Origin of the sequence: Rhodococcus sp. I2R (assembly GCF_020889545.1) — a bacterium.
Classification (GTDB): domain Bacteria; phylum Actinomycetota; class Actinomycetes; order Mycobacteriales; family Mycobacteriaceae; genus Rhodococcoides.
The window spans coordinates 57,421-100,458 of record NZ_JAHUTG010000018.1 but is presented as its reverse complement, the minus strand read 5'-3'; the positions used below and the strand labels follow the sequence as shown (position 1 = coordinate 100,458).

General features: G+C 65.9%; 31 protein-coding genes (1 of these 31 only partly in view). 19 read left to right on the top strand and 12 right to left on the bottom strand.

What is annotated here, in order from left to right; all coding sequences use genetic code 11:
* Positions 1-133: 133 nt before the first annotated feature.
* Complete coding sequence (locus KVY23_RS18230; RefSeq protein ID WP_230557694.1) at positions 134-610, bottom strand: Pro-kumamolisin, activation domain family protein; 477 nt, start codon at positions 608-610, stop codon at positions 134-136.
* A gap of 240 nt (positions 611-850) precedes the next feature.
* On the opposite strand from KVY23_RS18230, the gene treS reads away from it, so the two are divergent.
* Both treS and KVY23_RS18220 read left to right on the top strand, forming a co-directional pair.
* A complete protein-coding gene (gene treS / locus KVY23_RS18225; RefSeq protein ID WP_075840946.1) occupies positions 851-3,031 on the top strand; it encodes a maltose alpha-D-glucosyltransferase in 2,181 nt (726 codons plus the stop codon).
* 37 nt (positions 3,032-3,068) lie between these two features.
* On the top strand, positions 3,069-3,614 hold the full coding sequence (locus tag KVY23_RS18220; RefSeq protein WP_230557693.1) for a hypothetical protein: 546 nt from the start codon (positions 3,069-3,071) through the stop codon (positions 3,612-3,614).
* Positions 3,615-3,624: 10 nt separating this feature from the next.
* Here the strand turns inward: KVY23_RS18220 and KVY23_RS18215 are convergent, their stop codons facing one another.
* The 3 genes from KVY23_RS18215 to KVY23_RS24980 form a co-directional block, all read right to left on the bottom strand.
* Positions 3,625-5,079, bottom strand: coding sequence for a dynamin family protein (locus KVY23_RS18215; protein ID WP_230557692.1), 1,455 nt, complete (start codon positions 5,077-5,079; stop codon positions 3,625-3,627).
* Positions 5,076-6,905 (bottom strand): dynamin family protein, encoded by a 1,830-nt coding sequence (locus KVY23_RS18210; protein WP_230557697.1) that lies wholly within the window; start codon positions 6,903-6,905, stop codon positions 5,076-5,078. Before KVY23_RS18210 ends, KVY23_RS18215 begins: the two co-directional genes overlap by 4 nt.
* 135 nt (positions 6,906-7,040) lie before the next feature.
* Positions 7,041-9,707 (bottom strand): IniB N-terminal domain-containing protein, encoded by a 2,667-nt coding sequence (locus KVY23_RS24980; protein WP_268995237.1) that lies wholly within the window; start codon positions 9,705-9,707, stop codon positions 7,041-7,043.
* 203 nt (positions 9,708-9,910) lie between these two features.
* Between KVY23_RS24980 and KVY23_RS18200 the strand changes: the two genes are divergently transcribed.
* The 5 genes from KVY23_RS18200 (at position 9,911) to KVY23_RS18180 (ending at position 17,691) form a co-directional block, all read left to right on the top strand.
* Entirely contained in the window at positions 9,911-11,791 is a 1,881-nt protein-coding gene (locus KVY23_RS18200; protein ID WP_230557691.1) for an Hsp70 family protein, read from the top strand.
* 5 nt (positions 11,792-11,796) lie between these two features.
* On the top strand, positions 11,797-13,938 hold the full coding sequence (locus KVY23_RS18195) for a LuxR C-terminal-related transcriptional regulator (RefSeq protein ID WP_230557690.1): 2,142 nt from the start codon (positions 11,797-11,799) through the stop codon (positions 13,936-13,938).
* 89 nt (positions 13,939-14,027) lie between these two features.
* Entirely contained in the window at positions 14,028-15,146 is a 1,119-nt protein-coding gene (locus KVY23_RS18190) for a hypothetical protein (protein WP_230557689.1), read from the top strand.
* Positions 15,146-16,258 (top strand): hypothetical protein, encoded by a 1,113-nt coding sequence (locus KVY23_RS18185; RefSeq protein ID WP_230557698.1) that lies wholly within the window; start codon positions 15,146-15,148, stop codon positions 16,256-16,258. The genes KVY23_RS18190 and KVY23_RS18185 overlap by 1 nt, the downstream gene beginning before the upstream one ends.
* Before the next feature lie 98 nt (positions 16,259-16,356).
* On the top strand, positions 16,357-17,691 hold the full coding sequence (locus KVY23_RS18180) for a S1 family peptidase (protein WP_206510552.1): 1,335 nt from the start codon (positions 16,357-16,359) through the stop codon (positions 17,689-17,691).
* Positions 17,692-18,019: 328 nt separating this feature from the next.
* On the opposite strand, the gene KVY23_RS18175 is transcribed toward KVY23_RS18180, so the two are convergent.
* Positions 18,020-18,682, bottom strand: a complete 663-nt coding sequence (locus tag KVY23_RS18175; RefSeq protein WP_230557688.1) for an ammonium transporter — start codon at positions 18,680-18,682, stop codon at positions 18,020-18,022.
* A gap of 530 nt (positions 18,683-19,212) precedes the next feature.
* Between KVY23_RS18175 and KVY23_RS18170 the strand changes: the two genes are divergently transcribed.
* Both KVY23_RS18170 and KVY23_RS18165 read left to right on the top strand, forming a co-directional pair.
* Positions 19,213-22,305: a (Fe-S)-binding protein gene (locus KVY23_RS18170; protein ID WP_230557687.1), complete on the top strand. Its 3,093-nt coding sequence runs from the start codon at positions 19,213-19,215 to the stop codon at positions 22,303-22,305.
* 216 nt (positions 22,306-22,521) lie between these two features.
* Positions 22,522-23,466: a hypothetical protein gene (locus KVY23_RS18165; protein WP_230557686.1), complete on the top strand. Its 945-nt coding sequence runs from the start codon at positions 22,522-22,524 to the stop codon at positions 23,464-23,466.
* Between the two features lie 142 nt (positions 23,467-23,608).
* Here KVY23_RS18165 and KVY23_RS18160 read toward each other — a convergent pair whose 3' ends face one another.
* Positions 23,609-25,531, bottom strand: coding sequence for a prolyl oligopeptidase family serine peptidase (locus KVY23_RS18160; protein ID WP_230557685.1), 1,923 nt, complete (start codon positions 25,529-25,531; stop codon positions 23,609-23,611).
* 109 nt (positions 25,532-25,640) lie between these two features.
* Between KVY23_RS18160 and KVY23_RS18155 the strand changes: the two genes are divergently transcribed.
* Positions 25,641-25,868, top strand: coding sequence for a DUF3263 domain-containing protein (locus KVY23_RS18155; RefSeq protein ID WP_230557684.1), 228 nt, complete (start codon positions 25,641-25,643; stop codon positions 25,866-25,868).
* Between the two features lie 9 nt (positions 25,869-25,877).
* On the opposite strand, the gene KVY23_RS18150 is transcribed toward KVY23_RS18155, so the two are convergent.
* The 3 genes from KVY23_RS18150 to KVY23_RS18140 form a co-directional block, all read right to left on the bottom strand.
* Positions 25,878-26,606: an SOS response-associated peptidase gene (locus KVY23_RS18150; protein WP_230557683.1), complete on the bottom strand. Its 729-nt coding sequence runs from the start codon at positions 26,604-26,606 to the stop codon at positions 25,878-25,880.
* Between the two features lie 367 nt (positions 26,607-26,973).
* On the bottom strand, positions 26,974-28,545 hold the full coding sequence (locus tag KVY23_RS18145; RefSeq protein ID WP_230557682.1) for a multicopper oxidase family protein: 1,572 nt from the start codon (positions 28,543-28,545) through the stop codon (positions 26,974-26,976).
* 55 nt (positions 28,546-28,600) lie between these two features.
* Positions 28,601-28,870, bottom strand: coding sequence for an SHOCT domain-containing protein (locus KVY23_RS18140; protein ID WP_308071098.1), 270 nt, complete (start codon positions 28,868-28,870; stop codon positions 28,601-28,603).
* Positions 28,871-28,998: 128 nt separating this feature from the next.
* Between KVY23_RS18140 and KVY23_RS18135 the strand changes: the two genes are divergently transcribed.
* The 4 genes from KVY23_RS18135 (at position 28,999) to KVY23_RS18120 (ending at position 34,098) form a co-directional block, all read left to right on the top strand.
* Complete coding sequence (locus KVY23_RS18135) at positions 28,999-29,763, top strand: response regulator (protein WP_371829847.1); 765 nt, start codon at positions 28,999-29,001, stop codon at positions 29,761-29,763.
* A complete protein-coding gene (locus tag KVY23_RS18130) occupies positions 29,760-30,950 on the top strand; it encodes a cell wall metabolism sensor histidine kinase WalK (protein WP_230557680.1) in 1,191 nt (396 codons plus the stop codon). Before KVY23_RS18135 ends, KVY23_RS18130 begins: the two co-directional genes overlap by 4 nt.
* Before the next feature lie 320 nt (positions 30,951-31,270).
* Positions 31,271-32,524 carry a pyridoxal phosphate-dependent aminotransferase gene (locus KVY23_RS18125; RefSeq protein ID WP_206510547.1) on the top strand — a complete coding sequence of 418 codons (1,254 nt, stop codon included), beginning with the start codon at positions 31,271-31,273 and terminating at the stop codon, positions 32,522-32,524.
* 266 nt (positions 32,525-32,790) lie between these two features.
* On the top strand, positions 32,791-34,098 hold the full coding sequence (locus KVY23_RS18120; RefSeq protein ID WP_283604811.1) for a YibE/F family protein: 1,308 nt from the start codon (positions 32,791-32,793) through the stop codon (positions 34,096-34,098).
* 6 nt (positions 34,099-34,104) lie between these two features.
* On the opposite strand, the gene ald is transcribed toward KVY23_RS18120, so the two are convergent.
* Positions 34,105-35,187 (bottom strand): alanine dehydrogenase, encoded by a 1,083-nt coding sequence (gene ald / locus KVY23_RS18115; protein WP_230557678.1) that lies wholly within the window; start codon positions 35,185-35,187, stop codon positions 34,105-34,107.
* Between the two features lie 102 nt (positions 35,188-35,289).
* On the opposite strand from ald, the gene KVY23_RS18110 reads away from it, so the two are divergent.
* Positions 35,290-35,817, top strand: coding sequence for an Lrp/AsnC family transcriptional regulator (locus KVY23_RS18110; protein WP_230557677.1), 528 nt, complete (start codon positions 35,290-35,292; stop codon positions 35,815-35,817).
* Between the two features lie 52 nt (positions 35,818-35,869).
* Here the strand turns inward: KVY23_RS18110 and KVY23_RS18105 are convergent, their stop codons facing one another.
* Positions 35,870-37,474: an Hsp70 family protein gene (locus tag KVY23_RS18105; protein WP_230557676.1), complete on the bottom strand. Its 1,605-nt coding sequence runs from the start codon at positions 37,472-37,474 to the stop codon at positions 35,870-35,872.
* A gap of 102 nt (positions 37,475-37,576) precedes the next feature.
* On the bottom strand, positions 37,577-38,986 hold the full coding sequence (locus KVY23_RS18100) for a hypothetical protein (RefSeq protein WP_230557675.1): 1,410 nt from the start codon (positions 38,984-38,986) through the stop codon (positions 37,577-37,579).
* Positions 38,987-39,315: 329 nt separating this feature from the next.
* Here KVY23_RS18100 and KVY23_RS18095 point away from each other — a divergent pair, with 329 nt between their 5' ends.
* The 4 genes from KVY23_RS18095 to KVY23_RS18080 all read left to right on the top strand — a co-directional run.
* Positions 39,316-39,573, top strand: a complete 258-nt coding sequence (locus KVY23_RS18095) for an acyl carrier protein (protein ID WP_075841076.1) — start codon at positions 39,316-39,318, stop codon at positions 39,571-39,573.
* Positions 39,574-39,579: 6 nt separating this feature from the next.
* Positions 39,580-40,743, top strand: coding sequence for an acyl-CoA dehydrogenase family protein (locus KVY23_RS18090; RefSeq protein ID WP_230557674.1), 1,164 nt, complete (start codon positions 39,580-39,582; stop codon positions 40,741-40,743).
* Positions 40,743-41,693: an amino acid--[acyl-carrier-protein] ligase gene (locus tag KVY23_RS18085; protein ID WP_230557673.1), complete on the top strand. Its 951-nt coding sequence runs from the start codon at positions 40,743-40,745 to the stop codon at positions 41,691-41,693. The genes KVY23_RS18090 and KVY23_RS18085 overlap by 1 nt, the downstream gene beginning before the upstream one ends.
* A gap of 73 nt (positions 41,694-41,766) precedes the next feature.
* Positions 41,767-43,038, top strand: partial view of an alpha/beta fold hydrolase gene (locus KVY23_RS18080; RefSeq protein ID WP_230557672.1) — the 5' portion only. It continues 534 nt past the right edge of the window; 1,272 of the gene's 1,806 nt are visible here — the first part of the coding sequence; the start codon lies at positions 41,767-41,769; its stop codon lies beyond the right edge, outside the window.

The window sequence follows — 43,038 nt, the reverse complement described above, 5'->3', positions numbered from 1 at the left end:
CCGTCCCCGCAAAACGCTGGGATGGAATACTCCTCTCACGAAGTTCGGTAACTTCGTCGAGGAACACAACAGGACGCTCGTTGCGACCACCGATTGAACCCGTCATGCATTTCCGCGCACATGTGCGAAGCGCCTAAGAGCAGTCGATGCTGAGCATCCCGACTGCGAAGTTGTCCGGGTAGTTCGCGTCGAGCTGCGGCGAGAACGTTGCCGCGCCGGCCAGCACGTTGTTCCACTCGCTCATCGGAGTGGGCACGGTGTAGACGATGCCTTCACCGGGCTCGATGACATCCTCCGGCAGCACACCGGTCAGGTCGGGGGCGATGCCGTAGTTGGTGGAGATCAGCGAGGCGGCGTCCGCGCCGACGTTGTTCAGGGTGATCTCGAGGGCCGCGAGCTCTCCCTCACGGTCGTCTTCGTCAGCCCGCGGCACACAGACCGCGTCGATCGAGACCACCAGGTCGGGGGACTGCAGCTCGGAGGATCCGAAGGGCATCGGAGCCGGCTCGTCTTCCTGCGCCGATGCGATGGGCGCCATGGCTACCGCGCCGACGGCGGCGGCAATTGCGGCCGTCGAGGCCAGGACGATGGTGCGGACGGTGCGACGCATGTGTTACTCCTGTGACTGAAGGGGTTATTGGTGCGATTCAACTATCGCCCACTCGAGCCGAACTTTCCAGACCACGCAGTCTCGATTCGGTGACGGTCCAGTAAGGCCACATCTCGAATCACACCCGTGCAATTCATCGACCCGAAGGTTTCGCTGGGCCTCCGCACGGGGATGTAACAACACTGCAGAGCATGCCTTCCCTACGTAGGGTTGAAACAAAGCGAGGGCGGAAAGAGGCACATGGATCCCGAAGTGCAGCACGAACCGAGCGAGATCACCTACGACGAGAAGTTCTATCCCGCCAGACCGCGCCCACTACGCCCCTCCGTAAGGCGGGCCGATCGAAACAGGGCAGCCCCCGTCGAAGGAGATCCCTCGGCAGCCAACCCCGAATACGTGGACTGGCTCACCGAAAAATCCATGCTGCACGACGCCAAGCTCATCGCCGAACAACTCTCCGGCAAGGGCAGCATGTGGCAGAACCCCTACGCCGATCCCGACCCACGCGCGGCCGTCGAGCGCGCGCCCGTGTGGTTCACCGCTTATCCAATCTCGGTCATCAACGCGCCCCGCACGAGTTTCCTCAGCACCCTGGGCGACGAAGCACTGTGGCAGGCGTTCTCCGAGATCGGCATCACCGCTGTCCACACCGGACCGGTCAAGGTCGCCGGCGGCATCCACGGCTGGCGTCCGACACCGTCCGTCGACGGGCATTTCGACCGCATCGGCATGCAGATCGACCCTGCGTTCGGTTCCGAGGAGGAGTTCCGACGCCTGTGCGTCGTGGCCGCCGCCTACGAGGGCATCGTCATCGATGACATCGTTCCGGGTCACACCGGCAAGGGCGCCGACTTCCGATTGGCCGAGATGGCCGTGGCGGACTATCCCGGCATCTATCACATGGTGGAGATCGAGCCGCAGGATTGGCATCTGCTCCCCCGGGTCCGCGCCGGAACTGATTCGCAGAACATCGACGCCGAAGCCGAAGCCAATCTCGCCCGCGCGGGTTACATCATCGGGCAACTGCAGCGCGTCATCTTCTACGAACTCGGTGTCAAGGAAACCAATTGGAGCGCAACGGCTCCGGTGGTGGGAATCGACGGCGTCGAACGACGCTGGGTGTACCTGCACTACTTCAAGGCAGGTCAGCCGTCGATCAACTGGCTCGACCCCTCGTTCGCCGGCATGCGCCTGGTCATCGGCGACGCCTGCCACTCGATCGCCGACCTCGGTGCCGGCGCTCTTCGCCTCGACGCCAACGGCTTCCTCGGCGTCGAGCGGCGGGCGGAGGGTCCGGGTTGGTCCGAGGGCCATCCCCTGTCCGAGGCCGCGAACCACCTCATCGCCAGCGTCGTCCGCAAGATGGGCGGGTTCACCTTCCAGGAGTTGAATCTGACCATCGACGACATCAAGGCGATGGGTGCCAATGGCGCCGACCTGTCCTACGATTTCATCAACCGGCCCGCCTACCACCACGCACTTGTCATGGGGAACACCGAATTCCTCAGGCTCACAATGTCTTTGTCGCGTGACCACGGCGTCGACCCGGCATCTCTGGTGCACGCATTGCAGAATCACGACGAGCTCACCTTCGAGTTGATCCACTTCGCCACGCTGCACGCCGAGGACGAGTTCACCTACTGCAACGAGGTGGTCAAGGGTGCCGATCTCGGCAACCAGATTCGGTCCGAGCTCACCGATCGCCTCACCGGCCGGTGGGCGCCCTACAACCGACTGTTCACCACCAACGGAATCGCCTGCACCACAGCAAGTGTGATCACCGCCTCGCTCGGCATCCGGGATCTGGACCGCATGGACGAGACCGATATCGAAACGGTCAAGACCGCGCACCTGATGCTGGCGATGTACAACGCCCTGCAACCGGGCGTCTTCGCGCTCTCGGGTTGGGACCTGCTCGGCATCCTGCCCATCGGAGCCGAGGATGTCGCCGAGCTGATCCGCGAGGGCGACACCCGCTGGATCAACCGCGGAGCGCACGACCTCATGGACAGCTATCCCGAGGCTGTGCGTTCGGAATCCGGCATCCCCCGCGGCCGGAGCCTGTACGGATCGTTGCCGGAGCAGTTGAAGGATCCCCACTCCTTCGCCCGGCGGCTGGCGCGAATCATCGAGCTACGCAACAGGTACGGCATCGCGACAGCCCAACAGTTGGATGTTCCGACGGTCTCGCACAAAGGACTACTGGTGTTGGTGCACGACCTCGGGCAGGGCAACATCCAGGCGACGGTCATCAACTTTTCCTCCGAGGATGTCGCCGCGACCATTCAGTCCAAGTACCTGACGCCGGGGGCGGCCGTTCACGAGATGTTCGACGACACCGACATCGGCGTCGTCGACGAGTTGAACAGCTTCCCGATGACGCTCGGCCCCTACCAAGGAGTTCCGGTGATTCTCCGATGATGAGCTCCCCCGTCACAACCGAAAAGGCTCGATGCTTGTGAGTGAGCAGGGAAATCATCGTCGTCCCGAGGCCGAACCACGCCCGCAACCGCAGCGCCCGGAGTTCACGGTCGAGCCACTGCGGACCCGGGAGGAAGCGCCGCGGCCCTCACTTGCGTACCGGTTGAACGTCGCTTCGTGGGTGGCTGTGACGGTTGTCTTCCTGGCGATCGCTGGTGTGCTCGCGCTCGAATACGACGCAGTACGGTCGGCGCTGGAAACCTCTGTTCAGGAGCAGGACTCCGGGGCGAGCTCCGCCGAGGTCACCGATACGGTGACGGTGACGTTGCTGGGTAGTGCCGGGGTCGCGGCCGTGATCCTGGTGCTCGCGGGGGTCGGATCGATGTTGGCTGCGGGGCGAAAGCGCGGCGGGGCCCTCGTGCTGGTCTTCGCTGCCCTGGCGGCAATCGGTGCGTCCCTGCTCTTCTGGTCTTTCATGTCCGAGGCCGGGTCGATCGCAGTTGGGGCCCTGCAGTGGGGGCCGCTCCTCGCAGCCGGTCTCACCGTGGTGGCTGCGGTGACCGGCTTCGCAATTCGGCGGTGACCGCGCCGCGTCAACGCAGGACGGCCACTCCCTCAGCGCTGCGGGCTGCGACTTCGCAGGCTCGTGCGGTGAATTGGTCGAGTAGCGGGTGTTCGGACATCCGACGCCACTTCTGGACCGCGTCGAGCGCAGCGGTGTGCCGCTGCGCGGGCGCGCTGTCGGGGTCGAGGCCGAGTCGGGTGGACGGGTCGATGCCGTAGCCACCGATCAATCGGTGCAGTTCGGCGAGCTGGGGCTCGGGTAGCTTCGGCGCCGTGGACCGCATCCGCCCCAGTAGCCGAAGCTCCTGGAATCCGTGCACGTCGGCCATCATCCGACCGGCTTCGGCGCGGAGGGCAGCCGACTCCGCGATGGGCCGCCACTCGAGGGTGCGCTGCAATGTCACCAGCGCGGAATGGAGTTTGAGCTGGTCTGCTCGCTGACCGAACTGGACGTCGATCACCGACCGCAGTTCGCTCAGCCCGCTGCGTTCTACCAGTTCCGCCGCGAGCGTCGGCGAATCGCGCACGCCCAGCTTGATCAGCGTCACTGCCATCCGGATACCGAACAACCCGAAGCGATCGACGATCGAGGCGCGCAGCTCGGGGTCGATCGGCAGCAAACCGGGCCGCGAGAAGCGGTCCGCCGACAGCATGGCCAACTGCAGATCCGCATCGGGCACCTGCGCGAGCATTTCGAATGCCGCGAACTCCGACTGCCGCAGTGTCTCGGCACCGAGCGCGAGCAGTCCGGCGACGGGTACCACCGCCTGGCACAATCCGGTTGCCTCGAGTTCTGCGGCGAATCTCGAGGCTACCTCCTTGGCGGACATCATCGCGTCCATGCGGCCCGCTCCGACCTCGTCGGCACGCGAGACGACACCGATGACGCCGAGCGGCCCCGCTTCTCCGCCCACGTGGGACGAGATCTGTCCGAGGAAGGACACATCGGTGGCGTTGAGCGTCCGCAGCAGATAGACGACGGCATCCGCCCCCGAGGACGCGTTCTCCGGCGTCAGCATCGACAGTGTCCGTGCGGAAACATCCCGTGACAGCGAGGATGTGCCCGGGGTGTCGATGATGGTCGTCTGAGTCAGTGTGCGGGCGGGCCACTCGACATCGAGCCGGTCCACGTGCGCCGCCGTCAACTCGCCGAGGTCGAAGGTCAACCGCCCTCCTCGGCGTTGCACGGGCACGTGCGCGGAGCGATCACCGTCGTACCAGGCAGTGACACTGGGGGCCGATCCGCTGCGATACCAGGTGACCACCTTGGTGCACTCGGTGGCATCGGTGGGGGCTATGTCCTGTCCCACAAGCGCATTGAGCAGGGTGGACTTGCCGGCTTTGAGCGATCCGGCCAGGGCCACGCGCAACGGCTGGTCGAGCCGCTCGAGGCATTCGGTCAGCGTCGCCGCGGCCTGATGGTCGATGGAGTATGCCTCGCGCGCGGCAGAGATCAGCGCACGAGCCTCGGCCAGCGCGGTCACTTCGCTGCTGCGTCGGGTGCGGGAGCGCCGGCGGGTACGAGGGCTGCCGCGCGCTCGTTGAGTTCGGCGACCACCTTCATCTCGCGATCCAGTTGTGCTGTGCGTGTGGCACGTTCGTTGGTCTCGACGTTCGCGGCCTCCCGAGCGGCCTGCAGCGAATCGTTGAGTGAGCGCAGGGTCTGCTCGGCGATGGAGGTGAAGTGGTCGCGAAGGACGCGCTGGATGAGCCGAAGCCGATCCTTCGATTCCTTGCCGACCTGGAAGCTGACGTCGTCGGTGAAGCGTCGGATAGCAACCTTCGCCTCGGATCGACGTGCCCGAACTCGATTCTCCTTGTCTTCCTTGTACGCCTTGGTGCCCAACAACACGCCGGCACCGATCGAGATGGGGTTGAGCAAACTCAGACCGACGAATGTGGTGATCAAACCGAACATCAGCACACCGCCGTACGAACCCCGCATGCCGACGAGCACCTTCTGTGTGATGCCGAGCGCGCCGGTCTCGAGGTCGGCAAGTGAGGCAACAGGATCGAGCACGTTCTCGAGATCACCGAGGTCGAGGTCGGGCAGCGAGACGGCACCGGCGGCCGCGAAATGCTCCGCGACCAGCTCGGCCAGCCACAGCGCCCGCTCGTGCGCCCAGACGAAGTTGTCACCGACCGAGGCAGCGATCTGCTCTTCGAGCCAGTCGCCGAGTTCGGCCCAGTCGGACGCCGGATCTCCTTCGTCGACGGTCTGTTCGGCCTCGCGCGTGACGCGGCGCAGCCGATCCCGCAGGTCGTGGTCGATGTCCGACGCCAGATCCGCGATTCCGTCGGAGAGGGTCTGTTGCCACTGGGACGTCTTCTTGTGCAGGTCCTCGGCCGCGGACTTTGCGCGCTGCAAGCCCGCCACAGCCGCTGCGGCGCGGTCCGGGTCACGTAGGGCCGCAAGCTCGCTGGCCATAGCCAACGTGAGATGTTCGGTGACCGAACGTATATCGAGGGAGACGGCGGTGCGGGTCGTGGTGTCGGCGCGCAGGACGACCTCCTCGCGCAAGAACGTGTAGAGGTCCGGGAAACCGGATTCGACGTTCAGCTCCTCGTCATCGAGTCGCAGCGCATGCGACCGGAGCAGCGAGGACAGCGGGATCATCGGGACATCGAGTCCTTCACGCTGCAGATGCCCTCGGTTGGCCTCGACGATCTGACGCCAGTGCGGATAGAGGTCGGTCTTGGTGATCAGCACTGCCACGGACGGGCAGAGCCCCAAAACCTGGCGGAGGAACGAGATTTCGGGTTCGGTGAACTCGCGGCTGGCATCGGAGACCACCAGCACGGCGTCGGCCGAGGGTACGAGACCCAAGGTGCCGGCCGCATGCGGGTTTCCGTGACCACCGACGCCCGGTGTGTCGACCAGCACCAGGCCGTCCGCGAGCAACGGACTCGGCACGTTGACTTCGAGTCGCAACACTTCACGACCCTGGGCAAGAGGGCTGGCCGGGGTGATGCTCTGCAGTTCGGCCAACGGAACATCAACGCGCAGAACGTCATTGCCGGGATCAGCCAGTAGCAGCTCGGCATGGGAGCGATCCGAGTTCTGGACGACGGTCGGGATGGCCGTCGTCTCGTCGTCGCCGACGGAGCACACCTCGAGGTTGAGCAGCGAGTTGACGAACTGGCTTTTTCCCTGTTTCAGCGGTCCGACGACAACGATGCGACGACGCGGATCGAGCACCCGCTCCTTGGCGAGCGTCATCCTTTCCACGAGATCGGACCGTCCGACCGTCTGGGCCACTGCCGCAGTTCGGTCGAGCAGGTCGGCCAGCTGCTTCGCTTGCCCGTCCATAGCCTTCTTTCGGATCTGGTGCGTGATGTGCTGCATCGAACTGTAACGAGGAAAGAGGCCCCGGGCGTACCGAACCGCCCGGGGCCTCCTCATCCGTTCGTGCTACCGCATCAGATATTCGTTCCTGCTACCGCATCAGGGGTTCAGCAGATCCGCACTGTGGTCGACGGTGGCGACCTCGGCGACGGAGTCAGCCGAGCTGTCGATGTCGCCGTGCAGGCTGGACTCCCCGCCCAAGGAGGATTCACCCTGCGCCTGCCCGAAGATGTTCGAGTCCACCGAGGACCAGGCGTTCGAGTCGAATCCGCTGGTGAGCGATCCGGACGCATCCGCGGCGCTCTCCACGCCACCGGAGAGGCCTCCTGCGGCTCCCCCGATCAGGTCCGCGCCGGTATCGAAGCCACTGTCCAGGCCGCCTGCGAATCCGCCGGCAACGTCAGCACCGGTCTCGACGCCACCCGCAAGGCCACCCTCGACGCCACCGGCAAGACCACCCGCGACGTCTCCTGCCAGGTCCGTTCCTGCGGCCGCACCACCGGCGAGGCCGCCTGCCAGGTCGGCCCCGGCCGACGCACCGGCATCGAGGCCAGCGCCGAGACCGGCACCGAGACCCGCGTTCAGGCCCGCACCCAGTTCACCGACTGCAGAGCCGCCCGCGCCGGCTGCACCGTCGAGCGCGCCACCGACACCTCCGACGGCACCGACCGCGCCGTCGACGGCACCGCCCACACCGGCTTCGAGGCCGGCGCCGGCCTCGGCAACAGCTCCCAGGCCTGTCTCGACGCCGCCGCCGAGGCCACCGGCAAGTCCGCCGCCCAGGCCACCCGCGAGTCCACCGGCGAGGCCGCCCACGGCACCGAGTCCTGCATCGATGTCACCGCTGCCCGCTGCTCCGCCTGTCGCACCGAGTGCGGCATCGAGTGCCCCGGTCAGCGCGCCGCCGAGTTCCGCTCCGCCACCGAGTGCGGCGCCGAGGTCGAGGGCGCCGCTGGTGTCGAGAACGGAGTCGAGTGCGCCGCCGAGTCCGGCACCCGCCTCGCCGCCCACACCGAATGCAGCGCCGAGGACGCCTTCGAGATCGGTCGCGGCGGCGAGCTCACCCGCAGCCGAGACGTCGATGGCGGTGCCGAGTGCAGCAGTCAGGCTGCCGATGGCGCTGGTGTCCAGATCCAACGCGGATCCGAGTGCACCGCTCACCGCGCCGGCGATGTCACCGGCCGCAAGGCCGCTCAGGTCGAGATCGGCGAGTGCACCGGCGTCGAGTACCGCGCCGAGCGAGGAACCGATGGTCGACGCCAGGGCGCCTTCGGCTCCGAGGATTCCCTCCAGTCCCGATCCGAGATCGAGGTCCACGCCCCCGGCCAGATCGCCTGCGGCGCCGAGCGCTGCTGCGAGGGTGCCGTCGAGCGCACCGGCCAGTGCTCCGCCTGCACCGAGCGCTGCGCCGAGATCCAGAGCGCCACCGAGGGCGCCACCTGCACCGAGGATGGCGTCGAATGCTGCGCCGAGTCCGGCGCCTGCTTCGCCGCCGATGCCGAACGCTGCGCCCAGGAGTCCTTCGAGGTCTGCGGCACCGCCCAGACCGAGTGCGCCGTCGGCACCGATGACACCGTCGAGTGCGGCGCCGAGCGAGGCCGTCAAGTCGCCGACGATCCCGGCGTCGAGGTCGAGGGCAGTGCCGAGGGCACCGCCGATGATGCCACCGAGGTCGATGCCTGCGAGCCCGGCGAGGTCCAGATCAGCCAGCGCACCGGCGTCGAGCACGGCGCCGAGCGAGGATCCGAGGGCTGCTGCAAGGCCGCTCTGCAGTGCGAAGATGCCTTCGAGGCCTCCTGCCAGGCCGCCGGCAAGACCGGCGCCCGCGCCGATCGCAGCGTCGAGCGCGCCGCCGAGTCCGGCTGCGATCTCGGTGGCCAGGCCGGCAGCGACGCCAGCGCCGAGGTCGAGTCCGGCAGTGAGCGCGGCACCCAGCCCGCCTGCCAGGTCCCCGGCGAGATTGCCGACCAGGTCTGCGTCGAGGACTGCGCCCAGCACGCCGCCGAGGGCTGCGCCGAGGTCGGCTCCCACTGCGCCGCCGATGCCGAAGACGGTTTCGAGAGCGCCCGTCAGTGCGCCGTCGACGCCGGCGAGTACACCGAGGTCCAGGCCACCGACCGCGCTGAGAGCGGCGTCGAGCGCGGCGGTGAGTCCTGCGGTCAGGTCCGCGCCGAGGTCGATCCCGCCGCCGATGACACCGGCAAGTGCGCCGCTCAGATCGGCGGCGCCACCGAGGTCGATGGATCCACCTGCTCCGATGATCGCTTCGAGGGCCGCGCCGAAGGCGGCACCGAGCTCGGCACCGATCTGACCGCCGACGGCGAGCGCCGCACTCAGCGCCGCACCGATCTGCGCGGCGATATCGCCCGCCAGGTCCAGGTCGCCGCCGAAGCCGCCGCCGATACCACCACCGATGACTCCGCTACCTGCGAGCCCACCGCCGACGATGGCGCCTGCGGCCAAACCGAGGCCGGTCGACAGTCCGCCGCCGATGGCAGCGCCGCCGGCGAGGCCACCCCCGATGCCTCCCGCGCCACCGGCGCCACCGGCGCCACCGGCGCCGAGGATTGCCGAGAGCTGCGAGCCGGCTCCGGCGAACAGTCCGGATTCCGCTACCAGCGGTGCGACGGCGACGATGTCGGCATGGCTGACGTCGCCGAGACCGGCGGCAGCGAGCGCAGCGTCCGGGTTGACGCAGTACGAGGCGGCCGCCTCGTCGTCGCGGAGGAGGCTGAGGATGAAGTCGAGTACTGCGTTCGTGGCCATGGTCGTGGCTCCTTCAGTGGTGGTCGTTCGTGGTCGATCACAAGCGGCCTGCGATCGCGAAGCTGTTGTCAACAAAGCTATGGGCCCCCGCGGAATCGCCCAACGGGGCCGAACCCCCTATCGGAACGCGGACGGCCAGGGGTGGCCCGTTAGGGGATCGTCGGGCGATAGGGGGTTTGCCCGCAACAACCGGCCGACCCACTGTGAGAGGTAACGAAAACTGCCATGCTGACGACAACAAGAGCGACGTCGACGGTGACGAGAATGCGGAGATGGCGATGAGTGCAGGGCTCGGAATACGGATTGGAACGGTCACCTCGGTGGCCGCGCTCGATACATCGCGCGACCCCCAGGCTCCCCGTGATTACGCCACCGACGAGGCAATGCCCACGGTCATCCGCAGGTCCGCTCTCGACCTCAGCCCGGGTGCGGCACCCGCACTCGCGTCGCTGTCGGAACGCCATCAGCGGTATCTGCTCGGCGGATTCGCCGACCGCGTCGGCGATCCGGTGCCGCTGATCGACGAGGACGGCCGCACCCATCTCGCCGAGGACCTGTTCGCCACTGCCACGCGCGCGCTGATCGCGGAGATCTCCGCCGGGTCCGAGACCGAGCCGACCGTGGTGGTCACCCACCCCGATCGGTGGACCTCGTACACCACCGACGTGCTGCGCGAGGCCTTGGCGCGCGCCGGGGTATCCGATGCCACCCTCGTACCCGAGTCGTTCGCCGCGATGCGGTGGCTCGAAGGCTCCCGCGGTACGCCCGGTGACGGCTTGACCGCCATCTACGATCTCGGAGCAAACTCGCTCGGAATTACGTTGATGCGCACGGGATCCGAAGCCGGGACCATCGGCAACGGCGTCCATTCACAGGACTTCGGTGGGTCGCAGTTCGACCATCTCATCACCCAGTACATCCTCGAGACGGTGTCGAGCAGCCAGTCGTTCGAGTTCGATCCGTTCGATCCGGACACTGTCGGGGCGTTGGTCGAACTGCGTGCGCGCTGCAGCGAAGCGAAGGAACGGCTCTCGTCCGAGACGTCGACCAGCTTGTCAGTCGAACTGCCCGGCTTGAACTACGAGACTCGGCTCGTTCGCGACGAGATCGAGGATCTGATCCGAGCGCCCATTCTCGGCTCGGTCGAACTGATCCGTGAAACCCTGCACACCGCGGGCCTCGACTCCTCGGACTTGACCCAGGTTCTGCTCACCGGTGGCAGCTCGAGCATTCCCCTTGTCGCCGAGTTGATCTCCTCGCAGCTGCGAGTTCCCGTCGCGACCGGGCCGCACCCCGGCCGCATCCCCGCGATCGGGGGCGCGATGCTCGGCAACGAGATCGCACACACCACGGTTTCCGACGTACCCCCGGCAGCGGCAGCGGTCGATGTCACTCGGCCCGCGCCGCGCCCTGCACCGACTTCGGTCGCGTCCGCGAGCGCCGCTGCGGCCGAGCCCACCGGGATGTCGGTTCGCAAGAAGGCGGGGATCGTATTCGCATCCGTGGCCGCCCTCGCGGTCATCGCCGCCGGCGGACTGTCCATCGGCACCGCCCTCAGTTCCCCCGAAACTCCCGCCGTCTCCGAGAACACTGCGGACACGACCGGCACCACGACGGCTCCCCGTGCAACGGCCCAGAACATCGCCGACGCCACCGCGTCGGCCAACGAAAGCGGTCTGCCGGCTCCTTCCGTCGCCGCCGACGGAACGCTGATTCCCGCACCCGGCACAGTCATTGCGCCCGACGGCAGCGTCGTCGCCGACCCGACGGTGGCCCCGGTCGGCGGTGGCGCCCCAGCAGCCCCAGTCGGCGGTGGCGCCCCGGCGGCACCGGCTGTACCCAACATTCCGGCACCGCCTGCACCGAACATTCCGGCACCGCAGCCGCCGCAGGCACCGGCGTACACTCCGCCGCCCATCAGCCCACCCCAGTACAACGGTCCCACCCTCGGCGACGTCGGTGACGGCGTCGGCGGAGTTGTCGGCGGCGTCGGTGACGGCCTCGGTGGTGTGGTCGGTGGCGTCGGTGACGGGCTCGGCAACGTCGTCGGCGGCCTCACCGGGCCGCTTGTGGGCGGAAGCTGAGCTTCGTGCAGGTCGCGCTTACCAAGGCCGAGATTTCATCCCTCGCCGTCGAGCGTGGACGCCCGGTTTCGGGGGCACTCGCCGGCACTATCGCGACCGTGACGGGTGGAGCCCCGCGGACGGTGGCGATCGCCCTCGACGCCGCTGCGCGAACCGAGGCCGACCTACCTGTCACCAAGGCCGTCTCCGACGCCGTACACATCCATCGGGCCGAGGTCCTGCGCGGAATGAACGAGGTGGAGCAGACCGTCGTAGCGCTGGCGCATTTCGGTGTCGGCTCGGATGTGGAAGTGCTGAACGAACTCGTCGAATCCGTTGACTCGTCGGACATCTCGTCGGTGATCGAGCGTGCCGTCGACGACGGCCTTCTCACCGGGTCGGCATTCGCGCTTCCCGACGTTCACCGAGCCCTGGCCGATGCCATGGGCCGGCGTCGACTCACTGCCTGCCTGACGCGCCTGCTCGAATACCGCTGCAAGACCGACACTCTCGACGACGCCACCGCTGTTGCCCTGTCGAACGCAGGTGTTCGACATGCCGAGTTGGCGAATCATCTGACCGCTGCCGCAGGTGCGGCGGCACCGGAATCGGCGTCGACCCTCTTCGATTGCGCGGTGGCCGCGGGCGCCGATCCGCTGATGCTCGCGGCCCGACGCGCCGAAGCGGCGGTGGCATCGGGTGATCTGGAAACAGCCGAACGGCTCTGCGACTCGGTACTCGAGCAGTTCGAGGTGGTCGGCATCGATCGGTTGCGCACGGCGGTACGAGTGTCGGCGACGGTCGCGGCCGAGCGGGGGATGGCGCAGCGCAGCCTTGCGCTCTACGCGTGGCTCGGCGCCGAACGAGTCGGCCCCGATCTCGACGTCGCGGTGTCTGTTGCGTTGACGGCGGGCGATCCGGGCACCGCCGACGCCCTGGCCGCGCCGCCCAGCACTGCTCCCCTGACCTCGGCACCGCCCACATCGTCGAGCGCGGCGGCGACGTTGCTCGCCGACGGTGTTCGCCAGACGATCGATGCGACCTCGACGGCCGAGACCGCGGCAGCCACCAACACGGTGATGCGGGCGCTGACGCTCTCCGGTGCAGCCCGCACAGTTGTTCCCAACAGTCCCGCCGACATCGCAGTTCTCTTCGCTCTGCACTGCGGCGATGTGGCGCGGGCGGAGTCGACTGCCGCGCGGGCGGCTGCGACGCTGCCCCCGCGGCATCCCGAGGCGGCGCGCATTGCACTGCTGCGGGCCTGGGCCTCGATGCTGGCAGGCAACCTCGCCGAGGCACAGGCACGTCTCGATGTTCTCGATATCCCTCTCTCGCACAGCCGAAATCGGCTCTACCTGCACGCAATGCGGGTCGGGCTCGCCCGACGATCCGGCGACACCGGATCGCTGCTGACCGCCTGGGAGGATGCGCAGGACATCATCGCGCAGTACTCCGTCGACCTGCTCTCGTTCCTTCCGGTCGGCGAGTTGTGGCTCGGCGCGGTACGCGTCGGGCAACTCGAACGCATGTCGCACCTGATCACGCAGGCCGAGGCGGTCGCCGAGAATCTGCACGAGCCGTCGGCGTGGACAGCCGCGCTGCACTGGTACGGCGTGCAAGCTGCCATCGCGGCCGAGCACCCCCCTGGACTCGTTCCGCATGCGCGAGCGCTGGCCGCGGCAGCGGAATCCAATCAGTACAGCGCTGCCCTGGCCACAGCGGGACGCGCGTGGCTCGCAGTGCTGCAGGGTCACCCCGACGCTGTGGAGGTCGAGGCTGCGGCTCAGGGTCTGGCCCGCATCGCCCTGTCCTGGGACGGAGCACGGCTGGCCAGCGAAGCGGCACTGCGCGTCGCCGACACGCGCGCGGCGACGACCTTGCTGCAGGTTGCGCGGTCGCTGCGCCAGCCGGTGGCCGCGCCGAGTGCGGTCGCCGAGGAGCCGAAGGGTTCACTCAGCGCACGCGAAGCCGAGGTGGCCGAACTACTCGTGCTCGGCGTCACCTATCGCGAAGCCGGCGCACGACTGTATATATCCGCCAAGACCGTCGAACATCACGTCGCCCGCATTCGGCGGCGTCTCGGCGCTGGCTCGCGGTCGGAGCTGCTGTCGATGTTGCGAGCGATGGGGTACGGCTCCACCGGAAGCGACGAACAGGTGCGTGTGTAACTACTGGGCCGCCCGGCGCGACATGCATGTCGAGAGGCGATCGGACCCGGTTGCCTCGGACAGCACGCGCAGACGGGGTAGCGAAGACAATGATCGACCAGTACGTGGATGGATTGCCCGACGTCGGGCTCTACGTCGACGACGAGCGATCGATCGCCGCCGTCTCGCACCCCACGCGTGCCAACCCGTCCCTGCATGTCGCGGCCCTGCATCGCACTGTTCTGTACGTCCACGCCGACGGCTCGGCATCTCTCGGTGACACGACCGATCCCGACGCAGCCGTGTTCACAAATTTCGTCGCAGGGGAGGTCGAGTCGGGTTTCGGGCCCGGTGCGCTCGTCGCCATGGCGTTTCGCTGCCTGCTCGCCGATGTGGCGCGCTCGCTCGGGACCGATCCGTCCGCCCTGGCCGCCGCCGCGACTTTTCCGTCCGTGTGGACCGCCGAACAGGTGTCGTCGGTGCGCATCGCGATGAACCGCATCGGGTTGGACCACGTCGCCTTGGTGCCCGAGGCGGAAGCACTCGCAGCGGGCAGGGACACAGTGCGGACAGCCTCGGATGCTGCGATCACAGTGGCGCGCGGCGCGGCGAGGATTGCCTCGGAGTTTCCCGTCGACGCGGTTACCGAGGAGATAGTGATCCCTCGACCTGCACTTCCGGTGTGGGCGCGTACCCCTGTTCTCGCCGCGGCCGCATTCGCCGCCGTTCTCGTCTTCGGTGCCAGCGTGACCGCACTGATGTTGCAGGATCGGTCGTCACCGTCGATCCCGGAGATCGACAGTGCCCTGATCGCTGCCCCGACCACGACGCAGTCTCCTCCGGCGCCAGTGCTGCCGTTCCCGACCGCGGTGCCCATCGCCGAGCCCCCAGCTGTCCCTGATCTCCCCGAAACCCCTGATCTTCCCCGAAGTTCGGCACCGGCCACCCAGGCCCCCGCTTCCGAACTCCCCGTCAGCGAACTCTCGACCGCGGCAGTGGAACAGGCGCCCGTTCAGCTCCCGCCGACGAGACCTGCCGACGGGGCATCGGACACGCCCACGCCTCCTGAGTCGCCCTCGACCGAGGAGTCCGTGCCCCAAGACCCGACGGACACCGGCGACGGATCGACCGACGAGGGCGGCGACGCTCCGGACGGCTCGGAAGGCCAGGCCGAACGCGACGCACACGACTCCGAGCAGACCGTCACCGTCGAGAACACTGTCCGCTGATGGGGTATCTCGCCATCTCCGTCGATGACGAGACTGCCGTAGCCGTCCACCGCCGCGATGCCACGGTGGATCCCGCGGTGTTCGAGACGCCGTGTCGACTGGCGTTCGCCGAGGACGGAACCGTCCGACTCGGTGACGATGCCGAGACCGGCGCCGCCTCGGTGTCCGGGTTCGTCTCACGCGTCGGACAGCCGGCAGGAGTCGACGGGCATCGCGCCGAGGACTTGATGGCACACACCGCCAACTGCCTTCTCGCGATGGTGACGGCCCTGCACGGCGGCGTCGCTCCGGCAGTGGCGATGACCCATCCGCGCAGCTGGGGTGAAGACAAGATCGACTTGCTGCGCGACGCGTTCGAACACACCGGCTTGCACGGGGTGCTTCTCGTACCCGAGGACGCGGCGACCGGCGAGGTCGACTCGATGATTTCGGACAACCCAACCCCGGTCACCGGTGCTGCCGCGCTGGCCGTCGGTGCCCTGGCGGTGCTCGAGCGATCTACACAAGCGACCCCGGAGACGGCAGACACGGACGCCATCCCCATCGTCGAGGCGCCCGCGGCGCTGGCGTTCTCCGAGGCCCCAACCTTCCCCGTGCCTGCCCTCACACCCGCCGGGAACGAAGCCGGCGACGCTCGACGACGGCACCGGCCATTGCTGGTGGTCATCGGTGTGGCCGTTGCGGCGGCCCTGTCCGCGGTCGGTGTCGCGGCCGCGCTCGGCACCTTCAGCGACGGCGCCGACGTCGACCCGCCCGTCATCACCGATGCGCAGGTACCTGCGGCCACCGACGCTCCGGCGCCTGCCCCAGCCGATACCGTCGAGATTCCATTTCCGACGGCACCCGAGGCCCCGCCGTCGGACATTGTTCGCCCGCCCGCGCCCGAACCACAACCCGCTGCCCCCGCGCCTGAACCGGAACCCGCTCCGGCACCGGCACCGGAGATAGAGGCGCCTCCCACCGCGAACCCGCCGACGGAGATTCCGGCCCCCACCGAGCTCGCCCCGGCAAGGCCCACCATCCCCCGCTTCACCTACCCCACGGCCCCTCGGTTCACCTACCCGACGATTCCCCGCCGCAACGACCCTCGGGGCACCGATTCAGGCAATTGAGGCCGCTGAACTGGCATTCGTCATCCTCACAGGGTCATGCTCTAAGGTGGGGCGCTGATGGTCGACCCCCCTGATGGTCGACTCGATGAAGGGATTTCATGCGTAACACGGGGTCACTGCGCGCCGCAGTGATTTGTTCGACGGCGTTGTTGGTCATCGGTATCTTCTCGACCCCCGCGTCGGCAGACCCTGAATCAACGGTGGACAGCTCATCCACTGTGAAACAACCTACTGCGGAGGAACTCCCACGCGAGCTCGTCGACGCCGTGGTGCGAGATCTGAAGATCTCGCCGCAGGAGTATCTCGATCGCGCCGCGCGCGCTCAGGAGTTGTCTACGTATGCGTCCGACTTCCGCGCCAGCAGACCAGCGGATTTCGCAGGCGCCTGGATCGGGCCCGACGGCAATGCCGTAGTCGCGGTCACGTCACAGGAAGCCGCCCACGCGGTGGCCAAGGACGGCTACCAGACCACGCAGGCACCGGTGTCGGCGGACGGTTTGGAGAAGTCGCTCGCGGACCTGAACGCATGGATCGCGTCACTGCCGCGTGAGGTGGCCAGTCAGGTGAACGGCGCATCCATCGATATTCTCGAGAATCGGATCGTGCTGGACGTGGCCAACAGCCCGGTGGGCCGGGCGCTGAATCTGCCCACGCTGCTGGCGAATCTGAAGGTCACCTTGTCTCCGGGCGCCACCGTTCCCGTCGACCCATCGCCGATGGGCGGGGACACCTACATCACCACCGCGGAGGACATCGCGGACGCACCGACCAGTGCCATCAGTGTCTGCTCGTTCGGCTTCAACGCCACGGACAGATCGGGTCGACCGGTCAATCTCAGCGCCGGGCACTGCAATCCGAACGCAGCTACGGGCGTCGGCGGTGCCCCCGTCTACCTGCCGAATCCGGCGAACGTCAACAACAGCACCCAGATCGGCACGTTCGAGCGATCGAGCCTGGGTTCACCGAGCGGCCTGGACTGGTCGGTCATCGCACTGAACGAGCAGGGCGTCTCCTCGGGATTGGACCGTCCGACAGTGCGTGGCGCGTACGGCAGCACGGTGCCCATCACCGGCACTGCATCTCCCGTCGTGGGCGCGCCCGTATGCAAGTCGGGTCAGTCCTCGTCCTTCACCTGTGGCGTCGTCGCCGCTGATCGGGTCGAAACGCAATTGTTCATGGACGACGGCACCAGCCGAACCGTCCGCGGTTTCGCGAGCACCGCGTGCACGCTGTCCGGTGACAGCGGCGGTGCAATCGTGACCGGAACGCTCGCACTGGGCATCACCAGCGGGTCCAACAGCGGCGGAGCACCCGACTGCACCGAGGCAAATCTCGCTCTCGCCCAGTTCGGCGGCACCGCAAGTCTCGGCATCCCCATCGATCAGGTGGCAGCCGAAACCGGCGCGACTGTGCGTACGTTGCGCATCGACTGACCATCGCACGCTAATCGTAGTATTTACCAACCATTTGACAGTTTTTGGTTGATATTCTCCAACGGACGGTATATTCCCTTGCTGAGGCTCAACACCGAGTCCGCATGCTGCAAGGGGGAGTATCGAAATGCCTGCGTTCACGATGGTTTGGTTGGACATGGCTCAGAACGTGGTCGATCTGTGGCAGGCGGCGATCGACTTCATGCCGACACCGCAGGAGCAGGACCGCCCCGCGTCCAGCTGAGCGAACCAGCTACTTAGCAGACAACAAAGCCCGTCACGCTCGAAAGCGTGACGGGCTCTGTTGTGTGCTGTCTGTGTGTGCGGCTCAGCCAGCGAACTTGGTTGTTCCGGGAGCGGCGTTGAGGGTGTTGATGAGGTCGATGCCTGCGATCACCAGTGTGGGTCCACCGGTGATGATCGTACCGACGATTCCGCCGATTGCGGCGAATGTCGGCACTGTGCCGAGCCCAACCGGTCCTGCGAGGAATCCGATAAGGCCGAGTCCGAAGCCGATCGCGGTTCCGGTGAATCCACCGATTGCCGTTGCGATACTGAGCTGCGAGGCGAAGGTCTGCTGAGCCTTGAGGTTCTCGTCAGGCGATGCGACCGGTGTCGCTCCGACGCTGCGAGAGTCAGCGGAAGCCTTGGTGAAGTCGAGCACCGGCACGAGACGGAGCGTCTTGCCGTCGTCGTCGACGTTCTGCTCGTAGGGGAAGTTCAGGCCGCCCAGATTGAAGGACAGCGGAAGCGTGACCACAACATTGTCGGCCGAATCGAGGACGTCGACCGTCTTGCCGTCGTCGGCGACCTTGAAGACACCCGCGTCGATGGTCGTGACGATGGTGCGATCCTCGAGGTTGGACTCGAAGCCGATTTCCTCGGAGGTGGAGGGAGCCGCTGGGGCCGGATCTGCATAGGCCGTGCCGCTGGCCAGACCCATTGCCGCCGCCAAGAAGGCAGCCGTAGCGACCAGTTTGCTGAGTTTCATGTACCGAATTTCCGTTTCTATGCAGTCTTGCCTGGCAGGTAGCAATAAAGAGCCCGTCAGACGCAGAAACACCCAGACCGAATCCGCGAATTTGTCGGTGCCGCAGCAGCATAACCCACATGTCCGACCAACCGTTATCGTCTTGGCACCCTTTTCCAGTCACACCATTCACGCGCGTCACTTAGTGACCGAATTCGGTCCTCGATACCAGTCACAATGCCCGTTTTGGGCGCTTCAAGCCTGTCGAATTCAGCCCACGCACACGAGACCCAGAAGGGACTTAGGCCTGCCTTCTCGACAGCGCTTCGAGCACCAGGGCATAACGTGACCGACACGACGCAACCTACTGACCGGTTCAGCCCACCGCGACGGCAGTTCGTCCGATGATCGACCAGCATGTCGCTGCGAATCGTCGCTAAGTTACCCATCAGTAACATGCAACTTGTTACCAGCGGGTAGCATCGCTAGTCTTGGGCTGATCGGGCTGAACCGAGGTAGTCCCCGCTACCGCTGAACGAAAGGCCGCTTACATGAACGCCCTGACGATTACGTTGGGCACGGTCGGTGCGCTGCTTTCCCTGGTGTGCTGGTACGTCTTCATTCGCGGCGGGCTGCGGATGTTCAACATGGTCCGCCTCGGCCAGCCTGCACCGGAGCGCTGGCACCCGATCATTCCGCGCTTCAAGCAGATGATCGTCGAGTTCGCCGCGCACACCAAGATGGTCAAGTTCCGCACCGTCGGCTGGGCCCACTGGCTGGTCATGATCGGCTTCATGCTCGGTGCGATCGTCTGGTTCGAGGCCTACGGCCAGACCTTCAACCCCGAGTTCCACTGGCCTCTCGTCGGTGACACCGCGGCGTATCACCTCATCGACGAACTCCTCGGACTCGGCACCGTGATCGGCATCACCGTGCTCATCGTCATTCGCCAGCTCAATCACCCGCGTAAGCCCGAGCGTCAGTCACGCTTCGCAGGCTCGAACTTCAACGCCGCCTACTTCGTCGAGGCTGTCGTCCTCATCGAGGGCTTGGGCATGATCTTCGTCAAGGCGGGCAAGATCGCGACCTACGGCCACGCGAACCCGTGGACCGACTTCTTCACCATGAACCTGGCGACGCTACTTCCCGCCAACTCCAACATGGTTGCCGTGTTCGCGTTCATCAAGCTGATGTCCGGCATGATCTGGCTGTACATCGTCGGCACCCGCATCAACTGGGGCGTCGCGTGGCACCGCTTCACCGCGTTCCCCAACATCTACTTCAAGCGCATGGACGACGGCACCGTCGCACTCGGCGCTGCAAAGCCCATGATGTCCGGCGGCAAGGTCCTCGAAATGGAGGAAGCCGATCCCGACGTCGATGCGTTCGGTGCAGGCAAGATCGAGGACTTCAGCTGGAAGGGCTGGCTGGACTTCACCACCTGCACCGAGTGTGGCCGCTGCCAGTCGCAGTGCCCCGCCTGGAACACCGGCAAGCCCCTCTCGCCGAAACTGCTCATCACCTCGCTGCGCGATCACAGCCACGCCAAAGCTCCTTACCTGCTCGCAGGCGGCAAGAAAGACATGGCGGGCGACGAGGTGGGCCTTGTCGACGCGGAAGGCAATGTCGACCAAGCCAAGTTGGACCTCATTCCGCAGGCAGCGCGCGACGAGGCCGATCGCAAACTCGTCGCCGACGCCATCGAGGGTGGCATCATCGACCCCGAGGTTCTGTGGAGCTGCACCACGTGTGGCGCCTGCGTCGAGCAGTGCCCGGTGGACATCGAGCACGTCGACCACATCATCGACATGCGCCGCTACCAGGTGCTGATCGAATCGGAGTTCCCGTCCGAGCTCGCCGGGTTGTTCAAGAACCTCGAGAACAAGGGCAACCCTTGGGGCCAGAACTCCAAGGACCGTCTCAACTGGATCAACGAGATGGAATTCGAGATCGCGGTCTTCGGCAAGGACGCCGACTCGTTCCAGGATTACGAGTACCTCTTCTGGGTCGGTTGTGCCGGTGCCTACGAGGACCGCGCGAAGAAGACCACCAAGGCCGTTGCCGAACTACTGGCCACCGCGGGTGTGAAGTTCATGGTCCTCGGCGCCGACGAGACCTGCACCGGCGACTCCGCTCGCCGCGCGGGCAACGAGTTTCTGTTCCAGCAGCTCGCGATGCAGAACATCGAGACGCTGAACACCGTGTTCGAGGGCGTCGAACAGAGCAAGCGCAAGATCGTCGTCACCTGCGCGCACTGCTTCAACGCGCTCGGCAACGAGTACCCGCAGGTCGGCGGCGACTACGAGGTTGTCCACCACACGCAGCTGCTCAACCGCCTCGTGCGTCAGAAGAAGCTGATCCCCGTGTCCTCCGTCAGCGAGGACGTGACCTATCACGATCCGTGCTATCTCGGCCGACACAACAAGGTCTACGACGCTCCGCGCGAGCTCATGGCTGCTTCGGGTTCCAACCTGAAGGAAATGCCTCGCCACGGTGAGCGATCGATGTGCTGTGGCGCCGGTGGTGCTCGCATGTGGATGGAAGAGAACATCGGCAAGCGCATCAACATCGACCGGGTCGACGAGGCACTGGCGACCAACCCGAAGAAGATCGCAACGGGTTGCCCATTCTGCCGCGTCATGCTCACCGACGGTGTGACCGCGCGTCAGGAAGGCGGAGCGCACGAGGGCGTCGAGGTCGTCGACGTCGCGCAGCTGATGCTCGAGTCGATCACCCGCGTCGAGGCGTCGACCCTGGCCGAGAACATCAAGGTCATTCCCCGGGAACGCAGTCCCCAGGAGAATCTCGTCGCCGAGGAGACAGCCGAGGTCGAAGAGGCCGAGCGCATCGAACCGGTCGAGGAGCCGGCCGAAGCGAAGTCTGCACCCGCAGCGCCCGCACCCAAGGCCGGCGGTCTGAAGATGAAGGGCCTGGCCAAGCCTCCCGGCGCCAAAGCACCCGCTGCCGCAGCACCCGAGAAGGCTGCAGAATCCGAGCCTGCCGGTGCGCCGGCAGCCAAGCCCAAGGGTCTCGGACTGGCCGGTGGCGCAAAGGCACCCGGCGGCAAGGGGCTACAGCTCAAGGGCAAGGCACCCGGAGCGAAGGCAGCCGGTTCTGCAGCACCAGCCGAGGCACCAGCTGCGGCCCCTGCAGACGCCACCGCGGACTCGTCCGCAGACGTCACCGCGACGGAATCGACGCCGACAGTCAAGCCCAAGGGCCTGGCCGTCAAGTCGGGCTTCAAGAAGCCGGGCGCGAAGGCTCCCGGCAAGCCGTCCGCGCCTGCAACACAGACGCCTGCTTCCGAAGCTCCTGCTGCCGAGACAACGGCGTCTGAGGCACCGGCAGCTGAGGCACCAACCGCTGCGACCGAGACGAAGCCGACGGTGAAGCCCAAGGGTCTCGCGGTCAAGTCAGGCTTCAAGAAGCCGGGCGCCAAGGCACCGGGAAAGCCCGCGGAGACACCGGCACCCGTCGACGCAGCGCCTGCCGAGGCACCGGACGCAGCTCCGGCAGTGTCCGAAGCCACCGGCAACGAGAACTCGGATGAGGCCAACGGAGCCGGTGCACCCACGCCGCCGAAGCCGAAGGCAGGTGGGCTCGGATTCGCGCCGGGCACGAAGGTGCCGGGCAAGAAGAAGTAAGCTCGCACCCTTTTCGTCAACTACGCACCCCTGCTCACCTCAGAGCAGGGGTGCGTAGTTGTCAGTGGGGGTGCGTGGTTCCGGCGACTACACCCCCTACACCACCGGACCCACCGTGCAGGCTCTCAACCGCCGAGTTGTGCACAGGCAACGGGGTTATCCACAATTCGAGTAGCGCATCTTGTTGCAACAGTCGGGTCCGGGCACGATTCGCCTGTGACCCGCATAGTCTCTCGACAGCACGCACTTGCCCGGGGTGTCTCCGATTCAGAGCTGCAGCGATATTGCCGCACCCGAGCCTGGCGCCGATTGTGCCCCGGGAAGTTCGTCAGCAGTACAGAATTCGATGCCCTGTCCCCCACGGACAAGCACCGGATCGTCGCCGAAGCAGTGCTGAGCACATCACAGTCGCCCGACTCCGTGTTGAGCCACATCTCCGCGGTGGTGCTGCACGGGCTCGATGTCTACAACGCAGATCTTCGGAAGGTGCACATCACCCGCAACCGGTCCGGCGGAGGGCGTAGCAGCAGCACCCGGAAGGTCCATACCTCCACGTACACGGAGTCCGACGTCACCGAAGTAGACGGGGTTCGGGTCACCTCGCTGGCGAGAACTGTTGCCGACGTTGCCCGTTCGCTACCTTTCGAGGAAGCGGTGTGCATTGCAGACTGCGCAGCACGCACGCGCGGTGTCACCCGAGATCAGATTGAAGCCGTGCTCGATTCGTGCGCGAACCATCCCGACAACCGTAGGGCGCGGCGCGTTGCGGAGTTCATGGACGCACGCTCGGAGAGTGTCGGCGAATCACGCTGTCGCGTAGTGCTGCACGAACTGGGATACGCACCGCGACCGCAGGTCCTGCTGTCCGATGCCGCAGGTGTATTCGCCCGACTCGACTTCGACATCGAGGACATATCCACCGTTGTCGAGTTCGACGGACGAATCAAGTACGGCAAGCTTGTGCCGGAGGGGCATTCGGCCTCGGATGTGCTGTGGGAGGAGAAGCGGCGCGAGGACCGGATCCGCGCGACCGGACGCCAAGTAGTGCGGTTGACCTGGGCGGACCTGGAACATCCACACCGGATTCGTGCACTACTCGTTGCGGCGGCGGCGCGAGCTGCGGCATCACCGCCGCCGACGGGTACCACGCGCGAGACCTGACAACACTTTTGCCGACCTGGACGCTCGATTCACGTCCGAGCGGGGGTGCGCACCCTGCAAAAAGGTTCGCACCCCGACCCCGCGCACCCGACCCTGCACACCCCCGACCCCACACACCCCCACCCCCGCACACCCGTGAGACCTATGGCCGCCACAGCTCCAGCGTCGGGATCCCCGGCGGGGTGAAGCCCATGACCTGCCCGTAGAACGAGAGCTCGGATTCGCGGGCGTTCACCAGGGTGTCGAGTTTGCGGAAGCCGTGCGATTCACCCTCGTACGCAAGGTAGGCGTGCGGAATACCCTTGCGCACCATGGCGTCGCGGAACCGCTCGGCCTGCGATGGCGGCACGATCGGATCGGACAGGCCTTGCAGCAGCAACACGGGGCAGGACAGTCCGTCGACGTTGTTGAGCGGTGCGCGGGTTCGGTACAGTTCCAGCGCCTCCGGCAACGGCCCGATCAGTCCGTCGATGTAGCGGGATTCGAAATCATGTGTCTCGGCGACGAACAACTCCAGCTCGGCAACCCCGAAGTACGATGCACCACAGGCGAATACGTCGGATGACGTCAGGGCTGCCAGGACGGTCCAGCCGCCTGCGGAGCCGCCCTCGATGGCCAGGCGAGCTGGGTCGGCGAGCCCAGCCTCGGCCAGCCCGCGGACGGCAGCGACGGTATCCTCGACGTCGACCACACCCCACTGCCCCTGCAACCGGTTGCGGTATTCGCGGCCGTATCCGCTCGACCCACCGTAGTTGACGTCGACGACGCCGATGCCTCGGCTGGTGAAGTACGCGAACACCGGGTTCAGGGCCGGGGCGACGTGCGCTGTGGGACCGCCGTGCACGAACGCAACGTACGGCGGGAGTTCACCATCGAGGCCGCAGTACTCGGGATTGCGCGGGGCGTACACGACGGTATGCACCTCGCGCTCGGGGCCTTTGAAGGTTATCGGCTCACCGAGGGGGAGGTAGTCGGCGTCCGGGACGCTCTCGAGCCCGGAGCGAATGTCGGCGACCGCGAGGGTCTCCAGGTCGAGCAATCTCAGCCCCGCGGGCCTCTGCGCGCCAGCGGCTTTGATCAGGACCGACGTTCCCGCACGACCGCTCAGCGAGACGGAGGTGAGGCCGTCCAGATCGATATCTTCGAGCGAACCTGTAGCAGGGTTCAGAATCGCCAGCGTGTCTACGCCGAATGTACGCACCGTCAAGAGGGTTCCGTCGTCCAGGATCGAGTACCAGCGAGCACCGAGGTGCCACAGCGGAGCGCCGAAGTCGGCTTCACTGGTGTGCAGCGCTTCGGCATTGCCGCTCAGATCAGTTCGATACAGGTTCCACCACCCGCTGCGGTCGCTGATGACGTAGAGCGAGTCCTCGTCGATCCATTCCGGTTGCAGCACCGACTCGTCGGGGCCGCCGAGAACGCGGGTCCATTCTCCGGTCGCGAGGTCTACTATGCGCAGTTCTGTTCCATCCCAGGGCATCTGCGGGTGATCCCAGGCAATCCACGCCAAATGAGTTCCGTTCGGCGACATCCGCGGGGACGCCAGGAAGTGCGATCCGGACACCAGCGAGCGCGCGCCGGTGCCGTCGAGGGCGATCGCACAGATATCGCGAACGATGTCCGTCCCGTCGTGGATCTCCCGCACGGCAAGCACTTCGGCGCCGTGCGGGAAGCTCACGATCGACAGCTCGCCGTACCGGACCGAGGCGGTCACCGCCGGTTCGGGCGTCAGGGGAACGGGATCCTCACCCGGCCGGGCGATGTAGACACGCTGGTCGGAGAACTCGACGAAGATCATCCGTCCGTCGGGTGTGGCCGTCCACGCCCCGCCGCCGTACTCGTGCACTCGGCTACGGGCGTTGAACGGCGCGCGGAGCATCGTCTCGACCTCGTCGCCGCGGTATCGGCAGATGGTGGTGCGTCCGCCTTCGGTGGGCCGCATTTCCGACCACCAGATCTCGTCGCCGACGAATATGCCACCTTCGACGGGGTGCCCGCTGGCCGCCAGGTCGGCAGCGGAGATGGGCGAGGGCCATGATCCGAATGGCAGCGCGGAGTGGGTCATGAATTCAACCCTAGGCGAGTGCGTCGTCGGCGACTTCGCGTAACGCGGCGTTCACCGCACAGACAAATCTCTCCCGGATTATGGAGGAGACGGATCCTTAGGAGCAGACATGCGAGAAGCCGCCCCCAGCAACCTCGAGGAGTCGATTCTCGCTTTCGGCCGGTCCTGGTACAAGTACGGCGGCGGGAGTGAAGAAGATATCTACGTTCAGTTCGGACTTTCGGCCCGATCGTATTTCGAGCGGCTCGCCGTGCTGCTCGATGGTCCGGCCGCGTCCGGCATCGACGAGCCGACCCTCCACACGATGCGGGCCGTCTGCGCCACCCGTCTGAGGTGAGCTGAGTCGTCAGCCCACCGGCGCCAGCAGCTCGGGTCCGTTGTTTCTCACGCTGTTGACCGCAGTGCTCACCTCGTACGGAACGAGCCGCGGCTCGGGGATGGCCGCGAGCATCTCGGCAACGGTCACGAGGTCGGTGACTGTGGGATCGAGCCAGTCCGACCGCAGATTCTCCGGGACTACGACGGGCGATCGATCGTGGATATGTCCCAGAGCGTCGGCGGCAGGTGAAGTGAGCACCGTCACCGACCACACCCAGCGGTCGGGATCGTCCTCGGCCTTGGACGGGTCGCGCCAGAGCTCGTACAACCCCGCCATCGCTAGAACGCCGGCAGGCTCTGAACCAGGCGCTTCCGAGTGCAGGAAGTACGGAACCTTCTGCCCGTCGCGCTTCTCCCACTCGTAGTAGCCGTCGGCAGGGACGATGCAGCGCCGACGCGCGGCGGCCTTCTTGAAGGACGGCTTCTCGGTGATCGTCTCCGAACGGGCGTTGATCATCCTGCTGCCGATCTTGGGGTCTTTCGCCCACGACGGGATCAACCCCCACCGCACCGAGCGCAATTGCCGAACCGCAGCAGACTCCGGCTCGTCCTTGGGCGCCCGCTCGAGGACCGCCCGGACCGTCTGAGTCGGTGCCACGTTGTATGCAGGCGGCAGCTGCTCGCCTACCGTCTCCGCGATATCGAACACTGCCTGCAGGTCGGAGTCGGTCTGGGTGCTTGCATAACGTCCGCACATAGCCACGATTGTGTCACCGACCACCGACAGCCAGCGTCCCTCGATCGAATATGGCTCGCGTCGGCCGGGACGCGCCTGCACGCCCGAAAGGAGTCTCCAGATAGTGACCAACCAACGTCGCAACCCGGATCCGGCAGTTGGATCGGCCCCGCTGCGAACCTGACAGCGACTGCCGGGCCTGTGTCACATCGACATGTTCATCGGCGGCATCATGCCCATGTGATGTAGGCACATCATCATCATGTGCAGCATTTCCATAGGGTTCATTCCCATTGATCTCACCTCCTCGGGTGATCGAGGTGCGACCCGACGTTCAGATCGGACGAGTTGGTGCAAGTCGCCGACTATGTGGCGTCGTCGCGACCACTCAGCTTCTGTAGTCCAGCCTTGTCATCATCCCGGACTCTTGGTGATATCCATTGTGACAATGCAGCATCCAGTTTCCCGGATTGTCCGCGACAAAGCCGACGGCAACGGATTCCATCGGCCTGACGATGGCAGTGTCCTTCCGCGGGCCCGGGGTGCCGTCGGCTTTGACGATCTGGAAAGTATGTCCGTGCAGGTGCATGGGATGCCACATCATGCTCATGTTCGTGAACGTCAGGCGGGCGCGTTGCCCCTGTTCGATCGTCAGGGGCCGAGTGTCGTCGCAACTGCGGCCGTTGATCGTCCAGTTGTAGCCCATCATATCTCCGCCCAGATCAGCCGAAAGCGCCACGGCCGAACCGTCGACAGGCAGTCGGACACTGTCCGCGGCGGTGAAGTCGCTCGCGACGCCTATCCGCCCGTCCAACTCGCGGGGCCGGAACGTCGGATCCGGCGCAGACCCCGCACCGGTGCGCAGCAGCGCCTGCCCTTGTGCGTTCTTACCTTCAGCCAGAGCGGTCAGCGCGAAGACCCCGTCCTTCGCCGTGACGATCACGTCGTACCGTTCGCCCATACCGAGCAGAAGCGCATCGACCTCGACCGGGAGGATCGGGTATCCGTCCGTATGGGTGACGGTCATGGTGTGGTCGGTCAACGCAATCCGGAAGGCAGTGTCTGCGCCGGCGTTGATGATCCGTATCCGTATCCGCTGGCCGGCAGCGGCGGAGAATGCCGTCGGTGCGGAAGCGATCCGGCCGTTGATCAGGTAGAACGGGTAGCTGATGTCGCCGGAGTCGCCGCCCAGAAGTGCACTGGAACCGGGAGAAGGCGATACCGAAGTGGTCGCGTGAGCGGTGTTGCTTTCGCTGGCGCGGCCGCCCATTCCGCCCATTCCCGGCATGTTTCCCATCCCGGATCCGCCCATCGATCCCATCCCACTGTTCTGCAAGTCGGAAAGGATCTGCTGCGGACTGGTTCCGACGCCATCGGTCCAGTCGTCGAGGACGACGATCCACTCGGCGTCGTAGTCCCCACTCTCGGTGGGATCGTCGACTATGACCGGGAGATACAGTCCGTAGTCGGTGTCGAGTCCGACATGCGGATGCGCCCAGTACGTTCCCGAATGCGGCACCGAGAACCCGTAGGTGAAGCTCTGCTCCGCGCTGATGTTCGGGCTGGCCGGCGCGGCGCCGTCCATGTCGTTGCGCAGTGCAATGCCATGCCAGTGCACGGAGGTGTCGTGGTCGAGACCGTTGGTCACGGTGACCGCGAGATCATCGCCGACATCGGCGCGAATCACTTGACCGGGCAGGGCATTTCCGTAGGCGAGGGTGCGTACTCGAATCCCACCGAGATCGATGTCGGTGGGCTGCGGGTTCAGCGTGTACGTCACCGTGCGTCCGGTGTGCGGTCTACGCGCTTCCGCTGCGGCTATCGCGGCTGTGTCGGTAGACGGTGCGCTCGGGGTGGCCGGAGTGGTGCAACCGGCCAGTGCAATGGCGCCCACGCCCGCTGTGGCGGAGAGGAAGGTTCGCCTGCTCAGGTGCACTCCGTTGCCGTTCGCCTCGGTCATGACTGGTCCGTTCCTCGGTCTCCTGGCCGCGCAGGCTCTGAGCGAGATCGCGCGGTCATGTAGGCCCGTGCTCTCGCCCGGATTCCAGGATCGTCTTTCGAGCCCGGTATTCCTCGGCATCGATCTCACCACGAGCGAACCTCTTATCCAACACTTCCCGCGGACCGTGCTCGACCGGTGGGCGGTCGGTGTGAGACTGCCGGAACAGGGCGATCAAGGCCGCCGCGACGACTCCCCAGAAGAAGATCATCGCCACCACCATCAACACCACACCTCCCCAGCCAATCCCGTAACCGGTTCCGTCGTTCCACCACATCATTGCCATTCACTCTCCTTCGACGTCCAGAATGAGTGGTGGACCCGATGAGATCGGTATGGGTTCTGTGAAGATTCGTTGAAGATCACCTCGCTCCCGAGCCGATATCGGCACCGTCGGTGCGACGAAGGCCGACGATGGAAGCCATGAACGCCACCACAACGCGCCGGCTCGATGATCCCCCCAGGTACCGCGCGCTGGTGGTCGACGACGAACGCGCCTTGACAGCGATCATCGCCGGCTATCTCGAGCGCGAATCGTTCCAGGTCAGTGCGGCGTACGACGGCCGTACAGCGCTGGCGCTGGCGCGGGAGGTTATTCCGGATGTCGTGGTCCTCGACCTCGGCCTGCCAGGTCTCGACGGCATCGAAGTATGCCGGGAACTCCGCACCTTCTCCGACGCCTACGTGGTGATACTGACCGCGCGCAGTGACGAAGTGGACACTCTCATCGGACTCTCGGTCGGTGCTGACGACTACATGAGCAAACCATTCAGCCCGCGAGAGTTGGTGGCCCGCATCCGGGCCATGATGCGCAGGCCACGAAACCTACCCGCGCACGGGACCTCGACAGAGCTCACACATCCGCCCGAGCAACCACCCCGGCGGTTCGGGGCGTTGAGCATCGACGCGGCGGGACGTGAGGTGCTCGTCGCCGATCGACCGGTGATGTTGACCCTCACCGAATTCGACCTACTCGCCGCTCTGTCGGGTAGGCCAGGCATGGCGTTCAGCCGGCGAACCCTCATCGAGACGGTGTGGGGGGAATCGTGGACCGGGAACGAGCACTTGGTCGACGTGCATATCGGCCACTTGCGGCGCAAACTCGGCGACGATCCCGCCGCACCTATCTACGTGATGACCGTGCGAGGAGTCGGATACAGGATGGGAACGGGACAATGACTGCGCCCCAAACGATGTCGAAACTGAATCACGCTTCTGCTCCTCATCGGCGTGTGCGCGGTCTCGGTGTCGGTGTCCGGTTGCTGCTCGCCCAAGCACTCGTGTTGGCGGCGGGGGCAGCGACATCCTGGTTCGTCGCAGCCCTCATCGGGCCGGTATTGTTTCGTGAACATCTACGCCGAGCTGGTGTACCGGCGATGTCCGACGAACAATTTCACGCAGAGCAGGCGTACCGCTCCGCCACCGTCATCTCCCTTGCTGTCGCCACCGCCACCGCTGCGTTCTGCGCGCTCGCTGTTACCTGGTATCTGAGTCGGCGCCTGCAACGGTCCCTCGCGACGGTCTCCGCCGCCGCCTCAGACGTTTGCGCTGGACACTACGACACCCGCGTATCCCATCCCCACCTCGGCGCCGACTTCGAAACACTTGCCACAGCCTTCAATCAGATGGCCGCACGCCTCGAATCGGTCGAATCAACCCGACGCCAACTTCTCGCCGATCTAGCCCACGAAATCCGGACGCCCGTCTCCGTACTGAACGCATTCATGGAAGCCCTCGAAGACGGAGTGACATCCCTCGACAACGACACGATCACCATGCTGCGCGGCCAGACCCACCGGCTCACACGATTCTCCCGCGACGTCACAGCACTCTCAGATGCCGAAGCAGCCAGCACATCCATCGAACCCACGTGGGTCGAACCGGACACACTCGTCTCGACAGCCGTGTCAGCTGCCGCAGAATGTTACCGAGCCAACGGCATCACACTCACAACTGATCTGCCCGCCGACCTACCGCCGGTGTGGGTGGACCCAGAACGGCTTGGCCAGGTACTGAGCAATCTGCTCGACAACGCCCAACGTCACACACCGCCCGGCGGAAACGTCGGCATCTCGGTGCGGCGCCAACACGACGAAGTTACGATTACTGTCGCCGACGACGGGGACGGAATTGCCGCCGAACACCTCCCGCACCTGTTCGAGCGGTTCTACCGCGCCGACTCGGCGCGAGATCGAGACCACGGCGGTTCCGGAATCGGTTTAGCCATAGCCAAAGCCTTCATCGACGCACACGGCGGACACCTCAATGTACTTAGCGAAGGTCCTGAATCAGGAACCACTTTCGTCGTTGCACTACCGATCGAACCGGAAACCAGGACGACGAACAGACATCTTCGTTGCCAATGAACCGTGGTAGCAGCGAGCGATATGACCGGATCCGGCCTGGCGGTGTACCTACTCGATGTAAGGATCGCACTTCGATCGAACCCGCGGTCGCAACCAAGGGGGCTGGACGTCAAGACGATTGCTCATGGAGGAAGTGTTGGATCAGGCAACGCCTCAAATTTCAGTACACATTGGCCGCACCGGGTTGGCAACAATGCCACAACATCCGCACTGGTATTGCCCGGCGTAGCTCAACCAGATTTGGTTGCTGAACGCCGCTCGAGCAGGGGTACACCGAATATGGCTCGCGTCGGCCGGGACGCACCTGGCACCATGGGAGGGTGAGCCATCCGCAGACGATCCACCACCCCGTTCGACACCGCACTCTTTCGCAGTCGACGAAGCTCCAGAACGTGCTGTACGAGATCCGCGGTCCGGTGCACGCCCATGCCGCGCGGTTGGAGGCGGAAGGCCACCGCATTCTCAAGCTCAACATCGGCAATCCCGCGCCGTTCGGCTTCGAGGCCCCCGACGTCATCGTCCGCGACATGATCGCCGCGCTGCCGTACGCGCAGGGCTACTCCGAGTCCAAGGGCATTCTCTCCGCGCGCCGCGCGATCGTCACCCGGTACGAGCTGGAACCCGGTTTCCCCGAACTGGACGTCGATGACATCTACCTCGGCAACGGTGTCTCCGAGCTCATCACGATGACCATGCAGGCGCTGCTCGACGATGGCGACGAGGTTCTGATCCCGGCGCCGGACTACCCACTGTGGACGGCGATGACCACGCTGTCCGGGGGCAAGGCCGTGCACTACCTGTGCGACGAGGAAAACGGGTGGAACCCGGATCTCGCCGACATCGAATCGAAGATCACGCCGAAGACCGTCGCGCTGCTGGTGATCAACCCCAACAACCCGACCGGCGCCGTCTACTCGAAGGAGGTACTCGAGGGCATCGTCGAGCTGGCCCGCAAGCATCAGCTGCTGTTGTTGGCCGACGAGATCTACGACCGGATTCTCTACGACGACGCCGAACACATCTCGCTCGCCAGCCTCGCTCCAGACCTGCTGTGCCTGACGTACAACGGGCTGTCCAAGGCCTACCGTGTCGCGGGCTACCGCTCCGGTTGGCTCGCGATCACCGGGCCGAAAGAGCATGCCGCCGGCTTCATCGAGGGAATCGACCTGCTCGCCTCCACCCGACTGTGCCCCAATGTGCCCGCTCAGCACGCCATTCAGGTCGCGCTCGGTGGACATCAGAGCATCGAGGATTTGATCCTGCCCGGTGGGCGCCTACTCGAACAACGGGACGTCGCATGGGAGAAGCTCAACGCGATCCCGGGCGTCTCGTGCGTCAAACCACGTGGTGCGCTCTATGCCTTCCCGCGCCTCGATCCGGAGGTGCACGAGATCTACGACGACGAGAAACTCGTCCAGGATCTGCTGCTGCAGGAGAAGATCCTCGTCGTCCAAGGCACCGGATTCAACTGGCCTGGGCACGATCACATTCGCATCGTGACGCTGCCCTGGGCCCGTGACCTGTCGGAGGCAATCGAGCGATTCGGCAACTTCCTGGCGTCGTACGCGCAGTAGAGCCCGTTCATGTTCTGCCAGGCCTGCAACTGACCGCTGAGTAGGGAAAACGCCGCCTCGCGTGACGGGAAAAGACATCTCCCCGCCGCTGGCATTTTCACCAGAAGAATGTAGATTGGCGGACGGCACCTCGTTGTGCCCGAGCACTGGTCGTACCCCACCCCCCCGGGGCGATCAGGAAGGTGGCGGGGGACGCCCCCCCTGCTCCCCGCCACCGAGCTCCAACACCTTCGGACCGCGCTGCGGGACCCCGCTGTATCGGACCCATGGATACTTGCAGCGTGGAGTCACACGGTCATGGACACGGTCATAGCAACTCACCCGCACCGGTCGGCCCGGTTGCGGCACGCATAGTCGTCGGCCTACTCGTAGCGATCGGAATCGCCGTGATCGCGGGCGCGGTCGCGCTGTGGCCCGGCGAGCAGAGCGTCGAGATCCCGCTACCGTTCCAGACATCCGGCGGCGGCACCGTCAACACCGAAGCCGGCACCGTCATCTCGCAGGACATCGGCGCGTGCGGAAGCGCATCGGCAGGTCGCGTCTTCACCGGCAATCCGACGCCACCCGTCGGGGCTGGATACGACTGTCAGCGCAGCATCGTGACCATCGAGTCGGGGCCCAATGCCGGCACCCGCACGCTGCTCGAGATCGTGCCAGGGCCGGGTCAGCCCGATATTCGAACGGGCGAGAGTGTCCGCCTCGTACGCCAGACCGACCCGAGCGGTACGACGCAGTACTCGTTCAACGATTTCTCCCGAGGCCTGCCGCTGAGCATCATCGTCGGCGTCTTCGCCGTGGTGATCTGCATCGTCGCCCGGTGGCGCGGTTTTCGTGCGCTGATCGGTCTGATCATCGCGTTCGGGGTGCTCGTGATTTTCCTCTTACCCGCCCTGCTGGACGGCGCGCCCGCCATCCCCGCCGCGCTGGTTGCCGGGTCGATCATTCTCTATGCCGTGCTCTATCTGGCGCACGGCGTCAACCTGCGGACCAGCTCGGCTCTGCTCGGCACGTTGACCTCGATGGCCTTGGCAGCGGTGTTGTCCTACGTCGCCATTCGCATGACTCACCTGACCGGCCTGTCCGAGGAACAGAACACCGACGTCCAGGCCTACATCCAGAACGTCAGCATCACCGGTCTGCTGCTCGCGGGATTCATCATCGGCTCGCTCGGCGTTCTCAACGACGTCACCATCACGCAGGCGTCATCGGCGTTCGAGATCGCCGCCGCCGACGCCACTGCGACGCGACGGTCGATCTTCACCTCTGCGATGCGCGTCGGCCGAGACCACATCGCCAGCACCGTCTACACGCTCGTCCTCGCCTACGCCGGTGGCGCGCTCCCGCTGCTGCTGCTCTTCAGCGTCGCCGGTCGGTCCATCCAAGATGTACTGACCGGTGACGCCGTGGCGATCGAAATAGTCCGCTCGGCCGTCGGCGGTATCGCGCTCTCGCTGTCGGTACCGTTGACGACGGCGATTGCGGCGCTACTGGCCCGGCCGGGTGGCGTCGCCGAATCCGGTACCCCGGCCGCACCCAAGCCGCCGGCGAGAAAATCGGGGCGGCACTCGAGGTAGCGCGGCTCACGCGAAGGCTGCGGCCACCGATTCCGACAGCAACGCGCCGTCGTGGATGGTGAGGCCGTTCTTCAGTCCGGCGTCGGCCTCGCAGGCGGCTTCCCAACCCTTGTCGGCCAGGGCGACCACGTAGGGCAGCGTCGCGTTCGTCAGCGCGTACGTGGACGTACGCGGAACGGCTCCTGGCATGTTCGCGACGCAGTAGAACACCGATTCGTGGACCCGATAGGTGGGGTCGGCATGAGTGGTGGGCACCGAGTCCTCGAAGCATCCACCTTGGTCGATTGCGATGTCGACGAGCACCGAACCCGGCATCATGCGCTGAACGAGGCTGTTGGACACGAGTTTCGGCGCTCTCGCACCGGGGACGAGGACGGCACCGATGACCATGTCGGCGTCGAGGACCGCCTGCTCGAGTTCCAGGGCGTTCGACACGAGGGTCTTGACGCTGCCGCGGTACTGATCGTCGATGGCTCGGAGCGCTTTGACGTTGAGGTCGAGCACGGTGACGTCGGCATGCATGCCGTGCGCGATCGCGACGGCGTTGCGGCCGGATACTCCGGCGCCGATGACGACGACGTTCGCGGGGCGTACGCCCGGGACGCCGCCCATGAGAACTCCGCGGCCGCCGCCGCTCGCCATCATGTGGTACGACCCGGCCTGGGGCGCGAGCCGCCCCGCGACCTCGCTCATCGGGGCGAGCAGCGGAAGTGAACCGTCGGGGGCGGTGACGGTTTCGTAGGCTATTGCGGTGGTGCCCGATGCCAGCAGCGCGTCGGTGCACGCCTTCGATGCGGCGAGGTGCAGAAAAGTGAAAAGCACCTGGTCCTTGCGGAGCCGCGCGTACTCCTCGGCGATGGGCTCCTTGACTTTGAGCAGCAGGTCGGCTGCATCCCAGACCTCGCTCGCCGAGGTGAAGATCTGTGCCCCTGCTGCTTTGAAGTCGGTGTCGGAAAAAGACGAGCCTGCGCCCGCCTCGGTTTCGATGATCACTTCGTGTCCGTGCGAGACCAGTTCATGCACGCCCGCCGGGGTGATGGCCACCCGGTATTCGTGGTTCTTGATCTCGCGTGGAATTCCGATTTTCATGGCATCCTCCCAGAGCTGAACAGGTTCGGGTTATGAAGCAAACTATGAATTATCAGCGAAAGACTCACAACAGATGTGAACATAATTCTGTAGAGTCTCGATATGGCTTCTGATAGTTCACCCCGAGGAGGTCGTGGAGCTCGCCCACCGAATGATGTTCGGCACGTGCAACTCGACGATATCGACCACATCCTGCTCGACGAGCTTCGCCGTGACGCCCGCATTCCCAACAACGCGCTGGCCGCGGCCGCCGGAATTGCCCCCTCGACCGCGCTCGGTCGTGTTCGATCGCTCGTGGAACGGGGCGTCATCCGGGGCTTTCACGCCGAAGTGGACCCAGAGGCACTCGGGCAGGGCATTCAGGCGATGATCTCGGTTCGACTGCAAGCCGAAGCCCGCAAACACATCGGGGAGTTCGGCGAACAGATCGCCTCACTGGAAGAAGTGTTGAACATCTACTTCATCGCCGGAGCGGACGACTTCCTCATTCAAGTGGCGACGGTCGATACCGCTGCTCTGCGAAACTTCGTCGTCGACAACCTCAGCGCACACCCCGCTGTGTACGCGACGGAAACGATCCTCATCTTCGAGCACGTCCGACCCCGCAAGAACGGCGCTCCGCGCATGTGAGCGGAAGTACATAGCCCTCTATGTATTTCCGCGCACATGCGCCGAAGGCGCCCTACGGCGCGGGTGGGAACAGCGGCGGGATGGTCGGCAACGTGAAATCGGGAAACGCCGGGATCAACGGCGGCGGCTCCGGCGACGGCGGCGGCACCTGAGCAGGCGGCTGCGGCACGGGAGCCTGCTCGGTCTCCTGCGGTTCCGGACTCTGAGGCGCCGGTGCCGGCTGTGCGGGCCGTGCGGGCGCCGGGTTCTCGGCAACGTCGCCTACTGGGGGCACTTCGGGCGCCGGCGGAGGAACTACTTCCGGCGGCGGGGCCACCGGCGCGGCGGGCGCATCCGGCGTCACCGCATCGGGGGCGCTGGGTGCATCGGTCACCGCAGTGTCGACGACGGGCGGCGCGTCACTCGGCCTGGTCAGGAGAAAGCCGGATACCGCAACCACTGCAGCCGCTGCCACTGCGGCCACCGACCACGACCGCACCAGCCGACTCCGACGCTCTGCATCGTCCTCGCCATCGTCGTCCTCGTAGTCCGAGGCCAGCCAATAGACGTTCTGCAACGCGAATTTCGTCGACGACGCCGGTGCCGCCGGCGGTGAGGCTGCAGGCGGCGGTGAGGCTGCAGGCGGCGGGACAACAGCGGGAGGCGCCGGCGTCGTGACGAGCGGCGGCATCGTCAGCGGATACTCCTCGCGCGTCAGGGTGTCTACCGGTCCCCCACCCGAGGAACCCCGTTCGGGAGATACGCCACCTGCAGCAGCGAAGGCGGGGCGCGGACGGGTGCGGACCGGCTCCTCGACCGGCCTGGCCGAAAGCGCTGCTCCGCGGGCCGCGACGGACTCCGGCTCGTTGGGGGTCAGCGCCGGCAGCTCGAGCGCCGGTCCCACCCTTTTGCGGACCAGCGGGATCCGCGAGCCGCCGCCGATGAGCACGACCGCGTCGATGGGCACCTGCGCCCCGATCATCACTTCGCGCGCGAACTCGATCGATCGATCCACCTCGTCGGTGATCAGATCCTCGTAGCTGTCACGGGAGAGCAGAATCATGCCGCTCGCGTCTGGCAGGCACACCGCGTCGCTACCCGAGAGTCGTTCCTTGGCCACGCGGCAGCGGCGGGTGAACAGCTCGATATCGGGCGCATCGCGGCGTTTGCCGAGACGTTCCAGTTGGTTGTCGCGCAGGATCGAGTCGAAATGATCTCCGCTGAACTCGGCGCTGCGCCGGGTGACGAACACGCGCCGGGTGAGCAGGTCGATCACACTGACGTTCAGGCCGGAACTGCCCAGGTCGTACAGCGCGACGGTGCCGTACCCGGCGGCTTCACCGCTCGCGACGAGGTACTCCACCACCGCTTCGACCTCGTGCACCAGGTGATAGTTGTGCAAGTGCTGATTGCCGAGTGCCCGGTGCAGGGCATCTGCCTGGTTGGCGTCGCGGTAGGCGACGCCGGTGGCCATCGACGGCTCGGACTCCGCTGCCAGTGCGCTGATGGACTCGGCGGCGAGGTACTCGACGTTCTCGTCGACGGTGTCGATCACCTGGTTCTTGAAGAACAGTTGGCGAGGAGCCGACGGCGTCTTCGGTGCGATTGAGGCAGCGTTGCGCGGCAGAGCCATGCGTACGGCGTGGGCGCCCATGGACACCCCCAGCAACACAGTCATCGTCTCGGCCTCACTTCGTTGAACACTGGACTGTAGCGCCCAAAAAGGCCACGCTACCGGGTGCGGGGACGCACTGTGCGGTGGCCCTGGCCCGCTGCGGGGTCAATTCTCGACGCCGAACCCGGATTCCTGCTCGACGAAGCCCTCCCCGAACGTCTCGGCACCCAGCCCCGGGTCGCCGGTATCGAACGAATCGAAACCACCCGTTTGCGACTCGTCGAACTGGCCGAAATCCTCCGGCGGTGCCTCGGGGAATTGCTCGACGACAGCCGGCGGCGGCGCAGGTTCCACCGGGGCCGGCACGCGTTCGACCACCGCCGTCGTGCCCGCGGGCACAGGGTCGACGCCTATTCCGGGGGGCGGTGGGGTGTCCCCGCGTAGGAAGATCACGCCCCACACGACCGTCACGATCGCTGCCAGGCCTGCCAACCCGGCTGCGTCGCGCACCGACCACCGAATTCGGCGGCGCGCGCGAGTTCCGTCCGCCTCGGCCGGTGCGGCGCCAAGGGCCTCGAAAGCTGTGGACGTATCGAGAGCGGCACCGCGGTCCACGGCGCCGGATTCCTCGCGCGTGGGTGCGACGACGGGGATCGGGTCCGTGACCGGGTCTGTATGTTCTTCGAGATCCGGGTCGGCGAGCAAGGCCTCGGTCGGCCCATCCGTGTATACCGCCCTCTCGGGTGCCTCGACGGGCGCGACGGCAACGCTCTCGTCGACTTCGAGCCGGGGCACCGCTTCGAGTGCGGCTCCGTGCAGGATGACCGAACTGGGCGACTCGGGCAGAACGAGGGGCACGGTCCACTGCTGCTCGACGAGCGTGCGGATCAGCGGAATGCGCGCCCCGCCGCCGATGAGCATGACGGCGTCGGGCTCGGTGGGAGCTGCCCAGGCGAGAGTGCGTCGTACCGTCGGGTCGATCGCGTTCTCGAATTCCTCACGCGTGAGGAGCATGGGGCCCCCACCTGGGGCACGAACGCCGGCAGAGGTGGTGATCAGTTCTTTCAGCTCACGGAAGAAGTCGCGATACTCACGCTCGGCCTCGGCACCGTAGGCGGGCGGCAGAATGCCCTTGGTCATCACGAGTTGTTCGACGACGTCGTCGAGCGCTTCCCCGGACAGGAGGGTGCGGCGGTCCGACCGCGTCACTTCTCCCGCCGCTACATCGAGGGTGAAGGCCGATGTTCCGTCTCTCCCGAGGTCCAACACCAGCAGGGCACGAGCGTGCGCCAATTCTTCGACCGAGCGCGCGTAGGCGAGCAGCGCACCGCCCTCGTCCACGACGCGAGCTCTGGAGATGGGGCCGCCGCGGAGAGAGTCGAGGAGCGATTCGACTACGACGGTGTCACGGCCGGTGAGGACGACGTCATCGAAAGGTCCGCAGTCGACGAGTTTGCCGTTGAGGAGCCCTGCGGCCCCCTCGGCGTCTATCGAGTCCTCGACCCGCTCCCCATCTCGGAAGTACGAGATTCGGACAGCGTCCGACTCCACGGCCACGCCGCAGACTGCACCCATCGGCAAGAATTTCCTTCTGACTTGGACGATCCCGACGTCCGCTCAACAGTACTTGGCGTGCAGCGATGCTCATCGCCTCCGACTTCGACGAGAGCGGTGAAAGTGCGTCGTGCGCCACAGCGCGGTGCACATCACCGCTGGTGAACGCGGAGCCGAAAAAGATCCTTTCAACAAACTCGAACTGCAGCGTAACGCTTTAAAACAATCTAGGATATTGTTTGGGTGGGTCTGGGGAGACTGCTGGGTCGGAACGGTTCACGTCCTTCGACCCACGGTCAATGCGAGGCCGGCCGGTCTCGTCAAGCACACGAGATCTGGTGGAGGTTCGCATGGAGACGCTCAACTCCGAAGACAGCGCACGGGTACGGGACGTACTGGAGAAGTTCGGCAAGCTGCCGGTACCCGTCGCCGAGATCGACGCCTCCGCCGACCTCTACGACAGCGGTCTCACCTCGCACGCAAGCGTCAACGTGATGATCGCGCTCGAAGATGAGTTCGACGTCGAGTTCCCCGACGCCATGCTGCAGAAGTCGACCTTCGGAAGCATCGACGCCATCACCTCCGCCATCGCACGGCTGACGGACTGATCGCCCATGACCACCGTGTACGACACAGACAACAGCGCCGACGCGCTCACCGTGTCCGATGTTCTCGCAGTATTGCGTGAGCACGCGGACTCCGTCGATCGCGACGCCCGCTTCCCGGCCGAATCGGTCGAGGCCATGCGCTCGGCCGGCATGCTCGCCGCCGGAATTCCCACGGAGTTCGGCGGCGGCGGACACTCGTTGAGCGAGCTTGCGCGCACCGCTCGCGCCCTCGGCGCCGAGTGCGCCTCCTCCGCGATGATCTTCGTCATGCATCAATCACAGGTGCTCAGCATCGTGCGTCACGGCAAGTCCGACGCCATGGCCGCCCTGCTGAGGCGCCTCGCTGCGGAACAACCGCTCGTCGCGTCGGCGACCACCGAGATCAACATCGGCGGCGACGTCCGCACCAGCAGCTGCGCCGTGGAATACGACGGTGAGCACATCAGCCTGTCGAAGACAGCGCCGGTGATCTCGTACGGCGACTACGCCGAGTTCGTTCTCGCGACGGCGCGTCGCTCACAGGACAGCCCGCCGAGCGATCAGGTCCTCGTCGTGTGCGAGAAGCCGAACGTGGTTCTCACCCGCACCGGCGAGTGGGACACCCTCGGCTTCCGCGGCACATGTAGCCCGGGCTTCCAGCTCGAAGCCACCGCAACGACGTCGAACATCCTCGGCGACAACTACGGTGACATCTCCTCGCAGACGATGCTCCCGGCCGCACACATCCTGTGGGGTTCGGCCTGGCTCGGCATCGCCGACGCCGCGGTTGCGAAGGCCCGCAAGTCGGTGCGCAAGGCCGCCAGCCGCACACCAGGTCTCACTCCGCCGAGTGCGCTGCGTCTCGCGGAGCTCTACGTGGTGCACGAGCAGCTCGTCGACACCGTTTTCGGGGCAGCCGCAAAGTACGAGGCCATCGCCGATTCACCAGAGGAGCTCGGCGCGATCGGTTTCGCGGTGAAGATCAACAACGTCAAGGTGACTGCCTCGACGCTTGTCATCGACATCGTCGGCAAGGCGCTGCAGATCTGTGGGATTTCGGGCTACCGGCAGGACGGAGACCTGAGCATCGGCCGTCATCTCCGGGACGCGCACGGCTCGGCAATCATGGTCAGCAACGAGCGCATCCTCGGCCACAATTCCCAGCTCGCCCTCGTCTACAAGGGGAAGTAATGACCGCGACCCAAGACATCGGCGTCACCGAGATCAGCGAACTCGATTCGGCGCGGGCCCGCTTTCGTGACGAACTGATCGAGGCCGAACTACTCGTCCCCAGTTCGGTGGAAGGGCTCTACGGCCGCTCCGGTGAGTTCGAGGACATCATCGACACCATCGACGACGCCGTCAAGGCCGCCGGCGACGCCGAGCACGGATACTCGGCGCCGCGTTTTCGTTTCCCACCGGTGTTCCCGCGGGAAGCCTTCGAGCGCACCGACTACATCGCGTCGTTCCCCAACCTGACCGGCGCCATCAACACCTTCGACGGCGACAACAAGGCGCATGCCGCCCTACTCGCCGACCGTTCCGAAGGCCGGGACTGGGACCACCACCTCGAGTCCGCCGGCACCATGCTGGTCTCGGCCGCGTGCCATCCGTCGTATTCGATGATGACCGGTCGCCTCCCCGAGGAGGGGCGCCTGCTCGACATCTACGGCTACTGCTTCCGCCACGAACCGGCCGTGGATCCTGCTCGCATGCAGGCCTTCCGCATGCACGAGTACGTGCGGGTCGGCACCCCGGACGAGGCAGTCGCACATCGGGAGCGGTGGGTCTCGCGCGGGCTGCAGGTACTGGCAGACCTCGGCCTCGAGGCCGAGGCCGTCATCGCCAACGATCCGTTCTTCGGCCGCGCCGGGCGCATGCTCGCCGCGAACCAGCGCAACGAGAACCTCAAGACCGAGCTCGTGGTCAAGCTTTACGGCGACCTCGACGACGGCACAGCGGTGGTCTCGTGCAACTGTCACCGCGACCATTTCGGCCACACCTTCGGCATCGAGACCGCCGACGGCGAGCCCGCGCACAGCGCGTGCGTCGGGTTCGGCATGGAGCGAATTGCGTTGGCGATGCTGCGCACTCACGGCCTCGACCGCAGTGGCTGGCCGGCAGCACTGCGGTTTCGCTGACCCCCTCCTGACGAACCCGCACGGCTCAGCGTGCTTCACGCATGGACATGACAGCCACGAACAGGACGTTGCAGTGAACAGTCGAGTTACCGCTCTGCGGAGCGACAATCCGATCAGCGCCGCCACGGTCGGCGGGAAGTTCTCCACGTGGTTCGGGTCCGAGTCCGAGCCACTGTTCGGCACGGTGCACGTCCCTGCCGGTGGCCTCGCTCGCGGCGCCGTCGTGCTGTGTCCGCCTCTGGGCAAGGAGCAGGTCGATTCCTACCGCGGGATGACCCTGCTCGCTCAGAAGCTCTGCAGCCAAGAGCTTCTCGTCCTGCGGTTCGACTACCTCGGCACCGGTGACTCACACGGCATGCAGGACGATCCGGGTATCGTCGCGCGCTGGCAGCGCAGTATCGAGACCGCGGTCGGCTTCGCGCGCGAGTGCTTGCAGCCGCAGCAAGACGTGCTGCCGGAGGTCGCCCTCGTCGGTTTGCGAGCGGGCGCTCTGCTGGGCGCGTCGGTTGCCGAGCGATGCGGACCGCTGACGGCACTCACGCTGTGGGATCCCGTCGTTCGGGGCAGATCGTTCCTGCACGAGCAGCGGGCGTTGTACTCGGTCAGCGTCACCCGCGATGCCGACGACGACCCGCGGGTGTCCATCATCGGCGCCGTCCTGCATGCCGATGTCCACACCGATATCGGTGCTCTCGACACCACCAAGTTGGCCCCGTTCGACTGCCCGGTGCTGGTGGCAACCCGACCCGAACGCGGTGACGCCAAACCTGTTCGCACCGTGGTGAAGAACCAGAACGCGGCGGTGCACACCCTTTCCGATCACGAACTGTTCCTCGAGCCCACCGACTTCGAGGTGGTATTGCCGACTGCGGACATCGCGCACCTCGCATCATGGACGGCCGCGCAGTTCGGCGATCACATCGCCCGCGTTCATGTACCCGTGCGCACCATCGCCTCGTTCGGTGACGAAAACGCGGTGCACGAGAGCCTCGAGCCCCTCGGTCCGGAACAGCTGTTCGCGATTCGCACCACCTCGCACGCCTGCATTCCAGGCGGACCGACCGTGGTGTTCTATGCCACCGCCAACGAACACCACGTCGGTCCGGTACGAAGCTGGGTCGAAATGGCTCGAACCCTTGCGGCCCAGGGCATATCGGTAGTGCGCTTCGATCGACGCGGCACCGGTGAAAGCGGCGCGGTCGCCGACGGAGAAATCGCCAAGCTCTACAGCGAGGAAGGCAATCAGGATTCGCTGGCTGCGGTTCACGCGGCGGGCACATCCACACGGAACGTGCTGGTCGCCGGGTTGTGCTCGGGGTCCTGGTACGCGAGCTTCGCCGCCCGC

What these genes read in the sequence shown, in the direction of transcription:
- KVY23_RS18140 (WP_308071098.1), bottom strand. Translation starts at nt 28,870, where the DNA reads ATGGCAATGATGTGGTGGAACGACGGAACCGGTTACGGGATTGGCTGG.
- KVY23_RS18100 (WP_230557675.1), bottom strand. Translation starts at nt 38,986, where the DNA reads ATGGGTGCAGTCTGCGGCGTGGCCGTGGAGTCGGACGCTGTCCGAATC.
- KVY23_RS18085 (WP_230557673.1), top strand. Translation starts at nt 40,743, where the DNA reads ATGACCGCGACCCAAGACATCGGCGTCACCGAGATCAGCGAACTCGAT.
- KVY23_RS18090 (WP_230557674.1), top strand. Translation starts at nt 39,580, where the DNA reads ATGACCACCGTGTACGACACAGACAACAGCGCCGACGCGCTCACCGTG.
- KVY23_RS18230 (WP_230557694.1), bottom strand. Translation starts at nt 610, where the DNA reads ATGCGTCGCACCGTCCGCACCATCGTCCTGGCCTCGACGGCCGCAATT.
- KVY23_RS18210 (WP_230557697.1), bottom strand. Translation starts at nt 6,905, where the DNA reads ATGGACGGGCAAGCGAAGCAGCTGGCCGACCTGCTCGACCGAACTGCG.
- KVY23_RS18175 (WP_230557688.1), bottom strand. Translation starts at nt 18,682, where the DNA reads ATGAAACTCAGCAAACTGGTCGCTACGGCTGCCTTCTTGGCGGCGGCA.
- KVY23_RS18110 (WP_230557677.1), top strand. Translation starts at nt 35,290, where the DNA reads ATGGCTTCTGATAGTTCACCCCGAGGAGGTCGTGGAGCTCGCCCACCG.
- KVY23_RS18150 (WP_230557683.1), bottom strand. Translation starts at nt 26,606, where the DNA reads ATGTGCGGACGTTATGCAAGCACCCAGACCGACTCCGACCTGCAGGCA.
- KVY23_RS18160 (WP_230557685.1), bottom strand. Translation starts at nt 25,531, where the DNA reads ATGACCCACTCCGCGCTGCCATTCGGATCATGGCCCTCGCCCATCTCC.
- treS (WP_075840946.1), top strand. Translation starts at nt 851, where the DNA reads ATGGATCCCGAAGTGCAGCACGAACCGAGCGAGATCACCTACGACGAG.
- KVY23_RS18155 (WP_230557684.1), top strand. Translation starts at nt 25,641, where the DNA reads ATGCGAGAAGCCGCCCCCAGCAACCTCGAGGAGTCGATTCTCGCTTTC.
- KVY23_RS18105 (WP_230557676.1), bottom strand. Translation starts at nt 37,474, where the DNA reads ATGACTGTGTTGCTGGGGGTGTCCATGGGCGCCCACGCCGTACGCATG.
- ald (WP_230557678.1), bottom strand. Translation starts at nt 35,187, where the DNA reads ATGAAAATCGGAATTCCACGCGAGATCAAGAACCACGAATACCGGGTG.
- KVY23_RS18095 (WP_075841076.1), top strand. Translation starts at nt 39,316, where the DNA reads ATGGAGACGCTCAACTCCGAAGACAGCGCACGGGTACGGGACGTACTG.
- KVY23_RS18190 (WP_230557689.1), top strand. Translation starts at nt 14,028, where the DNA reads ATGATCGACCAGTACGTGGATGGATTGCCCGACGTCGGGCTCTACGTC.
- KVY23_RS18120 (WP_283604811.1), top strand. Translation starts at nt 32,791, where the DNA reads ATGGATACTTGCAGCGTGGAGTCACACGGTCATGGACACGGTCATAGC.
- KVY23_RS18145 (WP_230557682.1), bottom strand. Translation starts at nt 28,545, where the DNA reads ATGACCGAGGCGAACGGCAACGGAGTGCACCTGAGCAGGCGAACCTTC.
- KVY23_RS18185 (WP_230557698.1), top strand. Translation starts at nt 15,146, where the DNA reads ATGGGGTATCTCGCCATCTCCGTCGATGACGAGACTGCCGTAGCCGTC.
- KVY23_RS18170 (WP_230557687.1), top strand. Translation starts at nt 19,213, where the DNA reads ATGAACGCCCTGACGATTACGTTGGGCACGGTCGGTGCGCTGCTTTCC.
- KVY23_RS18180 (WP_206510552.1), top strand. Translation starts at nt 16,357, where the DNA reads ATGCGTAACACGGGGTCACTGCGCGCCGCAGTGATTTGTTCGACGGCG.
- KVY23_RS18135 (WP_371829847.1), top strand. Translation starts at nt 28,999, where the DNA reads ATGGAAGCCATGAACGCCACCACAACGCGCCGGCTCGATGATCCCCCC.
- KVY23_RS24980 (WP_268995237.1), bottom strand. Translation starts at nt 9,707, where the DNA reads ATGGCCACGAACGCAGTACTCGACTTCATCCTCAGCCTCCTCCGCGAC.
- KVY23_RS18130 (WP_230557680.1), top strand. Translation starts at nt 29,760, where the DNA reads ATGACTGCGCCCCAAACGATGTCGAAACTGAATCACGCTTCTGCTCCT.